The sequence below is a fragment of the Paenibacillus sp. FSL H8-0280 genome, from assembly GCF_045040665.1.
In the GTDB taxonomy this organism is placed as follows: domain Bacteria; phylum Bacillota; class Bacilli; order Paenibacillales; family Paenibacillaceae; genus Paenibacillus; species Paenibacillus xylanexedens_A.
On the sequence record NZ_CP150296.1, the window covers coordinates 3,748,642 to 3,806,312 of the forward strand.

General features: G+C 47.4%; 23 protein-coding genes and 2 pseudogenes (2 of these 25 only partly in view). 18 read left to right on the plus strand and 7 right to left on the minus strand.

The genetic code is table 11. The annotated features are described in order from the left end of the window. The 11 genes and pseudogenes from MHI12_RS16495 to MHI12_RS16545 all read left to right on the plus strand — a co-directional run. Window positions 1-16,233 carry the 3' portion of an SDR family NAD(P)-dependent oxidoreductase gene (locus tag MHI12_RS16495; protein WP_405169763.1) on the plus strand. The gene continues 1,452 nt to the left of window position 1, outside the view, so the window shows 16,233 of its 17,685 coding nt (coding positions 1,453-17,685); its start codon lies off the left edge, out of view; its stop codon occupies window positions 16,231-16,233. Between the two features lie 331 nt (window positions 16,234-16,564). Further along, a pseudogene (locus MHI12_RS16500) lies at window positions 16,565-27,376 on the plus strand (SDR family NAD(P)-dependent oxidoreductase); the annotation flags it as partial. A 19-nt stretch (window positions 27,377-27,395) separates the two neighbouring features. Continuing rightward, on the plus strand, window positions 27,396-34,838 hold the full coding sequence (locus MHI12_RS16505) for an SDR family NAD(P)-dependent oxidoreductase (RefSeq protein ID WP_405169764.1): 7,443 nt from the start codon (window positions 27,396-27,398) through the stop codon (window positions 34,836-34,838). A gap of 103 nt (window positions 34,839-34,941) precedes the next feature. Continuing rightward, window positions 34,942-35,457, plus strand: a complete 516-nt coding sequence (locus MHI12_RS16510) for an isoprenylcysteine carboxylmethyltransferase family protein (RefSeq protein WP_341007695.1) — start codon at window positions 34,942-34,944, stop codon at window positions 35,455-35,457. 52 nt (window positions 35,458-35,509) lie between these two features. Beyond that, window positions 35,510-36,709: a cytochrome P450 gene (locus MHI12_RS16515; RefSeq protein ID WP_405169765.1), complete on the plus strand. Its 1,200-nt coding sequence runs from the start codon at window positions 35,510-35,512 to the stop codon at window positions 36,707-36,709. A gap of 144 nt (window positions 36,710-36,853) precedes the next feature. Beyond that, window positions 36,854-37,381, plus strand: a complete 528-nt coding sequence (loaP, locus tag MHI12_RS16520) for an antiterminator LoaP (protein ID WP_341007697.1) — start codon at window positions 36,854-36,856, stop codon at window positions 37,379-37,381. 559 nt (window positions 37,382-37,940) lie between these two features. After that, window positions 37,941-38,678: a PAS domain-containing protein gene (locus MHI12_RS16525; protein WP_405169766.1), complete on the plus strand. Its 738-nt coding sequence runs from the start codon at window positions 37,941-37,943 to the stop codon at window positions 38,676-38,678. A gap of 274 nt (window positions 38,679-38,952) precedes the next feature. Then, entirely contained in the window at window positions 38,953-40,428 is a 1,476-nt protein-coding gene (locus MHI12_RS16530; protein WP_405173011.1) for a spore germination protein, read from the plus strand. Between the two features lie 3 nt (window positions 40,429-40,431). Then, a complete protein-coding gene (locus MHI12_RS16535) occupies window positions 40,432-41,526 on the plus strand; it encodes an endospore germination permease (RefSeq protein ID WP_405169767.1) in 1,095 nt (364 codons plus the stop codon). Beyond that, on the plus strand, window positions 41,523-42,650 hold the full coding sequence (locus tag MHI12_RS16540; RefSeq protein WP_405169768.1) for a Ger(x)C family spore germination protein: 1,128 nt from the start codon (window positions 41,523-41,525) through the stop codon (window positions 42,648-42,650). The genes MHI12_RS16535 and MHI12_RS16540 overlap by 4 nt, the downstream gene beginning before the upstream one ends. A gap of 172 nt (window positions 42,651-42,822) precedes the next feature. After that, window positions 42,823-43,656, plus strand: coding sequence for a radical SAM protein (locus tag MHI12_RS16545; protein ID WP_405169769.1), 834 nt, complete (start codon window positions 42,823-42,825; stop codon window positions 43,654-43,656). A gap of 6 nt (window positions 43,657-43,662) precedes the next feature. Here the strand turns inward: MHI12_RS16545 and MHI12_RS16550 are convergent, their stop codons facing one another. Further along, window positions 43,663-43,995 (minus strand): winged helix-turn-helix transcriptional regulator, encoded by a 333-nt coding sequence (locus MHI12_RS16550; protein ID WP_405169770.1) that lies wholly within the window; start codon window positions 43,993-43,995, stop codon window positions 43,663-43,665. Between MHI12_RS16550 and MHI12_RS16555 the strand changes: the two are divergent. Next, window positions 43,954-44,249, plus strand: a pseudogene (locus tag MHI12_RS16555) (ester cyclase); the annotation flags it as partial. The gene MHI12_RS16550 and the pseudogene MHI12_RS16555 overlap by 42 nt on opposite strands. Window positions 44,250-44,382: 133 nt before the next feature. Here the strand turns inward: MHI12_RS16555 and MHI12_RS16560 are convergent. Beyond that, on the minus strand, window positions 44,383-45,693 hold the full coding sequence (locus MHI12_RS16560) for an amidohydrolase family protein (RefSeq protein ID WP_405173012.1): 1,311 nt from the start codon (window positions 45,691-45,693) through the stop codon (window positions 44,383-44,385). Window positions 45,694-45,862: 169 nt separating this feature from the next. On the opposite strand from MHI12_RS16560, the gene MHI12_RS16565 reads away from it, so the two are divergent. Continuing rightward, window positions 45,863-46,291 (plus strand): MarR family transcriptional regulator, encoded by a 429-nt coding sequence (locus tag MHI12_RS16565; RefSeq protein WP_341007704.1) that lies wholly within the window; start codon window positions 45,863-45,865, stop codon window positions 46,289-46,291. Window positions 46,292-46,618: 327 nt separating this feature from the next. On the opposite strand, the gene MHI12_RS16570 is transcribed toward MHI12_RS16565, so the two are convergent. The 4 genes from MHI12_RS16570 to MHI12_RS16585 all read right to left on the minus strand — a co-directional run bounded on the left by MHI12_RS16570 (window position 46,619) and on the right by MHI12_RS16585 (window position 50,357). Beyond that, window positions 46,619-47,989 carry an MFS transporter gene (locus tag MHI12_RS16570; protein WP_405169771.1) on the minus strand — a complete coding sequence of 457 codons (1,371 nt, stop codon included), beginning with the start codon at window positions 47,987-47,989 and terminating at the stop codon, window positions 46,619-46,621. Between the two features lie 83 nt (window positions 47,990-48,072). Then, on the minus strand, window positions 48,073-48,663 hold the full coding sequence (locus MHI12_RS16575; RefSeq protein ID WP_405169772.1) for a TetR/AcrR family transcriptional regulator: 591 nt from the start codon (window positions 48,661-48,663) through the stop codon (window positions 48,073-48,075). Window positions 48,664-48,924: 261 nt separating this feature from the next. After that, window positions 48,925-49,401: a nuclear transport factor 2 family protein gene (locus MHI12_RS16580; protein ID WP_341007707.1), complete on the minus strand. Its 477-nt coding sequence runs from the start codon at window positions 49,399-49,401 to the stop codon at window positions 48,925-48,927. Window positions 49,402-49,973: 572 nt separating this feature from the next. Beyond that, window positions 49,974-50,357: a RidA family protein gene (locus MHI12_RS16585; RefSeq protein WP_405169773.1), complete on the minus strand. Its 384-nt coding sequence runs from the start codon at window positions 50,355-50,357 to the stop codon at window positions 49,974-49,976. Window positions 50,358-50,711: 354 nt separating this feature from the next. On the opposite strand from MHI12_RS16585, the gene MHI12_RS16590 reads away from it, so the two are divergent. The 5 genes from MHI12_RS16590 to MHI12_RS16610 all read left to right on the plus strand — a co-directional run bounded on the left by MHI12_RS16590 (window position 50,712) and on the right by MHI12_RS16610 (window position 57,222). Continuing rightward, on the plus strand, window positions 50,712-52,655 hold the full coding sequence (locus MHI12_RS16590; protein ID WP_405169774.1) for a DUF4832 domain-containing protein: 1,944 nt from the start codon (window positions 50,712-50,714) through the stop codon (window positions 52,653-52,655). A gap of 331 nt (window positions 52,656-52,986) precedes the next feature. Continuing rightward, on the plus strand, window positions 52,987-53,889 hold the full coding sequence (locus MHI12_RS16595; protein ID WP_307412217.1) for an NAD(P)/FAD-dependent oxidoreductase: 903 nt from the start codon (window positions 52,987-52,989) through the stop codon (window positions 53,887-53,889). An 86-nt stretch (window positions 53,890-53,975) separates the two neighbouring features. Next, window positions 53,976-54,377: an RrF2 family transcriptional regulator gene (locus MHI12_RS16600; protein ID WP_405169775.1), complete on the plus strand. Its 402-nt coding sequence runs from the start codon at window positions 53,976-53,978 to the stop codon at window positions 54,375-54,377. A gap of 65 nt (window positions 54,378-54,442) precedes the next feature. Beyond that, the gene (locus MHI12_RS16605) at window positions 54,443-55,900 is read left to right on the plus strand and encodes a DHA2 family efflux MFS transporter permease subunit (RefSeq protein WP_405169776.1); all 1,458 of its coding nucleotides are present in this window, start codon (window positions 54,443-54,445) and stop codon (window positions 55,898-55,900) included. A 122-nt stretch (window positions 55,901-56,022) separates the two neighbouring features. Next, on the plus strand, window positions 56,023-57,222 hold the full coding sequence (locus MHI12_RS16610; protein WP_405169777.1) for an epoxide hydrolase family protein: 1,200 nt from the start codon (window positions 56,023-56,025) through the stop codon (window positions 57,220-57,222). A 90-nt stretch (window positions 57,223-57,312) separates the two neighbouring features. Here MHI12_RS16610 and MHI12_RS16615 read toward each other — a convergent pair whose 3' ends face one another. Then, window positions 57,313-57,671, minus strand: partial view of an MBL fold metallo-hydrolase gene (locus tag MHI12_RS16615; RefSeq protein ID WP_405169778.1) — the end only. The gene runs 490 nt beyond the window's last position; the window shows 359 of its 849 coding nt (coding positions 491-849); the start codon falls outside the window, past its right edge — the gene reads right to left on this strand; its stop codon occupies window positions 57,313-57,315.

Sequence of the window (57,671 nt, forward strand, 5' to 3'; positions counted from 1 at the left end):
GAATACGGAAAAACGATCGAATCGCTGCTCTTGCAGAGTCAGTCTTTGGAGCAAGAACCGGCAGTTGCAATGGCATCAGATAAAGAGACAACACGTTTTTCGGGCACATCGCTGCCTTCCGAATCTGTCAATTATGCATCGAACCTCTTTGTGGACAGCAGCAACGCGAAAGCACCTAATACCCAAATCAATGACAAGACCTCGGGGTCTTATTTTTATCACACACATATTGGCAGTCCCTCGGAGATCAGTGATCTTCAGCTTCATCAGACCCTTGTGCAGGAGTTGCGGCCTGACGAAGTGCGCATTTCGGTCAGAGCGTTTTCCCTGAATTTCGGGGATTTGCTCTGTATTCGGGGCCTGTATCCGACCATGCCGCCGTATCCTTTTACACCAGGCTTTGAGGCAGCCGGTATTGTAGTTGAAACAGGTTCCTCCGTTACAACGGTAAAAACCGGCGATGAAGTAGTGTTTTATGCAGATGCCTCTCTCGGAGCCCATGCCACCGCCATTACGTGTAAAGCAGAGCAAGTGTTTGCCAAACCTGATCGGCTTACTCATGAGGAAGCTTGCTCGCTGCCCGTCGTAGCCATGACCGTCATTGCCGCCTTTCACAAAGCCAATATTCAACCCGGCGAACGGGTTCTGATCCAAACGGCAACCGGAGGTGTCGGACTTGTAGCCATTCAGCTTGCCCGCCATCTTGGTGCAGAAATTTTCGCCACGGCCAGCATGCAGCACAAGCTTGATTATTTGCAGGAAATGGGCGCCAACTATCTAATCAACTATGCCACTACGGATTTTGAACAGGAAGTACAACGGCTCACGAACGGAGAAGGGGTACACGTCATTCTAAATACCCTGCCAGGCGAGGCGCTGCAAAAAGGATTAAACTGTCTTGCGCGGAACGGAAGATACATTGAGATCGCGATGACAGCTCTCAAAAGCGCCCATGCAGTCAACCTGTCTGGACTCAATCACAACCAGAGCTTCTACAGTCTGGATCTGCGCAAGCTGGGCATGGAACAGCCCGAAGTGCTCGCGGAATATAGGCAAGAGATGATGCATTGGGTAGAAGAAGGGGTCATCCGTCCCCTGATCGGTCAGACATTCCCGATGGACAGATTGCAGGAAGCCTACCGCTGCATGGATCAACGAAAAAATATCGGCAAAATTGTCATTAACGTGCCGGAATATATGCACTATCAGCCTGCCGCTGCTGCTCTTCCAGCTTATTCTGCCGCTGTCACCACTTTAGTCCGGATTGAAAGTGACGGATTGGGAAACAAAAACGAAGAGCTGACAACGTATGAGCCGGTGGCGATCATTGGCATGAGTGGCCGATTTGCGGGTTCGCGCGACGTAGCGGAATTGTGGGCGCATCTCGAAAAAGGAGATGACCTGATCCAACGCGAGCAGCGCTGGAATCTTGCCAAGCATTATGGAGCGGATGTTTCCTTTTGCGACCAGGGCAGCTTTTTGGATAATATTCATGCGTTTGATCCACTCTTTTTTAACATTTCCGGGCAAGAAGCGGCCTACATGGACCCTCAGCAGCGGATTTTTCTGGAGGAAGCCTGGAGAACATTCGAGGATGCCGGTTATGCCGGCGACTCGATGCAGGGCCGTAAATGCGGCGTATACGTTGGCTGTACGGAAATGGATTATGGACAGCTGATGGGTAAACAGCCTCCAGCTCAGTCGTTCTGGGGGAAAGCTGGATCCATCATTCCGGCCAGGATCGCCTATTATCTCGATTTGAAAGGTCCTGCCATTGCGGTAGATACTGCCTGCTCCAGCTCGTTGGTGGCAATTCATCTGGCGTGTCAGTCGCTGTGGGCGAGGGAAACGGAAATGGCGCTTGCGGGTGGAGTATTTATTCAATCGACTCCCCAGTTCTATATGGATGCCAACCGTGCCGGCATGCTTTCAACCACCGGGCGATGTCATACGTTTGATGAACGAGCAGACGGTTTTGTGCCAGGAGAAGGAGCTGGAGCGGTTCTGCTGAAACGGCTCAGTGATGCTGTACGTGATGGAGATCACATACATGGCGTAATTCGCGGAACAGGCATCAATCAGGATGGTACGACCAACGGAATTACCGCACCAAGTGCCAAATCACAGACCGCTTTGGAGAAACAGGTCTATGATCGCTTCGCTATTGATCCGGCCAGCATTCAGCTGGTAGAGGCGCATGGAACCGGAACCCGGCTTGGGGACCCGATCGAGTTCCAGGCGCTCACTAACGCATTTTCGTCATATACGGATCAGAAGCAATACTGTGCGCTGGGCTCCATCAAAACCAATATCGGGCATCTGGCGACCGCTGCGGGCATTGCCGGATTGATCAAGGTTTTGCTTTCCTTGCGCCACAAGCGCATTCCAGCTTCACTGCATATGGAAAAGGCCAATCCCAACATTGCGTTCGGCGACAGCCCTTTTTATGTCAATACGGAGACCAAGCCATGGGACACGGAAAAAGGCCAGAGGAGAAGGGCTGCGATCAGTTCATTTGGATTCAGCGGAACCAATGCCCATATGGTAATTGAAGAGGCACCCCCGCGTCCGGCTGCCAGCTCCGACCTGCGGCCCGGATATCTGATTGCACTGTCAGCGCGTACTACGGACCAACTACGTCAGCAAGCTGAGCAGCTTGTGTCCTATGCCAAAGAAAACTCCGCGGTGGAAAGTCTTCACATGAGTTATACCTTACTTACAGGCAGACCTCATTTGGCCCATCGGATGATCTGCATTGCCCGCAACGGGGAGCAGCTTGTAGATCAGTTGAGTGAGTGGCTTGCAAAAGGGGAGAGCAGTTCAGTAACCAGCGGGTTCGTTAATCGAAACGAACAACGCGGCAACGCCTCGTTGAAGCGATACGCCGCCGAATGTATAAGGCAGTGCCGGGAAACGGAGGATTCCTCTGTTTATCTGGAGCATTTGTCAGCCCTCTGCGAAATGTATGTACAGGGCTACAATCTTTCATTTGACAAGCTGTTTCCAATGTCTGCAAGGCGTATCCCGCTCCCGACTTACCCCTTTGCAGGGGACGACTATTGGGTGCCGGCACGTGAAGATACTCAGCGGGTTAAACAGCCGTCGAGTGCCAAACATGCTTTTGAAACAGTGCTGCATCCACTTGTTCACAGAAACACATCCAGCGTAAAGCAATTGCAATATTCGTCCGCTTTCAGCGGTCAGGAATTCTTTTTCAAGGATCACTTGGTGAAGGGGATGAAGGTGCTTCCGGGTGTAGCTCATTTGGAGTGGGTGTGCTTTGCAGCAGATACGGCATGGGGTGATTTCTCGGATTCGAGAATGATTCGCTTGAGAAACGTGATCTGGTCTGCCCCGTTAATTCTGAATGAAACATCAGCGTCCTTTGCCATCCGTTTTCGTCCTGTCGAGCAGACAGAAGGAGACGAAACGATGCACTTTGAAATTGTTCAGGAGCAGGGAAAGGAACGCGATCAACATAAACAGGTATACAGTCAAGGCCAAGTCTTGCTTGCCAAGCTTCCGGTCCAGGTGGAGCGGGATATTCAAACCGAACTTGCGGCTTGCAAACCCAGCCCGATCCATGCCGAAGCATTCTACGCTGCCTCCGCTCAAACGGGCATTGTCCTTGGGCCGGGCTTACGCGGGATACAGTCCGTATATGTGGGGCAGGATCGTGTCATAGCACACTTGTCACTCCCGCAATCCCTGACCGCTTCGGGTGAAGAATATATTCTTCATCCCAGCTTGATGGACTCGGCACTTCAGGTCACCATCGGATATCTGCTTGGCATTGTGACGGACCAGGCTGCCTCCGGCAGGCCTGCGCTGCCGTTCGCGCTGGAGCAGTTGGATATTCTGGGCCCCTGCACAGCGGAGATGTGGGCGGTTGCCGCGTACAGTTCAGGAAACAGCCGGGACAGCAAAATTCACAAGCTGGATGTAGATCTGTGCGACATGGACGGAGTGGTCCGTATACGCATGACCGGATTCACGCCGCGTGTTCTGGAGAAAGATTTCGATACACAGAAGGAAGAAAACCTGAGGCCGATTCTAATGATACCGGAATGGAAGCCGCTTGAGATCTCTTCCGACCAATCAGCCGCTAAGTACAACAGTCATTTGATCTTGATTTCGGATCATTTTACAGGGCAGCTATCTTCATTGCGTGATTCGTTTTCTCATGCTCGCTGCGAACGATTGGCAACGGACACATTTGCATCCGCAGAGCGATTTGAGCAAGACAATGCATTGCTGCACCCGCTTGCAAGCTTTTTTACTGAATCAGCTGCACACCTGCTCGAAGAAATCAGGCAAATGATGAACACGGAAACCGGAAGTACACTTATTCAGCTTGTTATTCCTTTCGAGGAAGAGGGGCAGGGCGGTCTGCTCAACGGTCTTGCCGGGATGTTATTGACGGCTTCAAGAGAGCATCGACAGTTGACATGCCAGCTCATTCAGCTGCAATCCTCCATACAAACAGGAGAACTGATTGATAAAGTGGCTTCAGAGAGCCGTCATTCAGAAAACGTAATTGCCCGCTATCCGGCTTCCGGCATCAGGCAGACAAGAGTCTGGCATGAGCTGTCCGCTCACTCCGCTGGCAATTCATTGTCCTGGAAAGACGGTGGGGTATATCTGATAACCGGAGGCATCGGCGGACTCGGATTAGCCTTGACACGGACGCTTGTCAGTCAGATCAGGAATGCCACGATTCTGTTAAACGGCCGCTCGACTCCAAACGCCGAGCAGCAGGCCCATCTTCAACAGCTTCAATTGAACGGAAATCACGTACTTTACAGGAAAGCGGACATCACTTCCCGTGAAGCAGTTCAGAGAATGGTACAGGAAATTCAGTCTGATTACGGTGAACTGAACGGCATTATTCATGCTGCAGGTGTCGTGAAAGATCGTGCCTTACGGTACAAAGATTCAAAAGAACTGCGCTCCGTCTTGGCTCCCAAAGTGGACGGCACGATATGGATCGATGAATCGACCGCCCACATGGCGCTCGATTTTTTTGTCATGTTCTCTTCGCTCGCTGCTGTGACAGGCAATCCGGGTCAAGCGGATTACGCCTGTGCGAATGCTTTTATGGATGCCTACGCCACATACCGAGATGGGCTCGTTCGGAACGGACAGCGTAACGGCACAACGCTCGCAATCAACTGGCCGCTCTGGAGGGAAGGACGCATGCAACCTGGAGCAGCAGCGGAGCAGAAAATCCGCCGCCAATGGGGAATGCACCCGATGGACACCTCTATCGGAATCAAACTGCTGCATATGGCCATGAACAGCGGTTCATCCCAAGTGCTGGCTTTTTACGGTGAACCGGAGTTATTTCTGTCAGGTGTGATGTCAGATTCCGCAGGTTCGGTGGATCTGCCGTCAATATGGAACGTGTCAACAGCTCCTTCACAATCCATGACGTCTGTTGACGTCCCAAGCGACATCCCTGAGTCGCAAAAAAGAACATGGCCGACAGGGGATGAGCGAAAACGGCTGCTCGTTTCCAGAGTCCAAGACGCTTTAACGGGTCATATGTCTGAGTTGCTGCAGGTAAACCGGACCGACATCTTTCCAGATGTGGAATTTGGCGAATATGGATTCGATTCCATTTCGTTTACCGATTTCGCGGGTATTCTTAATAAGCACTATGCGCTTAAACTTACACCTACTGTTTTCTTTGAGCACTCCACCTTAAGGTCTTTAACAGGAAATCTTGTTGGAGCCTATCCGAAACAGTGGGATACACTTTTGCCTGAGAAGCACATGGACACCGAAGGATCGCATGCTGATGACTCATCACAGGAGAATGAAACAGAAGGTGCCTCCTCTAATCTGCTCGGACAGGTGGAACAGGCTGATTCCCTTTCGATCCGTAACCCATATCCATTTCCGAAAGAAACGGAAGATTCCTCTGTGCAAAAAGAACAAATGGGAGGTTCAATATCATCCTCCGAACGCCATCGAGAATCCAGCCTGCCTGAATTCGATCATCAAAATCATAAGCCACCGGAACCCGTCGCCATTATTGGAATGAGCGGCCGTTTTCCGATGGCGAAGGACATTGATGCCTTATGGGATAACCTGCTTCAGGGACGGGATTGCATCTCGGAAATTCCAGCGGATCGGTGGGACTGGAGAGCCTATTACGGAGACCCCGATCAGGCTCACAACAAAACCAATATCAAATGGGGCGGATTTATGGAGGGTGTCGCCGAATTTGATCCTGGCTTCTTTGGCATTTCCCCACGTGAAGCGGAGTTGATGGACCCGCAGCAGCGGCTTTTGATGATGTATGCCTGGAAAGCAATTGAAGATGCGGGCTATGCACCACCGAGCTTGTCCGGTTCAAAAATGGGTATCTTTGTTGGCACTGCAAGCAGCGGATATCATCGTCTGTTAACACAGGCGGATACCGTAATCGAAGGATATACTTCCACAGGCCATGTGGCTTCCGTAGGTCCTAACCGAATGAGCTTTTTCCTGAATGTACACGGTCCAAGCGAACCCGTGGAAACGGCTTGCTCCAGTTCGCTGGTGGCACTTCACAGGGCTGTTCAGGCGATACGAAATGGAGACTGTGACACTGCTATAGTGGGTGGAGTTAATACCATTCTGGACCCGGATTATCATATCAGTTTCAATAAAGCGGGTATGCTGAGTCCGGATGGACGTTGTAAAACGTTCTCCGATGAGGTTAACGGATATGTACGCGGAGAAGGCGTTGGCATGATTTTTTTGAAAGGGTTACGGGCCGCAGAGCAAGCAGGTGACCACATATATGGCCTGATTCGTGCTACGGATGAAAATCATGGTGGACGGGCCGCATCACTCACCGCACCGAATCCGCGAGCACAGGCCGACTTGATTAAATCCGTATATTCAAAGGCTGGTGTGCATCCTTCTACCATAGGATACATTGAGGCGCACGGAACAGGGACGCCACTTGGTGATCCCATTGAAATTAATGGCTTGAAGATCGCGTTTCAGGAGACTCTTGCAACCGCGGAACCCAATATAACAACCTCAGCCTCCTGCGGACTGGGCTCCATCAAAACCAACATTGGGCATCTGGAGCTTGCCGCGGGCATTGCCGGGGTCATTAAGGTACTGCTGCAAATGAAATACAAAACGCTTGTGAAGACACTTCATTATGAAAGACCTAACCCTTACATTCAATTGGAAGGGAGTCCTTTTTACATCGTCGATGAGAACAAGTCATGGGAAGCGCTCCATGACTCTGCCGGAAAAACGCTGCCAAGACGTGCAGGAGTGAGTTCCTTCGGCTTCGGAGGTGTAAACGCACATGTGCTGCTTGAAGAGTATATTCCGGCTGAATCGGTAGCCAATTCTGATCGGACCCATCATCCAGCTCACGGGGACTCAATGAACAAAGCTACTTCAGTATGTATCGTACTGTCAGCCAAAACCGAAAAAAGACTTCAGGAACAGGCTCGGCAATTGCTGGCGGCGTTGCAATCGGGACGATATGAGGATTGTCATCTGCCTCAGCTCGCGTACACACTTCAGACAGGGCGTGCGTCGATGGAAGAGCGACTGGCTTTGGTGGCAACTTCCATTGCTGAAATAGAAGACCGGCTGGACGCTTATATTCATGATCCGGAGAAAACCGAAAACATCTATCGAGGCAAAATAAAGTCCCACAGAGCCTCGATCGCTGCACTGGCAGAGGATGCAGATATGCAGGAAACGGTAAAAAGCTGGGTCCGCAAAGGCAAGTATGGACAGCTGCTGGATCTTTGGGTGAAGGGTCTTGAGGTTCCGTGGTCTGAAGGTTACACGGGAAGGACACCCCAGCGAATCAGTCTGCCCACTTATCCGTTTGCCACAGAACGTTATTGGGTGCCTGAACAGAGAGAGCGAAAATCGGGACAACCTGTACCGACATCTTATCTTCACCCGCTTCTCCAGCGAAATACATCGGATCTGCAAGGGATTTGTTTCAGTTCAGAATGGAGCGGACAGGAATTTTTTCTAAACGATCATGTCATTCACAATCGTAAAATCATGCCAGGGGCCGCCTGCCTTGAAATGGCCAGGGCAGCAGTGGAACAGGTTATTCCGACAGATACATCCCGGCAGGACAGGGTAATAGTTATTCGCGACATTTACTGGACTGTGCCGCTGGGGATGGAACTGCATTCAGTCACACCGGGCAGGCTCCAGGCGGAATTGAGATTGACTCCGCTGGATACGGGGGAGATCCGTTATGAAATAACCAGCGGGGAAAACAACCAGAGAACCGCACAATCCGAATCATCCAAACGGAATGTACATCATATAGGAACGATTTCGACGTCCACTCGTCAAGCCTCATCCTATTCAACGATCGATCTGGAATCCTTGCTGTTGCAATGTGGAAAACAAACGATGACGGCTGTTGAATGTTACCGTTTCTTTGAGCAATCCGGCCTATTTTATGGACCGAGTCATCAAGGAATTCAACGTCTTCATATTGGAGAGGGGCAAGTCATCGCACAATTGAAACTGCCTCCATCTCTTGCATCCACGGCTGAGGAGTACGGACTGCATCCGGCTCTGGTGGATTCAGCTATACAGGCATGCATCGGATTGCCGCAATTCAAGGAAGGGGGAGTTACCCCTTTTTCCTTGGATCAGGCTGTAATCTATCGAGACTGCCCGGATTCCGTCTGGGCATGGGTGCGTCTTTTGCCGGAACAGGATTCCTCCGGAACGGCTAGCAAAGTGCAGATCGTTCTGTGTGACGACCAGGGAAAAATAGTCCTGCAATTCATGGGGCTGACGATTTTGCACAGACCGTACCCTGGGGAACCATCCGGAGTTATTCAGGAAGAGTACAATACATTTGCGAAGCCAGTACCGGATGAAACAATAGCTTACGCCACCTCGGAGAAGCAGACACTGACACCAATTCCACTCTCGGGAGCGATGACTTATGCGCCAAGTTGGAGAGAAGTATCGACCAGTCCCGATGTAACCCAACCTAAGTCCATGTCTTTCGGCGGTTTAGGGATTATCGTAGGCGGGACGTCGAGGCAGCAGGACGTTATTCGGCAATGGTATCCCGACCTGAGACCTGTTGCGGTTGAAGGGGATGAACCAGAAACAAAACTAGAACTCGAGTTAAAGCGCCATGGCTTAATCAGCCATCTGATCTGGATTGTGCCGCCCTCAAGCATCGTTCAGGGGCCGGAGCATGCTGTGGAAGTGATCAATGAGCAGAACCAGGGATTGTTTCAGACATTTCTCCTCATTAAAGTCTTGCTAAATCTGGGCTACGACGCACGCAGACTCGATCTGACCATCATAACGGAGAAGGCCTGCAACGTAATGGCTGGAGAAACGATCTATCCTGCGCACGCCGGAATTAGCGGACTGGCAGGTTCCCTCGCCAAAGAAATGCCGGATTGGAGGGTCTGCCATCTGGATGTGGATGATGTCCATGACATCGGAGCGCATCCCGAACGCCATTTTCCAGGGATATGGGATGGGAATACGCGCGCCTGGCGGAATGGAAAAGGGTATGAAAGTGTACTGGTGAACGTCTGCTCTACAGGTGACACGCATGAAGCATTTAGAAAAAATGGCGTCTACGTCGTTATTGGCGGTGCGGGCGGCATTGGGGAAGCATGGAGTGAATATATGATTCGGCGCTATCAGGCGCGGCTTATCTGGATTGGCCGAAGAGCGGTCGATGCACGGATCGGAGAGCTATGCAGACGCCTTGGCGAATTGGGAACCGAACCGCTGTATATTTCTGCGGATGCATCCGACAAACACAGCTTGCAGGAGGCATACCGCCAGATCAGATCATTGGCGCCCGCCATTCACGGGGTTGTCCATGCTGCAGTAGGCCTGATGGATCAAAGTCTGTCTCAGATGACTCCAGATTATTTCCGCAATGTATTGTCATCCAAGCTGGATGCCAGTTTGAACATGATGAACATTTTTGGACAGGAGCCTCTGGATTTCATGCTGTTTTTCTCCTCCATGAGCTCGTTCACCACACCAGCTGGACAAGCCGGATATGCCGCCGGATGTGCCTTTATCGATGGTATGAGCGCTGCAGCACAATCCTGGAAATTCCCTGTAAAAGTAATGAATTGGGGTTACTGGGCTGAGACCGGCATCGCCAGTCAGGTGCCTGCCACTTTCAAGCAAAGACTGAATCAGTCGGGAATAGGCTCTATACATCCTGAGGATGCCATGCGGGCGCTGGAACTGTTGATGGCAGGAGGTAAGTATCAACTGGCGTTCATTCAAACGGACAAACCAGGGGCAGTGGAAGGCACAGCGTCTGATCATATGTTTATGGTAGCGACTGAAGCTAAGCAAATAGGGCGCCATCAGCTCATGAATCGAATTTCTGGGCAACAGCTCAACGTGAAGCCGCTACAACAAAAGTGGGCCGCCTTTAACGATGAATTTGAGTCCATGCTGGCCGGACTGCTGTCGATACAATTGCAGCAGATGGCCTCAGCTGATTCGGCAAACCGTCCTGTTGCCATCTATGATCGCTGGATGAAGGAAAGCAGAAAACGTATAGAGCAGTATACCTTGTCGCAACAGTCTCTTGCTTCTGACTCGATGTGGTCGGCATGGGAGCAGCGTATGCAGCACTGGCTGCTTGACCCGGATTTTGCGCCTCAGGTTAAGTTAGTCGACCAGATGATACGCAGCCTGCCGGAGATTGTCAGAGGAGAGCTGGCTGCCACCAATATCATGTTCCCCGACGGAACGATGGATATGGTGCAGAACATTTACAAGCATAATTCAGCAGCAGACTATTTCAACGAAATACTGGCCGATACCGCCGCAGCGTACCTCGCCGAGCGACTTGAATCCAATCCACAGGCCAGCTTGCGTATTCTTGAAATCGGTGCCGGGACAGGAGGAACGACCGAAAAGGTGCTTAAGCGGATAAAACCCTTTGCCGCCTCTATTGCGGAGTATGCATACACCGACATCTCGAGAGCATTCCTGCTGCATGGAGAAAAGACCTATGGGGAGAATCGCCCTTATCTGAACTGCACCATGCTGGATATCGAAAAACCTCCTGCCAAACAATCCTACGATCTGGGGAGTTATGATCTGGTCATCGCAGCCAATGTTCTTCATGCTACCCGGAACATCAGACGCACCCTGGGTCACGTACACAATCTGTTAAAACAAAACGGCCTGCTTCTGCTAAACGAATTGACTCACAGCTCGCTGTTTAGCCACCTGACATTTGGTTTGCTGGAAGGCTGGTGGCTTTATGAAGATGATGATATCCGTATCGGGGGCTCCCCTGTTCTTGGCAAGCAGCAGTGGCAGAAGACGCTGCAAGAATCCGGGTTTGGACAGGCAATGCTGCCAGCCGAACCAGGTGAGAGTCTTGGGCAGCAGATCATCACCGCCTTCAGCGACGGATATATATCCATGGCCATACCTTCGCCGGAGGCCAGGTCCAATCATGAGCCTATTTCTTCTGAAAACATATCGGTCATGAACATGGACAAAATGCAGACAGAACAACACTCACAGTTGGAGTCAGAACCGGATTCCGATCAGATGTGGCAGGCCAGCCTGACATTTTTCAAACGTCTGGTCGGAGAGGTTATTCGGATGTCACCTGAACACATCGATGAGTCCGAACCGTTGGAGGCCTACGGCATCGATTCCATCCTGATTGTTCAACTGACGAATCAGCTGCGCAAACATTTTGACGACGTGAACACCACTCTGTTTTTTGAGCACAAAACACTTGCATCATTAATTCATTATTTTATGAAGCAGCACAGACAGGAGCTGTTGGAGGCGGCTCTACCGAATCTGCCCGAAAAAGAGCCGGAACAAACGCATGAATCCCTTATTCAGCCAACCGTTTCGGCAGTGGAAAGGACGATGCAGAAGCCTGTTTTCGATCCGGTAAAGCCTGTACCCATCACGGCATCTCTCAACTTGGCTGCCAATGAACCGATTGCCATTATTGGCATCAGTGGCAAATATCCGCAGGCAGATAATCTGGAGCAATTCTGGGACAACCTGATTGCAGGCAAGGACTGCATCACGGAAATTCCGGAAGAACGCTGGTCACTTGAAGGATTCTATGAACCGGATCGCAAGGAAGCCGCGCGCAAAGGTAAAAGCTACAGCAAATGGGGCGGCTTCATTGAAGGATACGCCGATTTTGATCCGCTGTTCTTCCAGCTCTCTCCCCGAGAGGTCATGAACATGGACCCGCAGGAAAGGCTCTTTTTGCAAACCGTATGGGAAGCGCTTGAAGACTCGGGCTATACAAGGGAACAGATGGATCGACAGTACAATGGCAAAGTGGGGGTATTTGCGGGCATTACCAAAAGTGGCTTCAACCTCTACGGCCCGCCACTATGGAATGAAGGCAGTGAATGGTTCCCGCAGACCTCGTTCAGTTCAGTCGCAAACCGGGTTTCCTATTTGCTGAACCTCCATGGTCCCAGCATGCCGGTGGATACGATGTGCTCCTCTTCACTCACGGCTATCCATGAAGCATGTGAAAGCATTCGCCGCGGCGAATGTGAGGCAGCCATTGCAGGCGGGGTGAACCTGTATCTGCATCCTTCAAGCTATGTTGCCTTGTGTGCCCAGCAGATGCTGGCAGCTGACGGTAAATGCAAAAGCTTCGCTCAGGAGGCAGACGGTTTTGTACCCGGGGAAGGCGTAGGGGTGGTTATCCTGAAACAACTGTCCAAAGCGGTTGAAGATGGAGATCAGATCCATGCCGTCATCCGTGGAACCCACATTAACCATGGCGGCAAGACGAATGGGTATATGGTTCCCAATCCTGCAGCCCAAGGAGACCTGATTCGGGAGACGATCAACAAGGCAGGCATTGACGCCCGCTGGATCAGCTATATCGAGGCTCATGGAACCGGGACAAGCCTGGGAGATCCGATTGAAATGGCCGGACTTGCCCGAGCGTTCCGCCAGGATACGCAGGATAAAGGATACTGTTCGATTGGGTCACTGAAAAGCAACGTTGGACATATGGAATCGGCTGCCGGAATTGGCGGACTTACCAAGATTATTCTTCAGTTGAAACATGGTCAGATTGCACCCAGCCTGCATACCGAAGAGCTGAACAGAGAAATTGACTTCAAGAACACGCCGTTTATCGTACAGCAGAAGGCGAGCGATTGGTCAAGACCGATGGTTGAGGTGGACGGACAGATGCGGGAAATACCACGCATTGCTGGTGTATCCTCATTTGGCGCTGGGGGCGCAAACGCTCATGTAATCGTTGAAGAATACATTCCTGCTCCTGCTCAACCTTCTTTTCCTGTGATAGAAAGCTCTTATGGCAGGACAGAAAGTAAGTCGGAGCAACCGGTAATGATCGTTTTGTCTGCCCGAAATGAAGAAAGGCTGGTTGCTGTGGCGGAGAAACTTCTACTATATATTAGCCGCCGAACATTGGATGATCAGGTGTTGGACAAGCTGGCTTATACACTTCAAACCGGCAGAGAGGCAATGGAAGAACGTTTGGCTTTTACAGTAAGCACAATACATGAACTGGTCGCTAAACTGGTTACCATTCAAACCGGAAAGTTAAAACAAGCCATAACAGGGATATACAGAGGACGGGTTAATCGGACCTCGTATACTCCGTTAGAGACCGAGCTAGAAGCGAACAAACCTCCTTCTGAAGATGTCAGACTGGCCATGATGCAAGTTAACGTGGATCGATTGCTGGAATTATGGGTGAATGGCGAGAAGCTGGAATGGAAGCAAATGTATGGTGCAATAACGCCAGACAAATTGAGTCTGCCCACCTATCCGTTTGAGCGGGAAAAATATTGGCTGCCTGACGCTAAGGGAATGCTGCATGTTGCTAATACCACCGAGGCAGACTCCCGCAATCCCATTGTGCTTCATCCGATGCTTCACCATAATACGTCCCTGTTATCGGAGCAGCGCTTCACCTCACGGTTCAGTGGTGATGAATTTTTCCTGTCAGATCATCAGGTCGGAACCTACCGGGTACTTCCGGGAGTGGCCTATTTGGAAATGGCTCGCGAGGCTGTGAAACGCTCTGTAGAACATGATGATTCCGTGCCTGAAGTGATTGTGCTGGAAAATATCATCTGGGGCAGACCCGTGGTAATCGCCGCTCAGGCAATCGACGTTCATGTCCGTTTGTATACGGAAGAGCAGGGAGATATCCACTATGAAGTATACACCCAAGATGCGTCAGCCGAGTTGCTGCACAGTCAGGGTTTGGCTTTGCTGAAAACCGAATCTCAAGACTTAACGCTGAATCTGGCAGAAATACGAAACAAATGCATCAAGCCGTGGACAGCAGATGAATGCTATCAGGCATTTGAACAGATGGGACTGCATTATGGCACAGCCATGCGAGGAATCGAAACGGTCTTTACGGGAGAAAACGCGGTGCTGGCCAAACTCGTTCTGCCTGCCCGGGTGAGGGACTCCGCTCGTGACTTCGTCCTGCATCCGTCCATGGCAGATGCGGCTTTGCAGTCCGCCATTGGATTGCTGCTTGCAAGTTCGATGCCTGATGATCACAGACAACAAACAAGTCCAAGTCCGCTGCTTCCTTTTGCACTGGAGCGGGTCGTTTTCCACCGTCCTTGCACAGCCCACATGTGGGCTTATATTCGTTACAGCAAGGGACATAAACCATCTTATTCACTGCAAAAGCTGGACATCGACTTGTGTGATGATGATGGAAATGTATGTGTGCAATTCGAGGGCTTCACCAGCAAACCATTGAAGGGAGAGATTCACATGGGGAAAACATTATCTCCAACCGAATCACAAACACTGTTGTTTGCAAAAGAGTGGAAGGAGCAGGAAGCTGTAGTTGTGCCTGAGGTGGTATACAGTCGTCATATCGTCATGTTATCTGGCCCTTGGACAGAGCAGGAACACGTCTTAGCTGCCAAACTTCCGAATGTGCAGTATGTATCCCTTGGTCCAGACCCAGCAGATCGGGTTGGTCATTCCGACTTGATGGGTGAGCAATACTTGTTTGCTGTTAAGAAGGCCTATCGTTATGTGCAACAGTTGCTCAAAGCTAGACCGGAAGGTGCTGTACTCATTCAACTGCTGGTCGCCAAGCGGGCACAGTACAAATTATTCGGAGGATTATCTGCCTTGCTGAAAACGGCTGAATTGGAAAATCCGAAAATCATCATTCAAATCATTGAAGCTGATGATCTTCAGAGCACTGAACGAGTGGTGCAGATCCTAACGGAAAGCAGTCAAAGCGCTGGCGACACACATATCCGCTATCAGAACGATAAAAGATATACATCATTGTGGAAAGAGGTCGGTACTTCACATTCCTCCTTGGTCGAGCTGCCTTGGAAAGATCGAGGCGTGTATCTGATTACAGGTGGTCTGGGAGCAATCGGATCTATCATAGCGGAGCAGATCGCCAAGCAGGCAGAACATCCCGTGCTTATCCTTACGGGGCGCTCGGAACCGGATGAATCAGATCACCAGCGAATGGCGTTGCTGAAACAGATGGGGGCAGAGGTCATCTATCGGCGTTCGGATGTCTCGAAGAGGGAAGCTGTAGATGAACTGATGCTGGAAATCAGCCGAAATCACGGCGAATTGCATGGAATTATTCATAATGCAGGCTTAATTCGCGACAGCTATATGATCCGAAAGGAGCTTGATGACATCGAAGCGGTGCTGGCTCCAAAAGTCGCTGGAACGGTTCATTTGGATGAAGCAAGCCAGTATTTCAAGCTGGACTTTTTTGTATTGTTTTCCTCGCTAGCCGGGGTACATGGCAATGTGGGTCAAGCAGATTATGCGGCAGCGAATGCGTTTATGGACGAATATTCCGAATACCGCAATGAATGTGTTCAGCAGGGAGAACGTCACGGGTTTACACTCGCCATTAATTGGCCCTTATGGGAAGAGGGCGGTATGCATATGAATGATCATGCGAGACAGAACATGGAACAAATATCAGGAGCGGCTCCACTGGAGCGTGCAAATGCGATGCGATCTCTCCAGCAGACACTGCAAGAGAGAAGGTCACCTGTAGTCGTCATGCAGGGGGAGGCTGATCAAATGCGAAGCTTCATGGGTAATTCCGGGACAGCACCGATTATGAATACGGATGAAGCATACAGCCGTTCCGATGACGAGAATTACCTCCACCTTGTAGAGAAAATTCGCAGCGGCGAATGTACCCTTGATCAATTAATGCATCTCAAGTAGTTGTACTTGCTTCGCTTGCTTCTAAGCCGGTTTTTAAAGACTTACGCGAAATGCGCTTGATTTTTTCAACAATTCTATCGATTGACGTTTTTCTTTTAAGGAGGTGATCGCTTTGGAAGACCAACTGTCCACATTGTATCGAAAGATTCAGCAAGGAAAGCTCAGCGATCAGCAGGCAGCGGAGCAGCTGCAAAGGCTGTTGTCCGAATCTGGAGAACAGGAGTCGAGCTTGAGAGAGACGCTCCATGAAGAGAGAGAGGACGACATCAACGAAAAAGCCATTCGTTATGTCAAAAAAATATTGTCCTCCAGCCTTATGCTGCCGGAACGGCAGATCGACGCACATGCGCCTCTGGAGAACTATGGCATTGATTCCGTGATGGTGATGAAATTGACGGATCAATTGGAACAGCAATTTGGTCCGCTGTCCAAGACATTGTTCTATGAATACCAAAATATAGCGGAGCTTGCCGGGTATTTCATGAGCCATCACCGGGAACGACTGGCGCAGCTCACAGGGGTGGAGGCGAAAAGCAATTCAGACGTACAACTCCGTAACTCAGAGCTTGAGTCCAGCACAATACGGAAGTCTGAAAGCTCGAATTCGTTCAATAAGCGGCAGCCATCTGCTGGCTCGCGGAGAAGAATTCCAGCAGCGACCAGCGCAGGCGGAGAATCGATCAGCAAAGAGCATGACCATAGCAAATCTCTGGACATCGCCATCATTGGCATGTCTGGACGATATCCGAAGTCTGGTAACCTGGAGCAGTTCTGGGAGAACCTGAAACATGGGAAGGACTGCATTACCGAAATACCGGAAGATCGCTGGGATTACCGAATTCATACCGAGATGAATGCGAGCAAAGGAAAATATTCTGGAAAATGGGGCGGGTTTTTGGATGGAGTGGATCGTTTTGATCCACTCTTTTTTCAGATTTCTCCGAAGGAGGCTGAACGAATTGATCCACAGGAGCGACTGTTTCTGGAATGTGTGTACGAGACACTTCAGGATGCGGGATATACCCGCGAACAGGCCGCAGGTCCAGATGCACCCCCGGATCAGATGGGGAATGTCGGTGTATTCGCAGGAGTCATGTATCAGGAGTATCAGCTGTATGGCGCTGAAGCCAGGATTGCGGGTAGAGAGCCATTTGCATTAAACGGTAATCCGGCTTCCATTGCCAATCGTGTCTCGTACTTTTGTAATTTTCATGGGCCCAGCATGGTGATAGATACCATGTGTTCCTCGTCACTCACGGCCATTCATCTGGCCTGTCAGAGTCTGAGTAAAAAAGAATGCCTAACTGCAATCGCCGGAGGTGTCAATGTATCTGTTCACCCGAATAAATATGTGATGTTAACACAGGGGCAATTCCTGTCTTCGAAAGGTCGCTGCGAAAGCTTCGGTGAAGGCGGTGACGGTTATGTCCCCGGAGAAGGTGTAGGGGCAGTGCTGCTCAAACCTTTAAGCCGTGCCATAGCCGATGGTGATCATATCTATGGCGTCATTAAAGGAACTGCTGTTAACCACGGCGGCAAAACGAACGGTTATACGGTTCCCAATCCTGCGAGACAGGCGGAGGTTATTGAAACAGCTGTCGCGGAGGCAGGAATCGACATTACGGACATCAGCTATATCGAAGCTCACGGGACAGGCACCTCACTGGGAGATCCCATCGAAATTACAGGGTTAACCCAGGTATTTAGGAAAGGGAAAGCAGCGAACAACAAATGTGCCATTGGCTCAGCCAAATCGAATATTGGTCATTGCGAAAGTGCAGCAGGCATTGCAGGCCTGACCAAGGTCCTTTTGCAGATGCAGCATCGGCAGCTGGTTCCTTCCATTCATGCGGACCCGCCTAATCCACACATTCAGTTCGACAAGACGCCTTTTGCAGTGCAGAAGCAATTAAGTGACTGGGACAGAATAACGGTTGATTCAGGAAACTCTACACGGGAAGTCCCACGGATTGCGGGAATTTCCTCATTTGGTGCCGGGGGCTCCAATGCCCATATCATTGTGCAGGAGTATTGTCCCGAGCAGTCAGATATGTTGCCGGCTGAGCAGGATAGACCAGCTAAACAGCAGGCGCTTATCGTTTTGTCAGCCCGGAATGAAGAGCAGCTTCGTGAATTGTGTGAACGTATGCTGACGGCTCTACGATCGAATCGATATCAAGAGGAACATTTGGCGAGCATCGCTTATACGCTGCAAACCGGACGTGAGATGATGAACATGCGCCTTGGCATCGTGACAGGTTCGCTACAGGAACTGAGCTCGAAACTGGAAAGCTACTGTTCGGGAGATCAGGATATGGACGACATGTATGTGGGATATGCAGGTGATGCACAACAGCCGCTATCCATACTGTCAACCGATGCAGACATGAGCCATACCCTAATGAACTGGATTACCAAACGCAAATTCGGAAAATTGCTGGAGTTTTGGGTGAAAGGCCTGAATGTGGACTGGAACTTGCTCCATAACGGATTCAGACCCTGCAAGATCAGTCTGCCTACGTATCCATTTGCCAAAGAACGGTATTGGATACCTGGTGAACCTTCTGTGGAGTTCCAGATGAAGGGGGATTCTTCCCGTAACGGATACTCCGGTCATATTCCTTTTATTCATCCACTGCTTCATGAGAATAAGTCCAACTTATCAGAGCAAAAATACGTGACGGTTCTGACCGGCCAGGAATTTTACCTGAATGATCATCGGATCGGACAAGAGCGGATTCTACCCGGTGCGGCCTATCTTGAAATGGCGCACGCTGCAGTCAGCGATGCTCTAGGCGAGCAGCAAGGAGAGAATGTTGCAGTTATCTTGAAAAAACATGTGTGGATGCGTCCTCTTGTTGTCAGGGAAACTCCGGTGTCTCTGCATATTCGATTACATGCTTCATTAGAGGAGCAGCCTATTCAATATGAAATGTACAGCGGGATGTCTGCGGATGGACCCGGCGAAAATAGGGTGCACAGCAGCGGTTATGCCAGCATCGTTTCACTGGAACCCGAGCTTGTAGCAGAAATGGCGATTGATCCGGGCGAGATAAAGGCACGCTGTAACACCAAACGATTAACTGCGGATCAATGCTACCGAATTTACGAACAAGGTGGGCTCAACTATGGGCTCGCCCATCGGTTGTTGGTTGAGTTAAACGTGGGTGAAAACGAGGTTTTAGGACAGCTTCGCCTGCCTTCTATTCTCAAATATGAAATGCAATCCTATGTACTGCATCCGGCCATCCTGGATGGGGCTTTGCAATCCGCGATCGGGCTGTGGATGGAGGACCAGGAGGGAAAAGAAGGCAAAGAGCTGGAAAACGCAAATTCTACGCTGCCCATTCCCTATGCCATGGATGAAATTCAGGTTCTGGGTCCCTGCACTGAAGAAATGTGGGCTCATGTGCGTTACAGCTCTGATTCTCCTTCATCCGCCTCGGATGCCATGCCTAAGCTGGATATTGATTTGTTCTCCAGTACAGGGGTTCCATGTGTTCTTATTCAGGGACTTAGTTGCAGAGCATTGAAGAACGGTACAGTATCGGGGGATGAGCCGCATGGGCGGGAAACGGCCATGTTGGTACCTCGTTGGGAAGAAACTGCTGCTGTCCGAAATGAGTGGAACCACCCTTATGACAGGCATATCGTAATGCTGGCTGAACCTTGGGCCGAACTGGCGGAGGAAATAAAGGAAAGACTGCAGCGAGAGCAAATACCAACCGAGATCGTAGCGCTTGGATCTGAAAAGGTTGCTGACATTCACAACGTTGATGCAAGCTGCAAACGTTTTGCGTCTGCTTCTACCCAAGTACTCCACGTACTTCAACAACTGGTGAGTAGTCCATCCAATGCTGAGAATGTGCTTATTCAGCTGTTATACAGACGTGAAGATCATTTTCAGCTGTATAGCGGATTAACAGGATTGCTGCGAACCGCGGCACTGGAAAATCCCCGGATTCATGTTCAGTTCATTGAAGATATGGAAGAGGGACATTCAGAATCGAAGAGCCGGCCTCGAGAACCGCGTAACGCCAAGCGTGCTGCCGAACTAATAAAGGCCAACCGGGAGCCTGAGGATGTATGTATCGGCTACCAAGGCCCACAACGACAAGTGCTTCACTGGAAAGCCCTCCATCTGCCTGCTGAGACGGATGCCATGCCTTGGAAGAATGGCGGGGTGTACCTTATTACAGGAGGGGCAGGTGGCCTGGGCCATATTTTTGCCTGTGAGATTGCCTCTAAGGTTGTCAACGCAACGCTGATTTTGACAGGCAGATCGGACATATCAGCGAGTCAAGAGCAAGCGTGGGAAGCCTTGAAAACAAATGGTACCACGATCATCTATCGCCAAGGGGATATATCCCGGGAAAAAGATACATCGGAGCTTGTTGCTTATATTCAGCATAGCTTCGGCCGTCTGGATGGAATCATCCATAGTGCAGGTTTAACGAGAGATCAGTACATCTTGAACAAAACAAAAGCCGAAATGGAGAAGGTGCTGGCTCCGAAAGTTGCTGGCACCTTTCATCTGGATGAAGCAACCCAGGCCATGAAGCTGGACTTTTTTATCCTGTTCTCCTCCATGTCGGGCGTATATGGGAATCCGGGCCAATGCGATTACGCTGCGGCCAACGGATATATGGGCAGCTATGCACAGTATCGTCATCAGTTAATGCTTGCCGGTAAACGGCAAGGAAGGACCCTGGCCATCCACTGGCCGTTATGGAAAGATGGCGGCATGCATTTGAGCCCTGCTGAAGAGAAGGGGTTATGGGAAAGTACGGGAATGCGTCCACTGGATCTTGAAGCAGGTATTACGCTGCTGTACAGAGGTTTTCAGTCCACAGAATGTGAAATCGTTGGAGTACAAGGGGACATTCCGAAGCTGATTTCCAGCCTAGAGGCACGTTGGAATATGAACCGTACAACGCGGGATACCCCATTCGTCTCAGAAGCAGGTGCCATGTCTGTGTTGCAAAAATTGACTGCGGAACTGCTTGGTGTGGGGCCAGATGAGATTAGCCGCGAAGCGGATTGGCTTGAATGCGGACTGGACCAGCCTCAATTAACGCTCTTGGCTCAAAGGTTGAACGAGCAATGTGGGCTGGATCTGAGTCATGTTCTGTTTGTGGAATATCCAACGTTGCAATCTGCTTCGGCATTTCTAAGCCAGCGATACCCGAGCGCTTTCCCGGCAGCACCGTTAGTTCCTGAGAGCGAACTATTACCGGGTACAAGTCTAACCAGCCTGCCAATGGATCGTTTGACGAAGCACGCGCAGACCACAGCAGCAGACAATATACTGGCGGAAGCATTGGATACTTTTCTAAAAAAGGCCTTGTCCGCGGTACTCAAAGTGCCCGCAGATCAAATTGTAAGCCACGCCCGACTGGAAGAGTATGGTATAGACTCGATTAGCATTACTCAAGTGACGGATCAGCTCGAGGGTACTTTTGGGCCATTGTCCAAAACACTGCTTTTTGAATATCAGACTCTCAAAGAGTTGAGTGGATATCTGATCAAGGCCCACCGCGATACCGTCAATCGCCTGATTTCGGTTCCTGCGCTGCCATATGAAGAACGTAAGGAACGTTCGGATAAGACTAAGACTGCCCGATCCGGCCTGCAACACCCTCCATTTCGTGCATTTCAGCGTCCAGCTCAGCGCCCCTCGGCGCCAGCAGATGCTCAAGTGCGCTCACTTGCCAAGGATATCGCCATTATTGGCCTGTCTGGACGGTATCCCGAGGCGGACGATCTGGAACAATTTTGGGAAAACTTGATGCAGGGCAGGGATAGTGTCACTGAAATTCCGTTGGATCGCTGGGATTACAGGCTACATATGCACCATGCGGACCCTAATTCACCGAAGCCTGGCAGCAAGTGGGGAGGTTTCCTCCAGGGCGTGGATCGTTTTGATCCCTTGTTTTTCCATATCTCGCCCAGAGAAGCACAGATGATGGATCCGCAGGAGCGGCTGTTCCTGGAAACCGCGTATGAAGCCATTGAAGATGCAGGGTATACACCGGAGGGTTTGGCTTCCGCAACCGGAGATACTTGGGGAAACAGGGTTGGCGTGTACGTTGGAGTCATGTACGAGGAATACCAGCTGTACGCCGCCCAGGCTCAGGCCAAGGGAGGCTCCTCCATCGCTTTAAGTGGCAATCCGGCATCCATCGCCAACCGAATATCGTATTATTGCAATTTTAATGGGCCAAGCATGGCTGTTGATACGATGTGTTCCTCTTCCTTGACTGCGATTCATCTGGCTTGCCAGAGTCTTATCTTGAAGGAATGCGAAGTGGCGGTGGCGGGTGGAGTCAACGTATCGATTCATCCAAACAAGTATATTTTACTGAACCAAGGTGGCTTCCTTTCAAGCGAAGGCCGATGCAAAAGCTTTGGTGCACAAGGGGACGGTTATGTTCCCGGCGAGGGTGTCGGAGCAGTCATTCTCAAGCCGCTCAACAAGGCAATCGAAGACGGAGATCATATCTACGGGGTTATTAAAGGCAGTGCACTAAATCACGGTGGAAAAACGAATGGGTATACCGTACCCAATCCGGCAGCACAGTCATGTGTCATAGGGAGAGCCATTGCTGAGGCGGACATCTCCGCCGAGACCATTACCTATGTGGAGGCTCACGGGACAGGTACATCGCTTGGTGATCCGATTGAGGTTGCCGGTCTAAGCAAAGCGTTTGCAGAATCCACGGACCATCAGCAGTTTTGCGCTCTTGGGTCGGTAAAGTCCAACATCGGCCACGCCGAAAGTGCGGCGGGTATTGCCGGACTGACCAAAATTTTGCTTCAGCTGAAACATGGGCAACTGGTGCCCTCTCTGCATTCAGACCCGGCCAATCCGCATATCAACTTTGCGCAGACCCCGTTTCGTGTACAGCGGGATGCTGAAGCATGGAAGCCGTTGCAGCGGATGGAAAACGGCAAACGTGTCCAGATTCCGCGCAGGGCGGGCTTGTCTTCATTTGGTGCGGGTGGTTCCAATGCCCACCTGATCATTGAAGAGGCAGATTACCATCCACATGAGGGGGTAACGTTCAACGAAGCAATAAGAGGAGGAGCTGTCATCATTGTGCTCTCGGCGCGAACCCCATCCGCTCTCAGGGAACGAGCCAGACGTTTGCTCACTGCTGTGGATGAGAAACATCTCACCGGAGGAGCAGAGGAAGAACCGGAACGTTTGCTGGAGCGCTTGGCATTTACGCTTCAAACCGGAAGACAGGAGATGGAAGAGCGCCTCGGATTCGTAGTGCGATCCGTTCAGGAGTTGAAAGAACGTCTTCAACTTTTCCTGGGAAATGAGAACACGAACGAGCCGGTAGACGGAATAGACGGAATGTACCTCGGAAATGTCAAATCCTATCAGGCTGTGCAGGCAGCAATTGCCATGGATGAGCATTTTGGCGAAGTCGTGAGCCGTTGGTTAAATGAAGGCCTTTACGGCAAAGTGCTGGATTTGTGGGTGAAAGGCATCAAAGCGGATTGGAGTGTTCTATACTCCACAGGACAGCCTCGTCGAATTAGTCTGCCTGGCTATCCGTTTGAGCGCGAGCGCTGCTGGTTTGAATTGCCTGAGGAAGCGGTTATCCGTGAACATGTGGATGGTCTCAACTCTCCCGTATCTGCTGGAATTCAGAAAGCAGCACCTGAGCGCCTAATGACTGCTTATCACAAAGACTGGCAGCTTGCGGACATTGCATCCATCTCTGATGAAAGCAATTCTGTTGGAAAGATTCTGATCCTTGCCAATCGGGATTCAGCCGCCCTTGCTGCGAGATTGACAGAACATTTTAAACATACGGTGGTTTTGAATGAAGAACAGTTGGATGATCCGGGACGCCATTGGCTCGAAGATGAGGAACGTTTGGAGCATGGACTGACAGGTTTGATTGATCTGACAGCATTCATGAGGCAGACCACTGTTGATGATACCTGCGAAGAACAGATCCGGCCGGCATGGCTGAAGCTTATGCAGGACGTCATTGAAGTCCATGGCCATGAGGGGATGCTGCTGCTATTGGTGACCAATGGCCTGGAGTCGTTCCGCAATTCGAAAGTGAATCTGGCCCACGCCTCTCGTGCGGGTCTGTTCCGCATGCTGCAATCCGAATACCGAAGCATCCAATCCAGACATCTGGATGTCGATCCGTCGGCATCGGAAGAGGCAAAGATTGAATGCATTACAACAGAGTTCCGGCAAACAGATCGGGAACCGGAGATATGCTACCGTGATGGTAAACGCTGGCGTTCCTATATGCGTGAGCTACCTTATGGGGCGGGTATGAACAAAGATGTTACGGAATCTTCAATCGATCCGGAACGACCTTTCCTGGAAGCAAATCAGGTGTTGTGGATTACCGGAGGTACCCGAGGCCTTGGAATGGCATGTGCCCGCCATTTTGTGAAGCATCACAACGTGAAGCGGCTGTTGCTGACTGGACGGGAAGCCATTCCACAGCGGGAGGAATGGGACGCATATGCGAGCCATGACACTGCGATGGGCGCCAAAATCAGATCACTGTTGGAACTCGAACAACTGGGGGCCGAGGTACTTGTTACGGATATCCCTCTAACGAACGAGAACGCCATTCAGGCAGAACTGGCCAGAGTTAAGCGCTCAATGGGCCCTGTTGGAGGGGTTATTCATTGTGCTGGTAACGTGGATACAGCCAATCCGGCTTTTATTCGCAAGCAGGCGGATGTCATGCAGCGGGTGCTTGATCCAAAAACAAGCGGGTTGCATACGTTATTTCATGCGTTCAGGCATGAGCCACTGCGCTTCTTTGTGCTGTTTTCCTCTGTGTCCTCAGCGATGCCTTCACTGGGAGCAGGGCAGAGCGATTATGTGATGGCTAACGCCTATATGGACTATTTTGCCGAAGCCGCATCCCGGGAAAGTGCGATCTCTCCATTCCCGATCATCAGCATCCAGTGGCCAAGCTGGCAGGAATCCGGTTTTGGTGCGGTCACTAGCGAAGCATATCGCCAGAGCGGCCTTCTCAGCATCACCGATGCGGAAGGAATGTTATGGCTGGATCGGATTATTCGGGAAAACAGGGGACCTGTTATTCTGCCGGCTGTAGTTGCATCGCAGACTGTACACAAGGGAGAGCAACAAGCGGAGCATCGGGCAGAGGCATCGTTAAGTGAAGCACAGCAGGTATCCATTCCGTTAATTCCAAGCCCGGTGGAGCGGATGACCCCAAGCTTCATGGAAGAGCTGCAGAACAGGACACTGGGGTGGCTTAAGACTTTGATGGCAAAAGAACTGAGATTGGATGAATCTCGGCTGGATAAAGATACCCCTTTTCAGCACTACGGAATGGATTCGATCCTGCTTGTCCAGGTTCTGACGGTCATGGACCGAGAGCTTCAGCATGTTGCAACAGACCCTTCGCTGCTGCTTGAACACCCAACACTGCGCCAATTAGCAAAACATCTGGTTAGGATCTATCCCGAATCTTTGGCTGGCCTGTTGATGGAATCCAACTCTAAGTTGGCGGAAAATTCAACTGGAAAACCTTCCGATGTTCGTTCAGCGAATTCCACTTCTGTGCAACATGTTGAAACTGATATGGAGGGTCGCACCGGACTGAACGAACTGAATGATCCTGTGGATGAAGCATACGAAAAACCAGCGGAGCTGGAACAAACCAAGAAGCGGGATAAAATTGCGATTGTTGGCGTCGCCTGTCACTTTCCTGATGCCGAGAATCCGGCGCAATTCTGGTCCAATCTGCAAAAGGGCAAAGATAGCATGACCGAGCTCCCAGCCCAACGCTTGAGGTTGACAGGTAGCAGCACCAATAGGACTTCCGCTTCCAGCAAGCGCATTGGGGCATTCATTCGGGACATTGAGCAGTTTGATCCCGAATTTTTCCGAATTACGGATACGCTGGCAGAACAGCTCGATCCGCTCCAGCGCCAACTGCTGGAAGTGAGCGTAGAGGCCGCCGCAGACGCAGGATACAGCCGGGAACGTTTATGGAATTCGCAGACCGGCGTATTTGTAGGCTCCAGAGCGAGCAACTTTTCGTCCAAGCTTGGCGGTAGCACCAAAGATACAATCGTTGGCATCGGCCAAAACTTTATCGCTGCACATCTGTCCCATTTTTATAATCTGAAAGGTCCCAACATGGTGGTGGATACCGCTTGTTCCAGTTCACTTACCGCTGTTCATCTTGCTGTACGAAGTCTGCTGGATGGGGAATGCGATCTCGCTTTTGCGGGCGGTGTGGACATTCTGCTTGATGATGCGCCCTACGAGATGCTTGGAGCTGCCAGCGTATTATCTCCGGATTCTCGTTGCAAAACGTTCAGTGCGGACGCAAACGGCATCGGGCTGGGTGAAGGTTGCGGCGTTGTATTACTTAAACCGTTATCGCAAGCCATCGCCGATCAGGACACGATCTATGGGGTCATCGATGGCACCTCCATCAATAATGATGGTCAAACGATGGGCATTACCACACCTAACCCGGAAGCCCAGCAGGAATTGCTGGAAAAAGCGATTTTAAATGCAGGCATTCATCCTTCCACCATCAGCTATATCGAGACACATGGAACAGGGACACTGATCGGTGATCCGATTGAACTTAAGGCTTTGACAGGTGTCTTTGCAAAATATACAAATCAGCGCCAGTTTTGCGGCGTAGGCAGTGTCAAAAGCAATATCGGGCATCTGCTGAGCGCATCGGGCATTGCCAGCCTGATCAAGGTGTTGCTCTCGCTTGCTCACCGCGAGCTTCCGCCGACGATTCACTGCGACCAGCCCAATCCGCGGTTCCAGTTCGGGGAATCTCCTTTTTATATCGTACAGCAGCACCAGCCGTGGGGAAGTGGTTCAAGCGACACACTGCGGGCAGGCATTAGTGCATTCGGACTTGGAGGCAACAACGCACACGTTATTGTAAGCAATGAAGGTATTCCTGCCGAACGCATGGTGAGCCTGCCGCTTCGTTTCCCTGATTCACCTTTTCAACGCAAGTATTGCTGGCCACCCGTCAAGGCAACGGAATCGGTGGAGGTATCGTCCAATGTTTCAGCTGTGTTGCCAATACAACAGCTACCGGAGCATTCGGAGCAAACGAGCTTTTTTGATTTCATCAAGCTATGAGAAGGGAGTGACGCGGATCATGACATTGCCTGCAACCGAATCATTTTTACAGCGATTGCGCCACAGCGACTATTTCGTGAGAGATCATCGTGTTCACGGCGTCTGCACCCTTCCGGGTGTGGTGCTACTGGATATGGTGTACCGATTGAGCGGCAGCCATCTGCGTACAACCTCCATTGAACTTCGGGATATCGTGTTTACACAGCCGATTGTCACTTCGACGGATTTTGATGTGGATATTAGGCTGACATTGTCCATGAATATGGATGACGGTCAGGTCACCATCCATAGCCGCAAAGTACCAAAAGACGGTGAGCCGCCTTCATCTGATGTACTGAATATGGAATGCAAGCTGCATCTGCTCCGAGGGAGGGAGCCTGTACAACCTCTACAGCATACACAACCGCTGCCTTCCAAAGGCACAGACGGGCTTCAGACATGGGATATGGATCAGATCTATCAGCTCGCCCGACAGGCGGATATACAGCATTTTTCCTTTATGAGAAACCACGGAGATGTCTACAGACAAAACCAAATGGAGTGGATGAATATCCGGCTGAGCAGCCTGGCCGAGCAGTATCTGGACAAGTTCCACGCTCATGTGGCCCTGTTGGACGGGGCGACATTTGCCGGGTCGTCCTTCCGCCTGGGGGATGTCGGCGGTCTGGATGCAGAAGTTCCTCCATACATTCCGTTCATGATTGAACGATTTGTTATATATGACCGTTTTCCAGCTGAGATTCGCACGTTTACCGAACAAACACCAAGTGATCTTTCCGGTGGGGATATCATCTCCCGCAGCATTGCTGTTACAGATCCGGAGGGTAGATTGCTTGCGGAGTTTGTGCATTTGAAGGCAAAAAGAGTTCGCCATGCCGCATCCATTACCGGGCTGACAAACACGATGACAACTGGACGCAACGACAAACCAACTTCTGAACCGGTAATAGCTGGAAGCTCCGAATGGACAAAACCAACTGTAATGCCTGCGGGCTCCCAAGATCAGGTCCGATCCACGATTTCGGCGTATGTGAAAGATGAAATCGCACGCATGCTACACATTTTACCTGAAGCAGTGGATGAGCGGGCAGGCTTCTATGAGCAGGGACTAGATTCCATGCATCTGCTGGAGCTGGTGAAACGGCTGGAAAACCGAGTGAACATGGAACTTTATCCAACGCTGCTGTTTGAGCACTCTTCCGTGCAGGCATTGACCGAATATCTGCACACACATTGTTCCGACGTCTGGAATGAGGCAGCAGCAGTGTCGGAAAGTGTGGACTTGAATACGCTTTCGTCTCAAAGCAGCCATTCGACAGATGAACAACCTGCAACGCATTTGGAAGTACCAGCAACAGCCAGAGAAATCGAGGGGAATGGAGAACCTGTATGTTATGAGCCTAAATGGATTGAATCCGGGGATATCCATGAGGTTGAATCTGCCCGACCCACGATAGCGGATGGAAAAGAGTTGCGGTCCGATCACACTCCGTACCGGATAGTTGTTCTCTATGGCAACTATCCGGCTCTTGCTGCCAAGATGGAGCTTCAGTCTGACATCTACGAGGTTCATCAATTGCCTGATCATTCGTCCATGGACGCTGATCTGTACCGCCAGAAGGTAACCTCGTTATACGGAATGATCCAGGCAAAAGCAATTCACCCGAATGCAGGGAGACGAATCGTTCTTCAAGTGCTGTCGGATTCCCGTGACACGGGTGGATACATTCACGGATTTGAAGGGCTGGTAAAGACGGCTGCGATGGAACTTCCAGCCTTTGGGGCTCAATTAATCAGAATGGATCTGCATGAAAGCTTCATGGATGAGACGTTGATTCGTCAACTTCGACTCGAAGCCGAAAACATCTCGTCAGGGTCCGCTGTCTCCATATGGTACAAAGGAGACACCCTTCAGCGGCATGTTCGCAAGTTGGTGGAAATACCTGTTCCGGCGGCCCCATTGGAAAAACCCTATAAGCCTGGCGGAGTCTATCTTATTACCGGCGGCATGGGCGGGCTGGGGTATGCGCTGGCTGTTCATCTTTCCCGCCAATGCAGATGCAAGCTGGTTCTTGTCGGGCGTTCTCCGCTGAATGAAAACATTAAGAGCAAACTGGATCCGCTGCGCATCAACGGTGCAGAAGCGATGTATATTCAGGCCGATACAACCATTCTGGCCGAGATGGAGCAGGCTGTCCTGCAGATTCGGGATCAGTATGGCGAAATCACGGGGGTATTTCACTGTGCAGGAACTGCCAAAGATCAGTTGATGCTGCAAAAGCCTTTGTCCGACCTGGAGCAGGTGTTGAAGTCCAAAATAGATGGACTCTGGAATCTGGAGCAGGCCTTAAATGATTTTAGGCCAGAGTTCACGGTTACGTTTTCCTCCCTGTCAGCCATTGTAGGCAACAAAGGGCAGGCTGATTACGCTGTGGCCAACAGCTGTATGGACAGACTTTTGGTGAATCATCAGGAGAGAGGTAGAACAGATGGAGCAATTCCACGCCAGTTTACGATTAACTGGCCGTTATGGGCAGATGGCGGCATGCAAGTGAATGATCATATTCGCAGCAGCATGTATACGTCCTCAGGTTCAATGCCGCTGCCACTGGCTGAGGGGATGGCACTTATTGATCGGATTATTGCACAGGATGTTTCGCAGGTTGTACTTGTATACGGGAATAAATCCCGCATTCAGTCCGTTATGGGAGACGACACGGCCATTCATTTGCCGCCGCCATCTGATCCGGAAGATATTGCTGTCATTGGCATGGCGGGAAGGTATCCCTCGGCGAATAACATGGACGAATTGGCCCGGATATTGAAGGAGGGACGAGATTGTATCACGCCCATGCCGGATGAACGCTGGGCGGGGCTGCATCTTCCGTATTCCGCTTCTGAATATTACCCGGCTGGCGGATTTCTGGACATGATCGATGACTTTGACCCGGCCTTTTTCCAAATTTCACCGCTTCAAGCCGAAAGGATGGACCCACAGGCACGTTTGTTCTTGCAGGCGGCCTGGACAGCCTGTGAGGATGCAGGCTTTGCTATTGAACGCGACAAGCATCATGATACATCAGCAGCCAAGCGGAATGTCGGTGTATTTGCTGGCGTGTTCTGGAACCATTATGAACTGCTTGGCGCAGCCATGACGCAGCAAGGCACTCCTACGGCCATGGGCAGCAACGCTTCAGCCATCGCCAATCTGGTTTCTTACCACCTGAATTTCCATGGTCCATCCATCTCTGTAGACAGCATGTGCTCATCCTCACTGACAGCGATACATTTGGCCTGCGAGAGCATTCGACATGGACAGAGCCAGTATGCCATAGCAGGGGGTGTGAATCTGGTCACCCATCCCCATAAGTATGTATTTCTGAAACAGGCCAAGTTTCTGTCATCGGACGGAAAATGTCGCAGCTTTGGCAAGGATGGGGACGGCTATGTACCAAGTGAAGGGGTAGGCGCTGTCCTGCTCACAACGGTGGCTGAAGCCCGCAAGCAAGGTTATCCGGTCTATGGCGTCATTAAGGGTTCGGCTCTGAATCATGCTGGCAAAACGTCTGGAACGACAGTGCCAGATCCAGTGGCCCAATCGGAAGTCATCGCAGATACACTCGCGGCAGCAGACGTTGAGCCAGGAACCATTGGATATATCGAAGCCCACGGAACCGGAACGTCACTGGGTGACCCCATTGAAATTCAGGGGCTGGATCGAGCCTTTCGAAACAGCCGCAATCCGGGACGAAACTGTGCTGTCGGTTCCCTGAAGTCCAACATTGGACATCTGGAGGCAGCGGCAGGCGTCGCCGGGCTAACCAAGCTTATCCTGCAAATCAAGCACAGGGAGCTGTTTCCTTCGCTGCATGCCAAGGAGCTGAACCCGCTGATTCCGTTTGAGAACACCTGCTTCCACGTGCAGCGAACAACCGAGCGCTGGGAGCGCCGTCATGGACAACAGAATGGGCGCTATGCGGAGTGGCCTGTTCGTGCCGGGTTGAGTTCTTTTGGCGCAAGCGGAAGCAATGCACATCTGATCGTAGAGGAATATATTCCAACTGCCGTCTCATGGACAGATCGTTCTGCATTAGATGCGTATTCCAGTGGAGTGGAAGCTTCAGGGGATGGTGAAGTAGTTCTTCCGATCTCGGCCAGAACACAGGAGAGATTGATAGAATACGCTCGCCAGGTTCGTTTTTATTTGGAGAATGCTGGTCTGTCTGAGCGTCTAATAGACATCGCCTACACGTTTCAGGTTGGAAGAACGGACATGAAATACAGGGTTGCTTGGACGGGCAGCAGCCACAGTGAACTGGTGGAACAGATCAATCGCTTCCTGCACAACCAATCTTCATTGCAACAAAATTCCAGTGAAAAATCAGATGAAATGACTTTGCTGGAAAATCGTCCTTCGTCGCAGGAGAGGCTTTATCAATGGGCTGCATTGTGGGAGCAGGGACATGGGGTAGACTGGACAGTTTTGTATGAAGATCTTCAGACGAAGCCGGCTATTGTTCGTGTACCAACGTATCCTTTTGCCAGAAATCGTTACTGGATTCAGGCTGAAGATCAATCACTTGGAGAGACAACGAGGGAAAAGGGCTTGCAATTGAACCGTGCGGAAACATCCTCTTCTGAAGTTGAAGGCGCGGACATCGTTCAGCATATAAATGAAACATCCAACCCTGTTACGGGATCTGCAATGACGCCTTCGTTTCAGGAAAATCAGGGGGAAGAACAGGTTCTATCCTTATTATCCCAAACGGTGTCTTCCCTGTTAAAAGTCAGCATCTACGATCTGGACAGTGATGCGGAATGGGCAGAATACGGTTTTGATTCCATTCTGTTCACAGAGCTGTCGGATCGGTTGAACCGCGACCATGGATTGGGTTTGACACCCGCCATCTTTTTTGAGCATGGCACTATTCGCGAGTTGGCGGTTCATTTGCTGCAAAATCATACCGATAATTGGACACAGCCTTCTGCTGGCAGAACGACACCTCAACCCGAATCGCTCAATGCTATGTCTCATTCTGTGCCAGCAGTATTTGAAAGGGAAGAACCGCGGCAAACTTCATTGCGGTTGACGGCTTCAGAAGAGGAGAAACACACATCTGGCCGTTCCCATGCAGGTATAGGCAGCAAGCTTAATTCGGGTTCAGAGCTGTCTTCCCCCGAGCCCATAGCCATTGTGGGTATTAGCGCTAAGTTTCCGATGGCCGATAACGCGGAGCAATTTTGGCACAATCTGCTTGATGGCAAAGACTGCATTTCGGAGATTCCAGAGGAACGTTGGCGCTGGCAGGATTATATGGGTGATCCGCTTAGAGAGAATGGCAAAACCAACGTAAAACATGCGGGATTTATGAGCGGAATCAGTGAGTTCGATCCACTGTTTTTTGGCATTTCTCCCAAGGAAGCCATTCACATGGACCCGCAACAGCGCTTGCTGATGATGCATGTGTGGAAAGTGATTGAAGATGCAGGTTATGCACCGTCAGAACTGTCAGGGTCGGCCATGGGACTGTTCATTGGCACAGGCAGCAGTGGATACAATGTCATGCTGGCCCAGTCGAATGAAGCGGTCGAGGCATACTCCGTCACAGCCACCGTTCCTTCGGTCGGCCCTAATCGGATGAGCTACACACTGAACATACACGGTCCTAGCCAGCCTGTCGAAACGTCATGCTCCAGCTCCCTGGTCGCCATTCATCGAGCCGTTCAAGCCATTCGAAATGGGGATTGCGAGACGGCTGTAGCTGGGGGTGTAAATACGATCCTGTCCGTGGATGCTCATATCAGTCTGACCAAAGCGGGCATGCTTAGCGCGGATGGGCGTTGCAAAACTTTTTCAAGCGAGGCAAACGGTTACGGCCGTGGCGAAGGGGTTGGAATGATTTTTCTGAAGAAATTGAGTGATGCTCAGCGCGACCATGACCACATTTACGGCTTGATCCGCGGTAGCGGGGAAAATCACGGCGGAAAGGCAGGCTCACTTACTGCTCCCAACCCTAAGGCACAAACAGCGCTGCTGAAATCCGTGTATGCCCGGGCGGGAATTGATCCTTCCACTATAAATTATATTGAAGCACATGGCACAGGCACACCACTTGGTGATCCAATTGAGATCAATGCGCTCAAGACAGTATTTCAGGAGACAAGGGCAGGCTTATCACCCACAGGGCAGACTTCCACTTCAGGACAGTCAACCCCATACTGTGGCGTCGGCTCTGTCAAAACAAATATCGGTCATCTGGAGCTTGCTTCCGGTATTGCCGGAGTAATTAAGGTGTTGTTGCAGATGAAACACCGCAAGCTTGTTCCCAGCCTGCATGCAGAGCAGCTCAGTCCGTATGTCCAGCTTGAGAACAGCCCGTTCTATGTTGTCAGACAGACGCAGGAATGGGAGAGACTCAAAGACAGCAATGGCAGCGAAATGCCCCGTAGGGCAGGAGTAAGCTCCTTTGGTTTTGGGGGTTCCAATGCCCACGTTATTCTGGAGGAATATATACCACCACGACAGCATGATGAGGTGACCAGTTCTGAATCCGAGTTGGCTCCTGTTGCAATCGTGCTATCGGCCAAAAGCAAGGAGCGGCTCAGGGAACAAATGATCCAGTTGTCGGCTGCCCTGCTTCGCAATGAGGAGGAGGAGGATACTTCTCAACAGCTTCGCCGCATTGCCTGTACACTTCAGACAGGAAGACAAGCGATGGAATACCGTGCAGGCTTCATAGCCGCATCGATTACAGAGCTAAAATACTTGCTGGACGGCTATGTTCAGGAAGCGCACCTGTGGACCGATTCGGATGAATCCGTACATGCGCAGCTTTCATCGGAATCTGCGAAAAGTCACAAGCTCCATCTTGGCTCCATTGCTGCTCACAAACGTACGGCAGCACTGTTCAGAGAGGATGAAGAACTCGGCGAAGCGCTGCAAAAATGGATTATACGTCGCAAATACAATAAATTGCTTGAACTGTGGGTGCAGGGTGTAGAGATCCAGTGGGAGCTTTTATATACAGAGGATCGTCCTGAGCGGATATCCCTTCCATCCTATCCGTTTGCACCCGAGAAATACTGGGTTGGAATGAAGAGTACTGGGACGGAAGATTCATTCGAAGCAAGTAACGAAGAGATGGAAACCGTAGCCGTTGCCAAAGCTGAAGTTATCGGATCATCAGCTCCGAATCCTTCGGTTGAAAGTGATGTCAGAAGCATTATTGCAGCTCTGCTGGGGATCCCACCAGACGACATGGACGAGCATCGTTTGCTTGAAGATTACGGAATGGACTCTGTGCTGGCGCTTCAGCTTCTTCATCATCTCCAGGCCCGGATTTCCTCTGAAATTGGTATGGAGGATCTGAATAAATGCCATACCTTGCAGGACGTCATCAGCTTTTCCCTGAACCCAACGCATCCAGAACACCAGAGGAAACTGGTACCGGACACTCCCTGATTAGTACCAAGTTAAATAAAGTTCCAGCGAGAAAGTCTCGGTGAGGAAATGCATGTAATCCATACTTGCCAATATAAAAAGCGAGAAGAAGGAGCGGATCACCATGTGGATTGGATTTTTGTTAATTATCATCTCACTCATTCGTATACCATCGGTTATTATTGCCATGCGTAACGAGAAAAAGATCGTTGCAGGAGGAGGCACCGAGTACGGCAACCTGAACAGCAAAGTGTTATTTGTGCTGCAAAACCTGATTTATTTGAGCTGCATTGTATACGCCTTTATTTACGATGTGCAGTTTAATGTATTGACCGTAATTGGACTTGTCGTGTATGTGTTTGCCCTTTGCTGTCTCATCTATGTTATTCGCAAACTCAGCCCTTTTTGGACATACAAGCTATACATTGCCAGAGACCACAAACTGGTGCAAAGCTCGCTGTTCCGGCTGGTGCGCCATCCCAATTATTACCTGAACATCATTCCCGAGCTTATCGGTTTTGCACTGATTTCTCAAGCCTGGCCTGTATTTGTGCCTTTGTTCATCCTTCATCTCATTACACTGTTCAACCGGATTAATCTGGAGGAAAAAGTGATGAAACAAACGTTCACTCAGTACTAGGCAAACGGGCTGCATCCCTTCTGCACATATGATATAAAGGAGAGCGATTGGTGTGAATATCAAGGAAAGAAGCAGTTTTCCCGATTTGAACTTGGTTACAGGTTTTAAGACCAACGTGGAAAAATATGAGCCATTTGCATGGTACAAAAAAATGCGGCAGGAAGATCCGGTTCATTATAACGAAGCAGAGGATGTCTGGAGTGTATTCAAATACGAGGATGTCAAACGAGTTGCTGAGGATAAGGAATACTTCTCCAACAAGGTGCTCGCTCCACCGATTATTCAGGATACGATCATTTTTCAGGATCAGCCCAAGCATACCATCAGCCGCGCGCTGTTAGCCAAAGCATTCACCCCAAAAGCGATGTCCTCTTGGGCGTCCAGAATTGATATGATTGTCCAGGAGCTGATGGAATCGATTGAAGGACGCATCGATATAGATATGGTGCAGGACTTTGCCTCCCCGCTGCCGATGATTGTTATTTCCGAGTTGCTTGGTGTTCCTACAAGCGACCGCGAGCAATTCCGGGACTGGGCAAACACACTGACGCTGGCTCCCCAGGAGAATACGCCCGAAGAATATATGCGCATTTATCAGCTCCAGGCTCAGGCGAGTACACAGCTTGTGGCCTATTTTCAGGACATCATTGAACTGAAACGCCGTAATCCAGCTGATGATATCATATCAGACCTGACACAGGCGGAGGAAGATGGAGAGAAGCTGTCTTCCGAGTCGCTGATTGCAAGCTGTGTCATGCTGCTTATCGCAGGAAATGAAACCACCACCAGTCTCATCACCAACTCCATCTACACATTCAATGATTATGAGCTGGTTAAGGAACTGGCGCAGCATCCACAAATGATCCCATCCGCTGTCGAGGAGATGTTGCGTTACCGCTCTCCGTTGCAGCGAGCGATTCGCAAAGTGCTCAAACGCACAGAGATTGGCGGCAAATTACTGGAGCCCGGCGACTATGTTGTCAATTGGATCGGTTCGGCGAACCGGGATGAGGACATATTTGAAGAAGGCGATAAGTTCATTCTTGGCAGAAAAAATAACCCCCATTTGGCTCTGGGTAAAGGCATCCATTTTTGCATGGGCTCCCACCTGGCCAGAATGGAAGCCAAAGCGGCGCTGACAGCGATGCTGACTACCTATCCGGGGCTTCAAGTGCATCCCGAATATGAGCTCGACGTCAACCCCAGCAATGTATACGGGCTGAAAAATTTATCCGTTCTGCTTCACGGCTGATCGATCTGTTAGGTGAAAAGACGTAAAAAGTGCCTGGGGTGAACCGTGACCCTAGGCACTTTTTATTTACTTAAATGTAATTTATTATAATAATACATAATGAATGGGTTTAAAATTGTCCAAAAAAAGATCATGGGAGGATCTATGAACTGGTACAGCTTTTTTGTACAGAGTGGTAAAGAAGAAGAAATTAAACTTTTTATGGATCGATTTTATGCGCTACAGCACTTGAGTTGTCTAGTACCCAAACGAATGATTCCGGAACGAAAGCAGGGAAAAACTCGTCATTGCACCAAAGTATTGTTTCCAGGCTATATTTTTATCCAAACCGGACAGATTCACGATTTATATTACAACATCAAAAAAACGCCATATATTTTGTATATGGTCAATGGCGGTATTCACAAGCATGATCAGGCTGCCAATTTTTTCACTCCGATTCCCAAGGAACAGATGGACTGGCTCATCCAGCTATGCGGTGTCAACGGAACAATGGGATACTCAGATATCATTATCGGCGGGAACCAAATCAAAGTAACATCCGGACCACTCCTCGGCAAAGAAGCGATGATACGGAAAATTGATAAACGCAAGTCAAGGGCCAAAATTGAGGTGCAGTTGCTGAACGAGGTCAAATTGATCGATGTTGGCATCAATGTCTTACTTGCTTGAGTGAACTGGATGAGCATTGGTAGGAGATTGCAGGGAAGAGGAGTAAGGAAATCGGTGTCCCTCAGTGGAATGCTGAACAGTTGAGGCACATGTATAACGATCCGCAAAGGCAGCATATTCGAGAAGAAATAGCTTCATTGCATATATTTATGTTACTCCGAGATGTAATAGTCGTCATTTAACGTTATTCATACGGCAAGGAGCAGTTCGCCTGTGCGCAGCTGCTCCATTTTTATTGTGGAATTAAGCAAGTCCCGCTAAAACTTCAACGACGTTTTTTAAGCTCACTGATATAGAACCACCGAAAGGTAACTTAACAGTGTAACTTAATTTATCCGGGTCGGGATTTATGACGTCAACGTCGGTTTAAATTGTTATTCTTCCATTCCCTTGAGCCGTTGATTCAAAAAACCTATCCAATGCTTCGCTAACAAGTTGTTCTTAGAGGTGTGTAGTGGTTGGATAATTTTAGTAATATTAAATGAAAACAAAATTTGCTAAAATATTGTATAGTTATTCTACAAATTAAGCCATTCTAGCGGAGGATTGATCGGGAAGTATGAAAGAGTTTTTGAGCGAGCAGTCCATTGAAGCATTTAGATCAATCATAAATCGCAATCCAGATGCCACTTTTATCGTTTCGAACGAAGGAACGATCGTAGAAGTAAATGAAGGGGTTACAGAGTGTTTAGGATTTCAAAAGAGTGAAATCATGGGTTCATACTACAAAGATCTCTTTTGTCAACATCAGCTTGATTTGATCATCCAATATTTTTCGGAGGTCTTAAAGGGTGCATCATGTCAATATGTTGCCGAAGCTCATCATAAAAATGGAGAGATTGTTTATTTGCAAATTAAGCAAGTTCCTTTGTTTTTTGAAGGTAAGGTAAACGGGATCTTTGGAGTAGCTAAAAACATTACTGAGTACAGGCATCTGCTTAAGGCTTTGAAAGAAAGCGAAGAGCGCTATCGCCTCTTAGCCGATAACTCCCTCGATCTGATCCAGTTGATCAACCTGGATGGCATTGTGGAGTATGCCTCTCCTTCTCATAAAATGGTGCTTGGCTTCGATCCAAAAGAATACATAGGTAAATGGGTATTTTACCAACCAAATGGAGATGTGGACGATAAGTTTCGTACAGTATTTATGAGTATGTTGCTTTTGAGAAAGCCCTTTACCTACGAAATAAAGCGGCAGCATGAACAGGGCTATCCTGTATGGCTGGAGATGAAAGGAACACCCATGTTCGACGAGGACGGTGACTTTAAAAACATGATGCTCGTGGAAAATAATTAGAACTGAAACTAAAAAAATGATATACAAAGGAGCAGCCCGCGCGGGCTGCTTTCTTGTATGTGTACTTATGATGAATGCAGTAGGTGCAGGATAGAAAGGAGTAGGACGGTATCTTTACTCCTATAATGATATAACTGTTTTTCGGAAACGGAATGATTGCACGTAAATACCTTTCGAATGAACAACCCGCGATGTATATCGAAGAGAATAATCGTCATAATAAGGAAATGTTGCTGGAAGAAGGGAGGTAAAGGGAGTGGATGAACAATCTGCCATGAACACAAAAGAGGAAAATATAACTAAAAGTTTGAACGAATCCTTGAGTAGAATTGAAGAAATCTTTACGAATACTCCCGACTTAATCATCCGAAAGTTAAGCATAAAACAGACCGGAGAACTAGCCGCTATAATCTATATGGAAGAATTGACAGATAAAGCGTCACTTAATCAAAATGTTCTTGCTCCACTTCAACTAGAAACCGGAAATCCTTCCGGAGATTTCATTACAACAGTGGGATATGTAAAACCTCACTCCAAGTGGGAAGAGCTCAGACTTTCCATTATACTCGGCTACAGTGTGTTATTTATTGAAGGAAGAAGTACTGCATACGCATTGGATACAAAAGGATTCCCGCAACGCGCTATTGAGGATCCTCAGCAGGAGCCCTCACTGAAAGGGGCACATCAAGGATTTATAGAGACAGGTTCTCAAAATATTGCCATGATCCGTCGTTATATTGCGGACAAAGAGTTAAAGGTGAAGCGGTATATTGTTGGGCAGCGGGGACAAACGCCAATATCTTTGCTTTATTTGGAAGATGTGACCCAACCGGACATTATTAAAGCGCTCGAAGAACGGATTCAATCCATTGACGTGGATGCCATCATTAACACCGGAGAATTGGCTGAATTTATTGAGGACCAACCGCTTGCGTTGCTTCCCCAAATGATTACGACAGAGAGACCGGATACGGCTGCTTCTCAAATATTGCAGGGGCGTTGTGTCATTGTAGTCGATGGTTCGCCAAGTGTTCTGGTTGCGCCGGCTACATTCATGTCTTTTTTTCAAACGGTTGATGATTACAGTTCTCGATGGTCCATATCGTCATTTCTCAGAATATTGCGCATCTTTGCCTTTTTCATCGCTATTTTTTTGCCTGGATTTTTTATAGCCGTCATTTCGTTTCATTTTGAGATCATACCATTGAAGCTGTTATTAACACTTGGTGAGTCACGGGGGCAGGTTCCATTCCCGCCATTTGTTGAAGCGATCATTATGGAAATTACACTTGAGATGTTAAGGGAAGCGGGAGTTCGTCTTCCAGCTCCAGTAGGACAAACCGTAGGAATCGTTGGTGGTATTGTCATTGGACAGGCAGTTGTGCAGGCAGGATTAATCAGCAATGTAATGGTTATCGTGGTGGCTTTTACAGCTATTTCATCTTTTATTATTCCCAATCAAGACATGATGGCAGCTGTGCGAATTATGCGGTTCATGATGATGATACTAGCTAGCTGGTTCGGATTTGTAGGACTTGTCATTGGGATGATGAGCTTTATCATCCGGCTAATAACATTAAACTCGCTCGGTAATTCCTATAGTACACCTATAGCACCATTTCGGGCCATGGATTGGAAAGATACCTTACTGCGGCTGCCTTTGTGGATGATGAACAACCGCCCTGTAAGCACGAAATCCCGCCAGTCGATAAGGCAGGGGAAAAGCAGAGGATGGAAGGAGAAGAAATAAACCATGAAGTCATTACGCCCGGTAACGATGCTTCAATTCATTCTTATTATTTCTACCTTCCAAATCAGTGTTGCTTTTTTGTCTATCCCAAGAGAGCTTGCAAGGCATGCCGGCACAGATGGTTGGATGGTCATTTTCTTAGGCTGGGGGCTGGCAACGTTATCCTCTGTAGCGATCGTCAAGCTGATGAAACATAGTCCAAACAGCTCAATACTCGAATTGATTCAGCGTTATACCGGCGTGTGGGCAGCAAAAGTAGCTGCTTTTATATTTATGGTCTATTATTTGCTTCTGGCATATGACGGTTACATGATCGCTTCACTCGTTATTAAATTATGGTTATTGCCAAGCACATATATCTATATTCTAGTCCTGCTGCTGCTCATCCCCACATTCCAGATTGCGCAGCATGGTTTTCAGGCGATCGGGCGGTACAGCGAAATAGTCACGATGCTCTCCATATGGATTCCGTTCATTTATATATCTACACTGAGTAATGCCCACTGGCTCTATTTACTGCCCATCTTAAAAGAGGGATGGCTTCCGATTCTTTCATCCGTAAAATTTATGATCTATCCGATGCTTGGCATCGGCCTGGTTTTGTTTCTCTATCCCCAACTAGTCAACAAAGAAAAAGCATTACCTGCCATGATCATCTCCAACACGCTCACTTGCATCGTTTACTTGGGAATCACCCTGATTTGTTACGTGTACTTTAGTCCTGATGAGATCGGGGAGTATAACGACCCCGTGATTAGCATTATGAAGTCCGTTGAATTTCAGTTTATTGAGCGCGTAGAAGTGGTATTCATCGCATTTTATCTGTTCGTGTTTTCTTGCATATGGATTCCCTCCATGTATATTGTCTCGAGATGCTCCGCTTCGCTGGTAGGAAAAGGTCAGGAAAGATACCACCTTGCCGTGTGGTGTATTGTCATTGAAATTAGCTTTCTCCTCTATCGGCCCAGCTTTATCAAATCTACTCAAATAAACTACGCACTCAATTATATTGGTTTTATGATGGAGTTTGCTCTGCCTGCGGGTATTCTTCTATATGTAGCGATCCGCAAAAAGATGGGAGGGGGGCAACGCACATGAGATGGGTCGGAAAATTCATTATCTCGGTTGTTTCCTGCATTTTATTGGTTGCGCTCGCAGGTTGCGCCAGTGACAAAACCAATTTGGAAGATGCAACGGTTCCTTTGGCTCTTGGTTTGGATGTCAAAGATAAAAAGCTCCATTATTACATATCTGCACCTGTATTCAGTAAGGACATTCAAAAGAAAAGCCGCGAAGGGGGAGGAATAGCAGAAGGCTTAAGACAGTCCAGGAATCAGCAGGATGCACAATTTCCCGGTTCGCTTGCCGGACGTAATTTTCAAGTCATCATTGTAGGGAAACAATTGCTTCAATATAAGGATTGGTTTAAAGTACTTGATGTCATGTTCCGCGATCCTCGCAATACGATTACCGACCGCATCATTGCTTTTGACGGTCCTATGGAGGATATTTTTAATGTTCAAGCCAAAGATCAACCGCCGCTACCTTTATTTATAAAAGCGATTGTCGATTCAGGAAGCAGAAGTTCAGCTACTGTAAAAACAACCGCGCAGGAGCTACATAGACAATTGTATGATCGAGCGATGACGCCTTCCATCTCGGAAATCAAGATCGAAAATAATAAAATCATGCTAAAAGGAACAACTCTTTTATCCCGAAAAGGAGAGTACAGAACTTCCCTAACCTATCAGGAGACGTCACTTCTTCACATTTTGAAAAATGAGGCTAAACCAGGGGTCAGTCTCACTTTTCCTGTTGATGATTTGCAACAAACCATGCCATTTAACATCGACAAAGTGAGTTTTTCTTTAGGGGACATATCGGTAAAAACGAAATCCTCTCATGAAAATGGCAGATTTCAATTCAACATTAAAGTGAAGTCTATCGTCAGCATAACTGAAAAGTTTCTTGAATTTGAGCTGTTGGGAAATTCCGAAGAAATGGCAAATAAATTAAGCAAGGAAATGAAAAAAAGCATGGAGGCGCTTATTAAAAAGTGCCAAAGCTATAATATCGATCCTTTCGGGTATGGGTTTTATGCCAGAGCATATCAGTATCCCTTATACAAGGAAGCACAGGCCGACTGGGGGAAAGAACTATCTCGAGCACATTTTGATGTGGAAGTTGATCTTCGAATCGGCTCCACTGGAGCAGTAGAATAATCGAGTTGAAACCGTTTTTGTTGTTGTTAACACCCAATAGTTACATTCTGGTTCCTATCTTATAAAAAGGTGCCTACTTTTCAAGTAGCATGAGAAATTTTAAGATAAAACGCAACGAAGAAATGATTGCCAAGATGATAGATTGAAAAGTATTTGAGGGGATGGTAGCATCATGCCAATTGAAATCAAAGACATTGTGTCTAAGAAAATATTAAGTGAAGTAAAAGGTTATCTAGATATTGGTTTTACTCATTCACTAAATCCCTATACGGGTTGTGCATTTGCTTGCGAATACTGTTACGTCAGAGAAATGCCTATTCAAAAGTTTAAGGATATTCCTTGGGGATCGTGGGTGGATGTCAAAAAAAATGCAGCAGAAAATTATCTAAGGGAAGTTTCTCTTCTAAGACGTAAAAATAAACCCATAAGTATATTCATGTCATCAGCCACAGATCCATATCAACCTGTAGAGCAGAAGGCAAACATTACAAGAAGCCTATTGGAAGCAATGGATACAAACCCACCAGATTCACTTCAAATTCAAACTAGAAGCCCTCTGGTTGCCAGAGACCTTGATATACTGCTGAAATTAAAGGGAAAATGTCGAATTCTGGTTTCAATGACAATCGAGACAGATCGCGAAGACGTGAAACGAATTTTTTCACCCTATGCTCCTGGAATAGATTTAAGAGTTAAAGCCTTGAAAAAGATAAAGGATGCAGGGATACATACACAAGTATCTATTTCCCCAGTGCTACCTTTTTCACCTAATTTCGCTAACAAGATACAAGGCATAACTGATCGAATTTGGATTGATACGCTACTGATTGGTGATGGTCAAATGGGGATGAGATCTGAGCGGTTAGGGATGCCACAATTATTTGATGTGAACAGCTGGGACAGATGGTACGAGAAAAGCATTCATCTGAAAGTGGAAAAATATTTTAAGGCAAGGTTTCCATCTGAAATAATTCATGTATCTAAAAACAGCGCATATCCATTTTGATTTTAACTAGCCATTCATTGACTTAAGAAAATAAATGGGCTTCAGTGAATTTCCTAAATCACTTAAGCTGTATTCGACTCTCGGAGGGACTTCTGCAAAAACAGTACGAATGACAATTCCATCCTCTTCCATTGAGCGTAAATTTTCAGTGAGAACCTTTTGACTGATCTCCGGGATACTTTTACGAAGTTCTCCGAATCGTTGAGTTCCCTTCAAAAGATCTCTCATAACCAATAACCTCCACTTGTTACCTATCAATCCAACTGTCGTTGCGACGGGACACAACCTACGCAAAAAGAACCAATGAATGGTCCAAGTGGTTATCTCTCCATAATTCATATGATGAGATCTGGTTTTTCCGATATACAATGGACTGTTAAGGAGCTGGTAGCAGAAGAGGATCTAATAGCAGCTCATTTTGTCATGAAGGGCACACAAGACGGAGAGTTTCTCGGGTTTCCACCAACGAGCAAAAAATCGAAGTAAATGCAATGAATTTTGATCGGATCTCTAATGGCCAAATTATTGAAGAGTATGGTCAACCCGATATGCTTGGCTTGCTTCAACAAATAGGGGCAATTCCAAAAGCATAATTACAGTTCCTCGATTTGGGCATCGTTCCTAAAAAATTAAGAGTTGGATAAATAGATTAAAATCGAAGAGGGACTGCATTTTGCAATCCCTCTTCTTAGTGATTTTACAATTAGGAAATATAAACTACTAGTTTTAGCCTAGTTTTTGCGAACCATTAGACCATACGGATTTGATTGACAAGGTATCTGAAATATTAGTGATCGGATCACCGTTTATGAGAAGAAGATCAGCACGTGCACCTTCGGTAATCCGGCCACGATCATGTAGACCAAAGCAACGGGCCGGTTTGGAAGTAGCCGATTGAAGAGCTTCGATCGGAGTGAACCCAGCCTTCACCAGCAGCTGCATTTCGTGGTGAACACTGGCCCCATGAGCAAGGCCACCAAGGTTCGGAACGGGAACCGGTGCGACATCCGTCCCTACAAGAATATCAACTCCGGCACGGTGAAGATCCATCACATTCTTAAAGCTGTTCTCCATATTGCCTTGTGGGAATGTATTGAAGCTTGAGTTCAAAATATCGATCCAATCCGGACTTAATTTGGAATGAACTCGTGGATCATTAGCCAATTCCGATGCCGGATTACCAATAATTGATGAATTCAAAACCAAGCACGGTGTAACAAAAGCTCCAGAATCAGCTATGGATTTAACCAATTCGGATGTGTACTCGGGTCTGTCGATAAACAAGTGGCCCAAACCGTCGACTCCAAAATCGATGGCAGCTTTCGATGAAAGAGCCGTCAAGACGTGGGCAATGACCAACTTATCGAACTTGTGGGCTTCATTAACGGCTGTTTTTAGAATCTCGTCACTTAGAACAGGCAGGCCAGGTGCAGCCATGACCGTTCCCTCTTCAATCATGATCTTAATATAGTCGGATCCATTCTCAACTTGGGTATGCACATGTTTGATCGCTTCATCAACCGTCGTCACTTGAGGTATTTCGTCGTGATCGTGAGCGTAGGCGGCCAACATTGCTTCCCGGTCTTCCTCCGATAACTTCTCTAGTTCCTTTAATATGAATTCAGGTATTTCATCTCCATCAGGCAGTAATTCATCTGGGTGCCCACCAGGAGCGGTAATCGCTGTACCAGCAGATCGGACGTCTGCGATGTCATCCACATTTTTTAGCTGAATTTCGCGCCCTCTTTTCGTAAAATCGCCATTCATTTCGAGTTCTGTTGTAACACCGAATTTCAAGGCATCTCGTAATCCGCCAATTGAGGTATGGACATGTGCATCAATCAGGCCGGGTATTAATGTCGCATTTTCTCCATCGATAATTTTTGCATCGCTTGGGATATCTCCGCCCACTGAAATAATGGACACCCCTTTAATGACAATATGTCTGGGAGCAATAATTTGATACCCATCAAAGATTCGTACATTTGTAATCGCCGTAATTTCTTTTAACCCAGCATTTTGATTTAATTTCTCCATCATAAAAAATCCTCCTAATGTGTTTGTGATTCAACACTTCGGAGTATAACTGTTAGGTATCTAACAGTCAATAGACTAACTATTGTTTGACAAGCCTACTGGGATCACTGTATATTTTATCTACTTACAATTAGATTCCTAACAATTACGGAGGGGACGATGGACGGTCATGCATTCCCGAGAAGATACGCCTTATATGGAATTGTTTCAAATTATCGGTCTTAAGTTAAAGAAAAGAGCGGATGAGAGTATTAAAGAGCTAGGATTAAGTTCTCAACAAGGAAAAGTAATCGATTATATTTATGAGAATCAAGATAATCATATTATTCAAAAGGATCTTGCAGATCGGTTTCATCTGCGTGGGGCAAGCGTTACAAGCATGCTTCAAGTTCTAGAACAAAAAGGTTTCATCGAACGTAAAATCCCGGCCAATAATGAACGGCAAAAAAATATTTATGTATTACCAAAAGCGGTTGACTTGATTGAAGACTTTAATAACTCATTTCAAAAAGTGGAGGATGAAATCGTTCAAGCCCTTAATGACGAGGAGAAGCAAATCTTAAAGAAATTACTGATCAGAATTAATGAACGCATATGACAGACGGGCAGGCAGAGGTAACTGGTGGCGGCTTTAGAGGCTAGAACCTCGTAACAAAAACAGTTCTCCCACGACGTCCAAAAAGACCATGTTTATGCTGGTAGAGGCAGTTGACCCCGTATAACAAGCGAGCTATGGGTTTGGAAACATCGTGGAAAGGACTGTCGAAACGAAAGATAAGGACTGAGAACATGGAACCTGTTGTTGGCGTAAATATCGCTAAAGGTTCAAGTGTGGTTCAGGTTTTTCGAAAACGAAATGTCTTCAAGGACAAAATTATGGGTTATATTTTTCGTTGATTTCACCTCCTTTTAAATATAATGATATTTATTTATTTTTGGATTTACGTCCAAACTGATAATAATAAAGAACTGTCATTACAACGACTACCACGGCTAGAGCCAGCAAAATGTTACTATACACAAAAGCAACCTTATCATGTACAAACGGATTTAATTGAACAGTGCTTGTTCCACCGTCAAGTACCTTGCCGATGACAGCCGTAGATCCTGCTGCTGCAATAAAGTTAAACATCGATAACAACCCCATACCGATCCCAATTTCATTCTTAGGCAAGGTACGTGAAATGGTGTTTGACATAGCAATTTGCATATAAGATTGACCTAGTACACCTAGTGTGAGGAAAATTTGAATATACGTAGGTGACATCCCCACGACTGAAGAGAGAATAATGAAACCACCAACAAGCAGTGTTGAGGCAGTATACAGTAGAAAAGGATTCCCTTTCTCATCAGCTAATTTTCCGCCCTTACGACCAAGAAACGCTGTAACAAGGGCTGAAGGCAACATTATGAATCCAATTAATGCAGGAGACAGACCATTCACATTCGATAACATGAGTGGTGTCAGGAATGGAATGCCGAAGCCAACCGCGATGAGTACAAATGCAATAACCATCCCCATCGAATATTGTTTATTTCTAAAGATCACGGGATTCACGAAGGGAACGGAAGCATAGCGAATTCGCAGGATAAACAAACCTAAGATGACTAATCCACTTACTAACAACCAGATATTGGATTGTGAAAGTGCCAGTAAGAAAGTGGAGACTGTTCCTGCCAACAGAATACCGCCAATATAATCAATTTTTTCGTTTGTCACTGGCTGATCATCCAAATATTTTCTATAAAAGGGTAACGTGATAAGAGAGAGCAGAGGTATTACAAAGAGAAATTTCCAATTTAAAGCACTCGAGACGAATCCAGCAATAATGGGACCAAGTGCTGATCCAAGAGCAGTCCCGATTGCAGAAGTTCCCAAAGCGTGACCACGGTTCTCAGGTGAAAAAAAACGAACAGGAATTATCATGGCTAACGCCGGTATCACAGCCGCACCAGCAGCTTGCAAGATCCTCGCAACGATGATCATCCAATACTGTGTTGCCACCACACCCACAATGGACCCAGCCGCGAGAAGTAAGAGACCAAACGTAATTAAAGCTTTAATACTAAATTTATCTGATAATTTCCCATAGGTTACTGTACCAATGGCATACACAATCAAGTAACCTGAGACAATCCAAGTTACTTGTGATGCGGTGAGTTCAAATTCCTTGCTGATTACCGGCAATACCACATTAAACATCGTTCCGTTCATAACTGAAATAATAAGCGTGAAGACTAGAACACGGAGTAAAAGTTGGCCTGTTTTATCTGTTGTAGCAGCGTTGCTGTTCATTTAATTTTCCTCGATTCTTTATATGCTATGAATAATTAAACAAATGACCGTCAGTACTTACTGTCAAATTATTGAGAAAAAAACTAGGGAGTTAAGGCCCTAGAGAATAGCCACACAAACTCTTTAATCATATCTTCTAAAGAGAGAGCTGGAAAATAAGATCCTGCATTCAGATTATTTATAAATGTACCATAATTCAGTGACATAAATGAAAAAGCTTGTAGTTCAGGATTCGTTTCAATCAGTTTTCCTTTATCATACATAGTTTTAAAATAATTGGTCAAAACTTCCATCAGTTGACGAGGATGTTTTATTGTTCGTTCCCTGAAACCAGGTAAATTATCTTCTTCTTTCAAGCTAATCATAATCATTTTTCGATTACGATTCATAATTTCATGATATGTTTTACAGATCAATGTTAAGTCCGTTTGTAGGTCCCAAACTAGCCTTTCATTAAATATCTTGGCCATTTCTTCTGAATAGTGATAATGGTCGAAGGCTGTTTCTAACAAGTTTTGTTTCGTTCCAAATTGCCGAAACAATGTTTTTTCACTTAAACCAGCAGAAGTAGCAATTTCTTGAGTTGTTACACTGCTATAGCCTTTTTTTGAGATTAAGTCAATGGCAGCCGTCATTAATTTTTCCCTACTGCTTAATTTTGTATTGTTAGACATCTTCATTCCTCTTTTCTAATCATGTCAGTAATCACTGTCATCATTGTTATAGTAGCTAAAGTACATAACAATGTCAAATAAAATTAGAGACGTTAGAACCTTTGGGAAATAAACATGGTACCATCACCTCTTTCAGGAAATGGTACCATGTTTATTACAATAAATTATAATGAAAATGCATGGATGGTCCGACGTCGTTCGTCGCTCTTCGTGCTAGCATCAGCGGAGGGCATAGGCATCAGCTAAAAACATGGCTTCCCCTCAGCTCCCAAAAGTCACACTGTGGTCATCAGGATCGGACTGCACGTCGTGGGGGGTGAGCGCCTCGATCGCTACTAGTGGGTTCCAGTAGTCCAAGTAGTGGGTGATGAGCGCGTCGTCATTGGTCCGAACGACGGAGATGCAAGTCTGCTCATACGGCTTGCCGGTCGGCAGCGCCGTTCCCGTCGAGCGGAATTCGGCGATCACCAGATTCGGATCGACCGTCTCGTGGAATACCAGGTCGACGAACTCCACGTCAAAGGTCTTGGGAAAGTTACTCATGTGAGCAAACAGTGCGTCTCGGCCCGTAACCCGTTGGGGGACGCCGGCCGGCGCGTACGGGAACTCGAGCACAGCGTCCGGGGCAAACAGCTTCAACCATTCGTCGACGCGTCCTGCTGCGGTAAGGCGCAGGTGCTCGGTCAGGGTGTTCTGTGCAGCGGTGCGGCGTGTGTTATCGTCTTTTTTCAATGTCATGTCATGTTCACTCCTTGGTTAGTGGTTGGTATTCGACTGATCAAAACTTACTTAATTTAAACTATTTTCTTCATCCGTATTGCGTAATTTTTAACTTTGTTCTGCCAAACCACCACCCTTCAAATTGAAATGACTGTCTGTACTGACTGTCATCATGTGAGTAAAAAAACTAGGGGTTGAGCCCTAGTGATTATCTGCACATCTTGTAACCTTTTTCCGTGATTAGATCGAGCGTTGCCAACAGCATTTTATTCATTGTTGCTAAAATTTTCACTGTTACTTATTCGCTATCCCTTGCCTTAATGACTGTCAGTGGTGACTGTCATCTGAGATAATATTATCGCAGTTTATATAGTATGTCAAGGCTCAACCCATACAATCATTTTATAAAGATCCGATATTAAAGTTGGCTATTGATGAAGATAGACAATTTGGAATCTAGAAAACAAGTATCGTTGTTGAGGTTCCCAATGCATTGAACAACCATCAGATATAGCGATTAATGAGATGGTCCTCTTTTAAGCATTCAAGAAATATCAGATTTAGTGACATATAAAAAAACAGTAATGAAGTTAGTTTGTGTGTGCAACGGCACTGATTTCGATTAGCTGCTCAGGTGACGCTAGGTATGTCACACCGATACAGCTGCCCGCAGGCCGGTGTTGTCCCATGTATTCCTTAAACAACCCAATGCACGGCTCGATATGCTCTTGAGCATTTGTCAGATAAATCTCCACATAAGCGAGGTTCGATTTTGTGATCCCAAATTCCGCCAGCACGCGATCGAGATTCTCCAGCGTCTGCCGGGTCTGTGCTTCAATATCGCCCTCACCAACGAAGACGCCCTCCGTATTGTGGGAAAATTGTCCCGAAATATAAATGGTGCCGTTGACGCTGTAGCCCTGGCTGATGCCGTGATCCCAAAGATCGTGACTGTAGGTTTTGACTGTAGTCATTGTTTTTGACTCCTTTTCTTCAAAGTAAGGCTAGTATAAAATAAACACTTATTAAAATATAGTACGCACTTTATTGATAGTTACTATCAGAAAGGATAGTGTGTGTATATATAAGTATGTTTAATATAAAGGCGAAAGAAGGGCATGAAACTTACCAAAATAATTAAAACAAGACGACCTCGACGTTCACAGATACAATTTGGATCGGTTGATTATTGATCATATAATAGAATCTTGGAGTAAATTATTGACTAAAGGCAGTGAGGTGGAAAAGACGTCTACATAATGTTTATTGCAAACTTAATTTAACACTAGCAACAGTAGGTTTATATCAGATATTGGGAGGAATCATTGATGAAAAGAAAATTACTTAAACCGATGGCCATGATTTTAACTCTTGGGTTATTCATAGGAGGTCCATTAACGGTAATGTTTCCTAAAACGTCAGCAGCAGCTGGTACAATCACCGTTAATCTAACTGAAACGCAAGAGGCTTTCAAAAACCCTTTTAAGGGATTTAGACCTACTCGGTTTATGAATGACACCAAATTTCCGAATCATGAATACGGAACGGTGTTTAAGCACTATATCAAATACACGGATTTGGAAAATGCGTCATCGGACTCTGTGCAGAAAATCATGGATTGGAGCAATACAGCTTGGGCAGGGATTGAAAGCCAAAATAAAAAAGTTATTCCTCGCGTTCTCATCGTATATCCGAACGAAGGAGAATTTTGGCCCCAAGGGGTTCCTAGTATCGACGTGGCTACACGCTGGACAACAAATATATTGAAAGATCGTCTTGCTGCATTTATTCAAAAGCTTGGTCAGGCATGGGATAGTGATCCCCGTGTTGCTTATGTGGAGCTGGGATTGTGGGGGAATTGGGGAGAACATCATATTTATCCGGATCAACTTGCCGATGAGACCGACCGGATTCCGCTCAGCTTCCAGACAGCTTTAGGAGACGCTGCTGAGCAAGCTTTTCAAAACAAGAAAGTTCAAGTACGTTATCCGGATACGTTCCAAAATTATGATTTCGGCCTTCTTTGGGACTCATTCGCATTAATTGATGATCTGGAAGGTGGGGAAGGCATTGTTTCTAGAGATAGCTGGAGAACACAAGTCAACGGCGGAGAGGTTGCTTATGATTGGGGACAGAAACATATCCAGCCTGGCGATTCTCCGGATGATACGTTAAGCGATATAAGGCATCGGAATTATGTTATCGATTGGATCAAAAAGACGCATACGACCAGTCTAGGGTGGATTGATCTGTACGACGCCAAAAATTCCGCTGTCTCTCAGGGAGCTGCACTGATGCAGAAGGAACTCGGATATCGATTCGTCATCAATCAAGCGACATTTTCGGAAAACGTGCAGCCTGGTGAGAAAATGAAAGTATCTTTTCAAGTTGTAAACAAAGGTTCTGCCCCGTTCTATTATAAATGGCCCGTTGAAGCCAGCTTGCTGAGAAGAGATCGCACAGTTGCTTGGAAGGGCATTTTCAACAATGAGGATATTCGGAATTGGATGCCAGGTGACGACTGGAACAGTTCTACGCGTCAATATGATCAGACGCCTTCCGATCAGCAAGTTTCCGGGGAATTTGATATCCCTTCCAACCTGCCAGCGGGTACCTACACCTTGGCACTGTCCATTCTTGATCCTTATGGCAATCGTCCGAGCGCAAGATTTGCCAATGCAAATTATTATACCGGCGGCAGGACACCACTTGGAAAAGTGGGCATCGGCATGGATCCTGCTAACCAGAACATCAGGCCTTTCGACAGCTTGAAGTCTGAAAATACACTTTCGTATAGCTTAACTCAAACTCCTTATGACGGCGGTTACAGTAGCGGGACGAGCAGTTTACTCCTAGATGAATTTAACGACTCAATGAGTTGGCCGGGAAGCAATGGTATTAGCAAATGGACAGGAGCAAACGGGTTTGTAAACGATGCTGGTGTCATTGAATCAGGCGCGTTGAAGCTTCAGTATAACAATAACGGATGGTTTGGCTCTGATATTAAGCAGAACATAGAAAATTATTCAAAGATGGTAATTAAAATCAAAGGTGCACATGGCGGTGAACAACATCATATGCAGCTCTCGATCGGGGGAGTGTCCCAAACACTGGCAGCTTTCAGCGGGGATACGGTAACAACCAGCTTCAAAGAAGTTGAAATTGATTTGGCAGCGAAGGGTATAGATCGCAGCAGCCCAGGACAACTAACGATGACATTCTGGCATGGTGGAAATAGTACAATCTGGATAGATGAGATTCGTTTCGAATAATTAGCTTACCAATGGTAGCTTAATAAAGACAGTTGAAAGCAGTCGATCAATCAATTTGATCGGCTGTTTTTGTTCAACTAATGAGTAGTTTGACCATAGATATTGGTACAATCGGCACAAGCGATTGAAGTTACAATGACCTGTTTATATGGAATCATGAAAACGATATTTCTTGGTACTTTTATCTGTTTCTTGTACTTCCCCCATCACAAATAGCGTACTGATGGCATTTAGGAATTCATAAAAATTTAATTATTTCATTTACAGATATTAAGGGTCTGTGATATGTTGATTAAGGCCCAACAAACAAATTTGAAGGAGGCGATTGAATATGATTTATGATTGTGCCATTATTGGCGGTGGTCCAGCAGGATTGAATGCGGCATTAGTACTGGGTAGAGCCAGACGGAAGGTTGCCCTGCTGGATAACAATCAACCACGCAATGCAGTTACACATGCTTCACATGGATTTCTGACACGGGATGGGATTACACCGTCTGAGTTTCGGCGCATCGCTTATGAAGAGGTCACGAGTTATCCATCTGTAGAACATCACCCACTTACGGTCATGGATATCCAGAAGATACCGGAAGGATTTCTAATTATGGCAGGAGATCAGGTGATACGAGCACGCAAGCTGTTGATTACTACAGGGATGAAAGAAACGGTACCCGATATTCCCGGTTTGAAGGAGTTGTATGGGAAAAGTCTGTTTCATTGCCCCTATTGCGATGGATGGGAACTTAGAGATCGTCCGCTAATTGTTATTGCCGAGAACGAGGGTCTCTTTCACTTGGCAAAGCTGTTATATAACTGGAGTCGTGATCTTGTCATCTGCAGCAACGGGCGCAGTATTCTGACCGATGAACAAAAGCAAAAATTGATCGGCTACAATATCACGGTTTCTGAAAAAAAAGTCGCGGCATTTCATGGCGAAGACGGGATACTGCAAGAAGTCGAATTTGTTGACGGCTCCAAAATTAGACGAACAGGTGGCTTTGTTACTCCGAACTGGCAATCGAATTTTGTGTTTTCTGAGCGGTTAGGCTTGGAGACAAATGCCTTAGGAGGGGTCATTGCCGATGCTACAGGAAAGACGGGGATTACCGGAATATTTGCTGCCGGTGAGGCAGCTTCAGGTGCCCCTTCACAACTTATTGTGGCTGCCGCTGCAGGAAGTGTTGCTGCCGCAAGCCTGAATCTTGAGCTGACCGAAGAAGAATTCAGCCAGTAAAGCGACTTGACCTTTCATAAGCTTGATCCAACCAATTTAAAAATATTATGAATATGTAGATTCTCTAATAAAGAAGGTTGATGAGCTTGAAATACTCAAAAGCTACCGATTATGCGCTTCATACGATGCTTTTTTTGATGGCCGCTACCCCCGACAAGACAATTGGGGTACATCAGCTGGCTGAGAAACAGGGGGTATCTCCTACCTATTTGTCCAAAATTCTGACCAAGCTAGCCAAAGCGGACATGATCGAATCCGCTTCCGGAGCTCATGGGGGATATAAATTAAAGCAGAAATGGGATGAACTATCTTTACTTGATATCGTTCATGCTATTGAAGGTACATCGTCTTTATTTGATTGCAGTTTTGACCATGGACCTGAATGTCCGATTCAGCAAGTCGTTGAAATCGCAGAGGCCAAAATGGAACAGCATTTAAGAGAGCACATGTTGGTCACACTTATTATTAAAATGAAGGACAAACTTTAATTTTTTTTGAAATAATTAGATACATAAAGTATCTACAAAATCTATTATGTATAGGAAGTGTACAGATGAATGTGCAAGGATCAGAAGTCGTACAAAATTCAAAAAAAAACTACCAAACAACTCTCATTATGGCAGTCTTCTTGCTTAGTGGTTTTGTCGGACTGTTCAGCGAAACAGCGCTGAATGTCGCCTTAAGCAGCTTGATGGACTTGTTCCAGATTTCAGCTTCCATGGCGCAGTGGCTAACCACTGGTTACTTGTTGACACTGGGCATTTTAGTTCCGTTGTCGGGACTGTTACTGCAATGGTTCTCCACCAGACAACTGTTTATTTTCTCCTTAAGCTTATCGATAGGGGGTACATTAATTGCCGCCCTTGCCACAGGGTTTGAGGTGCTGTTAATCGGACGAATCATTCAAGCTGCAAGTATGGCCGTGTTGGTGCCATTGATGTTTAATACTATTCTTATTATTTTTCCTCCAGAAAAAAGAGGTGCGGTCATAGGTATTTTGGGTCTTGTGCTGGTTGTAGCACCTGCCACGGGCCCGACGTTATCGGGAATAATTATCGGAAGCTTGGGGTGGCAGTGGATTTTCTGGTTGTCCCTTCCCGTCATCGGAATTTGTCTTCTGCTTGGATTGAGGTTTATCCAAAATGTGTCTACGATTTCCAAACCCAAAATCGATTTTTTGTCTCTTTTCGTTTCTACGGTAGGATTTGGTGGAATTGTATTTGCTTTTAGTGGTGTAGGTGAAGGTGAGGGCGGTTGGGGTAGTGCGATGGTTATATTACCGATGATTGCAGGAATATTGGCTTTGTTGGTATTCGTGTGGCGCCAGAACCGAATAAAGCAGCCGATGTTGAATCTACGTGCACTCAAATACCCCATGTTTTCGATTGGAACACTCATGTTGTTTGTTTGCATGCTTCTCATATTAACTGCCATGGTGGTGCTCCCCATGTACTTGATCAGAGGATTGGGACTTGATGCCTTAACAGCGGGTTTGGTCCTATTACCTGGAGGCATTCTGCAAGCCATTATGTCCCCGGTAATGGGGAAATTGTTTGATAGATTTGGCCCACGCTGGATTGTTCCTTTGGGCTTGATCGTAATTTCTACGGCTTTGTTTTTTCTTAAGGGAATTTCGGAAAGTACCTCGTTAATACTCATTATGATCATGCACACCGGATTGATGGTCGGTATCTGTGCGGTATGGATGCCATCGCAGACCAATGGTCTTAATCAACTGCCTCCGGAACTATACCCGCATGGAAGCGCGATTATGAATACGATTCAGCAGATTGCCGGAGCAATCGGTACGGCAGTTGCCATAAGCCTGATATCAGTCGGGAGTCATGCTTTTATGGGTACGGCAATTGACCCGACAAACCCTGTAAATGATTCGTTAGCTCTAATAGCAGGTGTTCAGACTAGCTTTGTTTTTGCGTTTGTGGTTGCTCTTGTCGGCTTGCCTCTTGCTTTCTTCATAAAACGAGTACAAGTAGGTAACCCATCATCCTAATAGATGGAGAGAGAATGGTTGCTATTGTTTAATGCGGGCATTTGGGAGAATGCCTGCCACAATGGATCTCATCGATTTTATTGATATGGAATCAATATAGTTTTAATGGGAGGCTTTAAAGGATGAATGATTCAAGGAAACAAAGAACAGAAGTTGCAGATCCAACTTTGGAACAAATTCAATCTTTTCGCGTTTCTGTGCCTCAAGCTGATCTTGATGACCTGAAAAATCGTTTAGAACGCACTCGATGGCCAGATGAATTACCTGGAGTGGGATGGGATTATGGTGTACCGCTTAATTATGTTAAGGAATTGGTAAACTACTGGAGTACGAATTACGATTGGCGAAAACATGAAGCTAGACTTAATGAGTTTCCTCAGTTCATCACAACGATAGACGGTGAAAACATACATTTTCTCCACGTTCGTTCTCCTGAGCCCAATGCGTTACCGTTGTTAATGATCCACGGCTGGCCGGGATCGATTGTTGAGTTTCTAAATATTATTGGTCCGTTAACTAACCCTCGGTTCTATGGAGGGAATCCAGAGGATGCTTTTCATCTGGTTGTGCCATCCATTCCAGGATACGGATTTTCAGGACCGACCCAGCAACCTGGAATGAATATCCAACGTATCGCTCAGATGTTTATAGTGCTTATGGAACGATTAGAATATCAACGTTACGGCGTACAAGGTGGAGATTGGGGTTCATTTATTTCTCAACAAATAGGATTGCTAAACCCTGATCATATTATTGGAATGCACCTTAATATGTTGACGACATTTCCTCCTGAAGATTTTAAAGAGGTAGAGAGTCTGACAAAAGAAGAAAAAGAGCGTTTAGAAAAATTGAAGCATTATGATCTTGAACTATCTGGGTACATGAAAATCCAGGCCACACGTCCACAGACTTTAGCCTATGCTTTAACCGACTCACCTGTTGGTCAACTAGCATGGATTGTTGAAAAATTTAAGGAGTGGACGGACTCTACAAACCTTCCTGAAGATGCTATCGATCGTGATGATATTCTTACAAATGTCATGCATTATTGGCTAACTGGAACAGCTGGATCTTCAGCACGTCTATATTATGAGACATTATTTAAGTATGATCCTTCAGTGGAAAACAAGGAAATTTCTACAGTACCCACTGGTGTAGCAGTTTTTCAGAAGGATACTATGCTACCGATTCGTCGATTTGCCGAGCGCGATCATAAGATCATTCACTGGTCGGAGTTTAAACGTGGCGGTCACTTTGCAGCCTTAGAACAGCCTGTACTTCTCATGAATGATATAAAGAAGTTTTTTGGCAATTTTAAATAAACGAAGGTTCTGGTACTAAAAAGTTAAAGCATTGGTTTGGACAACGGAATTTGTACCGCTGTCCAAACACTATGCTCGAAGTGAACAAAATTAGTTAACATACTTGCCGTAATCCGGTACGGCAATTTGGTCAAACTCATTAACCAGTTTTTTCAGGCTTGTTGTCAGCAATTCACCGGACATCGGTAATCCATGGCCAGTTACAGCAACCGAGGGCTTTAAATTTTCAAGGTTAACAACAGATTTCTTCGCAGCAACCCAATCTGTTGTTAAATAGCGAGGGGGTCCACTTATCTCCAATTCCTGATTAAATACTTTATACATATACTCTTGTTTTACAGTAGTGAAAGCATCACCTGCGATTAAAGCTCCGTCATTTTCCCGAAACAACGAAATATGACCCGGCGAATGTCCTGGCGTATGAATCCACCTAAATCCTGGCATATGGG

Bases quoted from the DNA above. Each gene is read 5' to 3' on its own strand.
- MHI12_RS16530 (WP_405173011.1), top strand. From the start codon at position 38,953: ATGAACACAAAAGAGGAAAATATAACTAAAAGTTTGAACGAATCCTTG.
- MHI12_RS16545 (WP_405169769.1), top strand. From the start codon at position 42,823: ATGCCAATTGAAATCAAAGACATTGTGTCTAAGAAAATATTAAGTGAA.
- MHI12_RS16505 (WP_405169764.1), top strand. From the start codon at position 27,396: ATGACATTGCCTGCAACCGAATCATTTTTACAGCGATTGCGCCACAGC.
- MHI12_RS16540 (WP_405169768.1), top strand. From the start codon at position 41,523: ATGAGATGGGTCGGAAAATTCATTATCTCGGTTGTTTCCTGCATTTTA.
- MHI12_RS16525 (WP_405169766.1), top strand. From the start codon at position 37,941: ATGAAAGAGTTTTTGAGCGAGCAGTCCATTGAAGCATTTAGATCAATC.
- MHI12_RS16570 (WP_405169771.1), bottom strand. From the start codon at position 47,989: ATGAACAGCAACGCTGCTACAACAGATAAAACAGGCCAACTTTTACTC.
- MHI12_RS16575 (WP_405169772.1), bottom strand. From the start codon at position 48,663: ATGTCTAACAATACAAAATTAAGCAGTAGGGAAAAATTAATGACGGCT.
- MHI12_RS16510 (WP_341007695.1), top strand. From the start codon at position 34,942: ATGTGGATTGGATTTTTGTTAATTATCATCTCACTCATTCGTATACCA.
- MHI12_RS16605 (WP_405169776.1), top strand. From the start codon at position 54,443: ATGAATGTGCAAGGATCAGAAGTCGTACAAAATTCAAAAAAAAACTAC.
- MHI12_RS16535 (WP_405169767.1), top strand. From the start codon at position 40,432: ATGAAGTCATTACGCCCGGTAACGATGCTTCAATTCATTCTTATTATT.
- MHI12_RS16595 (WP_307412217.1), top strand. From the start codon at position 52,987: ATGATTTATGATTGTGCCATTATTGGCGGTGGTCCAGCAGGATTGAAT.
- MHI12_RS16565 (WP_341007704.1), top strand. From the start codon at position 45,863: ATGCATTCCCGAGAAGATACGCCTTATATGGAATTGTTTCAAATTATC.
- MHI12_RS16590 (WP_405169774.1), top strand. From the start codon at position 50,712: ATGAAAAGAAAATTACTTAAACCGATGGCCATGATTTTAACTCTTGGG.
- MHI12_RS16560 (WP_405173012.1), bottom strand. From the start codon at position 45,693: ATGGAGAAATTAAATCAAAATGCTGGGTTAAAAGAAATTACGGCGATT.
- MHI12_RS16610 (WP_405169777.1), top strand. From the start codon at position 56,023: ATGAATGATTCAAGGAAACAAAGAACAGAAGTTGCAGATCCAACTTTG.
- loaP (WP_341007697.1), top strand. From the start codon at position 36,854: ATGAACTGGTACAGCTTTTTTGTACAGAGTGGTAAAGAAGAAGAAATT.
- MHI12_RS16580 (WP_341007707.1), bottom strand. From the start codon at position 49,401: ATGACATTGAAAAAAGACGATAACACACGCCGCACCGCTGCACAGAAC.
- MHI12_RS16550 (WP_405169770.1), bottom strand. From the start codon at position 43,995: ATGAATTATGGAGAGATAACCACTTGGACCATTCATTGGTTCTTTTTG.
- MHI12_RS16585 (WP_405169773.1), bottom strand. From the start codon at position 50,357: ATGACTACAGTCAAAACCTACAGTCACGATCTTTGGGATCACGGCATC.